This is a genomic window from Lyngbya aestuarii BL J (assembly GCF_000478195.2).
Classification (GTDB): Bacteria; Cyanobacteriota; Cyanobacteriia; order Cyanobacteriales; family Microcoleaceae; genus Capilliphycus; species Capilliphycus aestuarii.
The window spans coordinates 1-57671 of record NZ_AUZM01000027.1 but is presented as its reverse complement, the minus strand read 5'-3'; the positions used below and the strand labels follow the sequence as shown (position 1 = coordinate 57671).

Annotated in this window: 41 protein-coding genes and 1 pseudogene (1 of these 42 running past the window's edge); 26 read left to right on the top strand and 16 right to left on the bottom strand. The window is 42.1% G+C overall.

Annotated elements, in window-relative coordinates:
• Positions 1-2436, bottom strand: the 5' portion of a protein-coding gene (locus M595_RS13265) for a CHAT domain-containing tetratricopeptide repeat protein (RefSeq protein ID WP_040484079.1). The gene continues 180 nt to the left of window position 1, outside the view; 2436 of the gene's 2616 nt are visible here — the first part of the coding sequence; the start codon lies at positions 2434-2436; its stop codon lies beyond the left edge, outside the window.
• A gap of 266 nt (positions 2437-2702) precedes the next feature.
• On the opposite strand from M595_RS13265, the gene M595_RS13260 reads away from it, so the two are divergent.
• Together M595_RS13260 and M595_RS13255 are read left to right on the top strand one after the other, a co-directional pair.
• A complete protein-coding gene (locus M595_RS13260; RefSeq protein WP_238987078.1) occupies positions 2703-3470 on the top strand; it encodes a FecR family protein in 768 nt (255 codons plus the stop codon).
• A 21-nt stretch (positions 3471-3491) separates the two neighbouring features.
• Positions 3492-4073, top strand: a complete 582-nt coding sequence (locus M595_RS13255) for a manganese efflux pump MntP (protein ID WP_023066800.1) — start codon at positions 3492-3494, stop codon at positions 4071-4073.
• 15 nt (positions 4074-4088) lie between these two features.
• On the opposite strand, the gene M595_RS13250 is transcribed toward M595_RS13255, so the two are convergent.
• From M595_RS13250 to M595_RS13230, 5 genes are all read right to left on the bottom strand, one after another.
• On the bottom strand, positions 4089-4949 hold the full coding sequence (locus tag M595_RS13250; RefSeq protein WP_023066761.1) for an AEC family transporter: 861 nt from the start codon (positions 4947-4949) through the stop codon (positions 4089-4091).
• Between the two features lie 31 nt (positions 4950-4980).
• Complete coding sequence (locus M595_RS13245; protein WP_009782565.1) at positions 4981-5244, bottom strand: BrnA antitoxin family protein; 264 nt, start codon at positions 5242-5244, stop codon at positions 4981-4983.
• 2 nt (positions 5245-5246) lie between these two features.
• The gene (locus M595_RS13240; protein ID WP_009782566.1) at positions 5247-5513 is read right to left on the bottom strand and encodes a BrnT family toxin; all 267 of its coding nucleotides are present in this window, start codon (positions 5511-5513) and stop codon (positions 5247-5249) included.
• A gap of 189 nt (positions 5514-5702) precedes the next feature.
• On the bottom strand, positions 5703-7808 hold the full coding sequence (locus tag M595_RS13235) for a M3 family metallopeptidase (RefSeq protein WP_023066766.1): 2106 nt from the start codon (positions 7806-7808) through the stop codon (positions 5703-5705).
• A 41-nt stretch (positions 7809-7849) separates the two neighbouring features.
• Positions 7850-8911, bottom strand: a complete 1062-nt coding sequence (locus tag M595_RS13230; protein ID WP_023066798.1) for an endonuclease/exonuclease/phosphatase family protein — start codon at positions 8909-8911, stop codon at positions 7850-7852.
• A gap of 109 nt (positions 8912-9020) precedes the next feature.
• Here M595_RS13230 and M595_RS13225 point away from each other — a divergent pair, with 109 nt between their 5' ends.
• The 4 genes from M595_RS13225 (at position 9021) to M595_RS13210 (ending at position 14631) form a co-directional block, all read left to right on the top strand.
• Positions 9021-12065 carry a plasmid replication protein, CyRepA1 family gene (locus M595_RS13225; RefSeq protein WP_052001772.1) on the top strand — a complete coding sequence of 1015 codons (3045 nt, stop codon included), beginning with the start codon at positions 9021-9023 and terminating at the stop codon, positions 12063-12065.
• Between the two features lie 724 nt (positions 12066-12789).
• Positions 12790-13014: a hypothetical protein gene (locus M595_RS13220; protein WP_023066797.1), complete on the top strand. Its 225-nt coding sequence runs from the start codon at positions 12790-12792 to the stop codon at positions 13012-13014.
• Positions 13015-13042: 28 nt separating this feature from the next.
• Entirely contained in the window at positions 13043-13465 is a 423-nt protein-coding gene (locus tag M595_RS13215; RefSeq protein WP_023066774.1) for a hypothetical protein, read from the top strand.
• A gap of 5 nt (positions 13466-13470) precedes the next feature.
• Positions 13471-14631, top strand: a complete 1161-nt coding sequence (locus M595_RS13210) for a cupin domain-containing protein (protein ID WP_023066804.1) — start codon at positions 13471-13473, stop codon at positions 14629-14631.
• Positions 14632-14684: 53 nt separating this feature from the next.
• Here M595_RS13210 and M595_RS13205 read toward each other — a convergent pair whose 3' ends face one another.
• The 3 genes from M595_RS13205 to M595_RS13195 form a co-directional block, all read right to left on the bottom strand.
• Positions 14685-15626 carry a hypothetical protein gene (locus tag M595_RS13205; protein WP_023066755.1) on the bottom strand — a complete coding sequence of 314 codons (942 nt, stop codon included), beginning with the start codon at positions 15624-15626 and terminating at the stop codon, positions 14685-14687.
• 230 nt (positions 15627-15856) lie between these two features.
• A complete protein-coding gene (gene ppsA, locus M595_RS13200) occupies positions 15857-18253 on the bottom strand; it encodes a phosphoenolpyruvate synthase (protein WP_375339244.1) in 2397 nt (798 codons plus the stop codon).
• A 185-nt stretch (positions 18254-18438) separates the two neighbouring features.
• Positions 18439-18717, bottom strand: coding sequence for a helix-turn-helix domain-containing protein (locus tag M595_RS13195; protein ID WP_023066789.1), 279 nt, complete (start codon positions 18715-18717; stop codon positions 18439-18441).
• A gap of 231 nt (positions 18718-18948) precedes the next feature.
• Here M595_RS13195 and M595_RS13190 point away from each other — a divergent pair, with 231 nt between their 5' ends.
• From M595_RS13190 to M595_RS13135, 12 genes are all read left to right on the top strand, one after another.
• Positions 18949-20853 carry a S9 family peptidase gene (locus M595_RS13190; protein WP_023066776.1) on the top strand — a complete coding sequence of 635 codons (1905 nt, stop codon included), beginning with the start codon at positions 18949-18951 and terminating at the stop codon, positions 20851-20853.
• A gap of 158 nt (positions 20854-21011) precedes the next feature.
• Positions 21012-22103: a type IV pilus biogenesis protein PilM gene (gene pilM, locus M595_RS13185; protein ID WP_023066803.1), complete on the top strand. Its 1092-nt coding sequence runs from the start codon at positions 21012-21014 to the stop codon at positions 22101-22103.
• A 463-nt stretch (positions 22104-22566) separates the two neighbouring features.
• On the top strand, positions 22567-23382 hold the full coding sequence (locus M595_RS13180) for a PilN domain-containing protein (protein ID WP_023066762.1): 816 nt from the start codon (positions 22567-22569) through the stop codon (positions 23380-23382).
• Positions 23379-24188, top strand: coding sequence for a hypothetical protein (locus M595_RS13175; protein ID WP_023066799.1), 810 nt, complete (start codon positions 23379-23381; stop codon positions 24186-24188). The genes M595_RS13180 and M595_RS13175 overlap by 4 nt, the downstream gene beginning before the upstream one ends.
• 464 nt (positions 24189-24652) lie before the next feature.
• On the top strand, positions 24653-27058 hold the full coding sequence (locus M595_RS13170) for a type IV pilus secretin family protein (RefSeq protein ID WP_023066769.1): 2406 nt from the start codon (positions 24653-24655) through the stop codon (positions 27056-27058).
• Between the two features lie 548 nt (positions 27059-27606).
• Positions 27607-27903, top strand: coding sequence for a non-specific DNA-binding protein Hbs (hbs, locus tag M595_RS13165; protein WP_009785576.1), 297 nt, complete (start codon positions 27607-27609; stop codon positions 27901-27903).
• Positions 27903-28988, top strand: coding sequence for a threonine-phosphate decarboxylase CobD (cobD, locus tag M595_RS13160; RefSeq protein WP_052001771.1), 1086 nt, complete (start codon positions 27903-27905; stop codon positions 28986-28988). Before hbs ends, cobD begins: the two co-directional genes overlap by 1 nt.
• Before the next feature lie 32 nt (positions 28989-29020).
• Positions 29021-30478, top strand: a complete 1458-nt coding sequence (locus M595_RS13155; RefSeq protein WP_023066807.1) for a dihydrolipoyl dehydrogenase family protein — start codon at positions 29021-29023, stop codon at positions 30476-30478.
• Positions 30479-30528: 50 nt separating this feature from the next.
• Complete coding sequence (locus tag M595_RS13150) at positions 30529-31029, top strand: pentapeptide repeat-containing protein (RefSeq protein ID WP_023066793.1); 501 nt, start codon at positions 30529-30531, stop codon at positions 31027-31029.
• Positions 31030-31062: 33 nt separating this feature from the next.
• A complete protein-coding gene (locus M595_RS13145) occupies positions 31063-31746 on the top strand; it encodes an HAD family hydrolase (protein WP_023066801.1) in 684 nt (227 codons plus the stop codon).
• A gap of 173 nt (positions 31747-31919) precedes the next feature.
• Positions 31920-35975 carry a CHAT domain-containing protein gene (locus tag M595_RS13140; RefSeq protein ID WP_023066758.1) on the top strand — a complete coding sequence of 1352 codons (4056 nt, stop codon included), beginning with the start codon at positions 31920-31922 and terminating at the stop codon, positions 35973-35975.
• A gap of 234 nt (positions 35976-36209) precedes the next feature.
• The gene (locus M595_RS13135) at positions 36210-46001 is read left to right on the top strand and encodes a DUF4347 domain-containing protein (RefSeq protein WP_023066806.1); all 9792 of its coding nucleotides are present in this window, start codon (positions 36210-36212) and stop codon (positions 45999-46001) included.
• A 93-nt stretch (positions 46002-46094) separates the two neighbouring features.
• On the opposite strand, the gene aroA is transcribed toward M595_RS13135, so the two are convergent.
• On the bottom strand, positions 46095-47441 hold the full coding sequence (gene aroA, locus M595_RS13130) for a 3-phosphoshikimate 1-carboxyvinyltransferase (RefSeq protein ID WP_023066809.1): 1347 nt from the start codon (positions 47439-47441) through the stop codon (positions 46095-46097).
• A 103-nt stretch (positions 47442-47544) separates the two neighbouring features.
• On the opposite strand from aroA, the gene M595_RS13125 reads away from it, so the two are divergent.
• Positions 47545-48033 (top strand): hypothetical protein, encoded by a 489-nt coding sequence (locus tag M595_RS13125; RefSeq protein ID WP_023066768.1) that lies wholly within the window; start codon positions 47545-47547, stop codon positions 48031-48033.
• Positions 48034-48135: 102 nt separating this feature from the next.
• On the opposite strand, the gene M595_RS13120 is transcribed toward M595_RS13125, so the two are convergent.
• The gene (locus tag M595_RS13120) at positions 48136-48642 is read right to left on the bottom strand and encodes a hypothetical protein (RefSeq protein WP_023066810.1); all 507 of its coding nucleotides are present in this window, start codon (positions 48640-48642) and stop codon (positions 48136-48138) included.
• 125 nt (positions 48643-48767) lie between these two features.
• Between M595_RS13120 and M595_RS13115 the strand changes: the two genes are divergently transcribed.
• Both M595_RS13115 and M595_RS13110 read left to right on the top strand, forming a co-directional pair.
• Positions 48768-49565, top strand: coding sequence for a helix-turn-helix domain-containing protein (locus M595_RS13115; protein WP_023066792.1), 798 nt, complete (start codon positions 48768-48770; stop codon positions 49563-49565).
• A 10-nt stretch (positions 49566-49575) separates the two neighbouring features.
• Complete coding sequence (locus M595_RS13110; protein ID WP_023066782.1) at positions 49576-50403, top strand: hydroxymethylglutaryl-CoA lyase-like TIM-barrel protein; 828 nt, start codon at positions 49576-49578, stop codon at positions 50401-50403.
• Positions 50404-50483: 80 nt separating this feature from the next.
• Here the strand turns inward: M595_RS13110 and M595_RS13105 are convergent, their stop codons facing one another.
• On the bottom strand, positions 50484-50906 hold the full coding sequence (locus M595_RS13105; protein ID WP_023066772.1) for a Spy/CpxP family protein refolding chaperone: 423 nt from the start codon (positions 50904-50906) through the stop codon (positions 50484-50486).
• A 124-nt stretch (positions 50907-51030) separates the two neighbouring features.
• On the opposite strand from M595_RS13105, the pseudogene M595_RS33005 reads away from it, so the two are divergent.
• Positions 51031-51336 (top strand): annotated as a pseudogene (locus M595_RS33005) (response regulator); the annotation flags it as partial.
• A gap of 327 nt (positions 51337-51663) precedes the next feature.
• Positions 51664-52068, top strand: a complete 405-nt coding sequence (locus M595_RS13100; RefSeq protein WP_023066763.1) for a hypothetical protein — start codon at positions 51664-51666, stop codon at positions 52066-52068.
• Positions 52069-52152: 84 nt separating this feature from the next.
• Here the strand turns inward: M595_RS13100 and M595_RS13095 are convergent, their stop codons facing one another.
• Positions 52153-52827: a ComF family protein gene (locus tag M595_RS13095; protein WP_023066764.1), complete on the bottom strand. Its 675-nt coding sequence runs from the start codon at positions 52825-52827 to the stop codon at positions 52153-52155.
• Between the two features lie 165 nt (positions 52828-52992).
• Here M595_RS13095 and M595_RS13090 point away from each other — a divergent pair, with 165 nt between their 5' ends.
• From M595_RS13090 to M595_RS13080, 3 genes are all read left to right on the top strand, one after another.
• Positions 52993-53913, top strand: a complete 921-nt coding sequence (locus M595_RS13090; protein WP_023066771.1) for an NAD(+) kinase — start codon at positions 52993-52995, stop codon at positions 53911-53913.
• 210 nt (positions 53914-54123) lie between these two features.
• Positions 54124-55050: a geranylgeranyl diphosphate synthase CrtE gene (gene crtE, locus M595_RS13085; RefSeq protein WP_023066783.1), complete on the top strand. Its 927-nt coding sequence runs from the start codon at positions 54124-54126 to the stop codon at positions 55048-55050.
• A gap of 14 nt (positions 55051-55064) precedes the next feature.
• Positions 55065-55523 (top strand): divergent PAP2 family protein, encoded by a 459-nt coding sequence (locus M595_RS13080; RefSeq protein WP_023066786.1) that lies wholly within the window; start codon positions 55065-55067, stop codon positions 55521-55523.
• Between the two features lies 1 nt (position 55524).
• Here the strand turns inward: M595_RS13080 and M595_RS13075 are convergent, their stop codons facing one another.
• The 3 genes from M595_RS13075 to M595_RS13065 form a co-directional block, all read right to left on the bottom strand.
• The gene (locus tag M595_RS13075) at positions 55525-56274 is read right to left on the bottom strand and encodes a hypothetical protein (protein ID WP_023066780.1); all 750 of its coding nucleotides are present in this window, start codon (positions 56272-56274) and stop codon (positions 55525-55527) included.
• 49 nt (positions 56275-56323) lie between these two features.
• Complete coding sequence (locus tag M595_RS13070) at positions 56324-56650, bottom strand: MgPME-cyclase complex family protein (RefSeq protein ID WP_023066778.1); 327 nt, start codon at positions 56648-56650, stop codon at positions 56324-56326.
• A 65-nt stretch (positions 56651-56715) separates the two neighbouring features.
• Positions 56716-57432, bottom strand: a complete 717-nt coding sequence (locus M595_RS13065) for a pyridoxine 5'-phosphate synthase (RefSeq protein WP_040484072.1) — start codon at positions 57430-57432, stop codon at positions 56716-56718.
• Positions 57433-57671: the final 239 nt, after the last annotated feature.

Genomic DNA, 57671 nt, shown 5'->3' with positions numbered 1-57671 from the left:
CACTTTCCACAAACTGACCACAACTCGGGGCGCTCCTGCATACATAAATCCCCGCGTTAAACCAACTAATCCTTCGCCTTTAATATTTTCTCCGAGTCCCGTTTCACAAGCACTTAAAACGGCTAATTCCGCCGATAAATTAAGGTTAAAAATATCATATAAACGCAAAAAACCATTTAACGGTTCACCTGCTTCATCCACTAAAGATAACACTAAACCCGAAAGTTCTGGGGTTTCGCTGTTGAGTAAACCGTGTGTTGCAAAATGCAGTATTCGATATTGACTCATTTGTTGTCCGGTGACAAATTCTCGGCGGGCTGAAAAGCCAAATTGTTTGATTGTATTATCGGTTGAAATCAAGTCTAAAATTCGTTCTGCTTCTTTCTCTGTAAAGGGTAAACGATCAAACAAAACTCCTGATTCTCGTGCCGAACGTTCCAACTCTGGGGGTAACGGTTTGATCTTTTCTGGAACTACATTTCTGACTCGATCATCTTGATAGCTAAAAACTGGATCAGCGAGTATAGCTAAGGCTTTAGGCGCAGGACTTCTAGCCTTAAATTCTTCACGTAAAACAGCTAAAGTCGAAGCAGAAGGAATCGTAACAATTTCATGTTTAACAATTAACGGTGTCCAGTCAGTTTCTAGAATTAAGCTTCCAGGGGTTGGTAAGGCGTTAAACGGTACATATTGTAAGACTCCATCGGCGACAATTAATAACCGTTTTTGATTGAGGTTTTCTAATTTTGGTAAGATTGTACTGGCTAATTTTTGTCCAGCATCTTCTGCAAGTGTTCGGCGAATTCGTTGAGTTGGAAGTAAAAAAGAATCTCGAAATGCGGTGACTTTTGTTTCGATTTCTTCCCGTCCGGGGAGTTCATAACTTTCTATATAATTGGGCGTTACCACCCATAAATAACTGCGGTTTTCTCCGAGGGAATATTCTAATAAAACGGTTTCGGAGTCGAGAATTTGTTGTTGAATTTCAGTTAAGGTTAAGGGTTGGGGTTGAGTTAATGCGGCGTAATTGGAACTGGTGGCGCGAATTTCAGTTAATAAAGTGCGATATTTTTGGAGTAAATCATCAATTTCTGTATTAATTGTTTTTCTTTGTTCTTCTGTATGTTCGCCGCTGAGTAAGCGAACTCGCAACTGTTCTAAGACGCTGAGTTGTTGTTGCAGTTGTTTCTTTTCTTCTAATAATTTGGGGTTAATTCCCGAGGTAATTTCTCCCCCAGACTCAGCTAATATTTCTAATAAACTTCTCGCCCTGGCGCGTTCACTGGCTTGTAAAGCTAACCCATCATAACCCTTTTCAGGACTTTGTTTATGAAGCTGCATTAACAAGTCAATATAAAATTCATAATACTCCTGTTTAGAGGCAAAAAAGGAGGTTCTTAAATCTTGGCGTTCAACTTGTGTTCGCAAATCTTCAATAATTTCTAATGCCGTTTCTATGGTTTTAACTGCGGCTTCTAACTGACCTTGTTCTCGTTGGATTTGAGCAATGTAGTAAAGACTAAGGGGTTCTTTAGTTCTGTCTCCTACCGTTTGTCTAATTTGTAAAGATTGAGTACAAATTTCTAAAGCTTGGGCTAAATTTCCCTGTTTAAAATCCACATAACACAGATTATTTAACGTGCTGGCTTCTCGGGTGTGGTCTCCGATTTTTTGCCAGAGGGGTAAGGCTTGATTGTAAGTTTGTTGGGCGATTTTAAGTTGATTAGATTGAGCATAAATATAACCCTGATTATTTAAAGTAGCTGCTTTACCGCGAATATTTCTGATATCAGATTGGCTCGGTAATGCTCTCCAATAATTCAACGCTTGCTCGTAGGTTTCTTTGGCTTTTTCTAAATCTCCTTGTTCAGAATAAACCTGACCAATATTATTTAAAATTAAAGCTGTTGTTTTTAAATCAGCAGAACTTTCGGAACGTTGTAAGAGCGACTGCGCCTGTTGATAATAGTTTAACGCCAGATTGAATTCTCCCAAATCATAATACACCAAACCGATACTATTTAACGTGGCTGCTTCTGCCGATTCTAAGCCAATTTGTTGACGAAGAATGTAAGCTTTTTCATAGGCTTCTAAGGCTTTTTGATATTCGCCCCATCTGAAATAAACCTCAGCAGAAAGCTCTAAAATCGGCGCTTCCCAATACTCCGGTTGAGACAATTCAGGGAGTAACTGTAAAACCTGACGATAATAATTTAAAGCGGCTTGATATTCTCCTAAGTCAGAATGAATTAAACCTAAAAATTGTAAAGTTGTTGCGGCTTGAGTAAAATCATCTTGTTCTCGCCACAGTTTTAAAGCAATTTCTAACTGTTCAATCGCTTGATATAAAGCGGCACTTGTTCCCTGACGATAGTGATTTAAGCCAGCTTTCAGGGCTTGTTGTGCCGGATTATTAGAATTAACTGCAAGTATCATTTCTTCCCTCAACGCCCTATCCAAGAGGTTAGAGGGGTTGACTGACTCACTTGAGGCGACAGGCGCAGTCTTTCCTGATAACAGAACACCCAGTATAAAAGTAACTTGAAGTATTCGGTAAAACCACTTATTCAAGATTTTGTTTTGTTTTTGTTCGCAGGTCATCGTTTATCTTAAAATAGTTTTTATACCAATCTTGAGGAGTTCGCCTCAATCTTTGATGTACACTTTCTAGTCCTCTTTTTTAATTTTAACCGCTAAATCAGATGATGCCATTAAACTTAACTTTCTCTCACCATCGTTACCAGAAAACCATCTTGAGTCTGCTGTATGGTTTGTTTTTTGCTGTCGGGTTTGGACTGTTTAATATTCCCGCTTTTGCTCAAATTGATTTGGCGACTGTTCAAGAAATTTTAGATGGAGAAGAAGTCTTCATCGAAGAACAGCAAGCAAAAGTCGAAGACCGAGCCGATTTGGGACAGCTTATTCGGACTCAAGAATCCCGTGCGAGCATAGAATTTAATAACGGCGCAGCAGGACGGATTGGAACAAACTCTCAGGTTACTGTCGGTCAATGTGTTGATATTCAACAAGGTCAAGTGGTCGTTAGTGGGCCGGCAAATGGTTGTATTGGAGGATTTTCTGTTGGGGTAAAAGGTACACTTTATATTATGGAAACGGACGAAGATGGTACCGGAAATATTAAAGTATTAGAAGGAGAAGTTGAAGTCACTTCTCAAGAAACAGGTGCCGTTCCGATTATTCTCAGGGAAGGTCAAAAAATTGGCGTTTTACCCGGTGTACTCGGACAAATCCAAGATATTACCCCTGAAGAATTGGCTTTAATTTTAACCGGAGAACTCTTTTCGGGCTTTAATATTCCCATTACACCAGAAGGTGCATTACAATCAATCTGTCAGCGAATTGTTCCGTCTGGTTTTAGTTGTGCAGCCAATGGAGTTCCGACTCCTAATGTTCCTTCTCCTCCGGTGCCATCCATTCCTAGACCTTCGATTCCTGGTTCTCCTTTCTAAGTTGAATTAACCCTTTAAAACATGAATTTGCTTGAGTCTGTTTTGAGTTCAATTGTTTTGTCGCTTTCGACCAATCTTGATAATTTAACAGTCGGGATGAGTTACGGACTCCGAAATTGGATTATTCCCACTTCTGCTAACTTTGTGATTGCGATTCTTTCAGGGTTAAGCACCTGGATTTCGATTCATCTTGGGGATCAAATTCGTCACTATCTACCGAATAGTTTAGCGGGTTATTTAGGAAGCTTAATTCTGATTGTTATTGGTATTCTCAGCATTTGGCAAACCCTCATCTCAGACTCAAGTGAAACTGAAGAATTTACCTCTCAAAATTCTATCAATAGACTAAGTTTAAGAACTGCAATTTTATTAGGATTAGGTTTAACAATTACCAATTTAGGAACAGGTGTCGGAGCAGGTATTGCTGAATTTAATGTCGGTTTAACCAGTTTTTTTAGTTTTGGTTCGAGTTTACTGACGATTGGCGGAGGTTACTGGTTTGGGAAACAGTTCAATCAAAAACCTCTGGGAATTGAATTAGGATTAATAGCCGGATTATTACTGATTATCTTGGGAGGATTTAACCTATCTGGTGAGTTTTAACTCTTTAGGCAGTCTTTAAATAAAAGTTTGTAAAGCCAATAAAACCCCCGGTAAAGTGATAAACGCAAGTAACGTTGAAACGACAACAACTCGTGCAGTTTGACTGGCATCTCCTCCAAATTCATGCACCATTAAAAAAGCAGTAATTGCAGTTGGCATTGAACTCTGCAAAACTAAAACCTTTAAATCTAAATCTTCTAACCCTAATAGTTTACCCACTAAAAACGCAATCACAGCACCCCCTAAAAGACGTAAACAACTCGCTCCCACTTCATATAAATTGAAGGCTAACCGATGACTAGCAATTTGGATTCCTAACATTAATAACGCAACTGGAATAGCCGCATTTGCTAATAAGTTTAAGCCTTTATCTAAGTTCAAGGGAAGCGGAACATTAAACACTCGTAAACAGATTCCAAAAGTTACCGCCCAAGTGAGAGGAAGTTTCAGCATAAACTGTATTGAAGAACGAAATCCCCCACTTTGTAAAAAAGCCGGAACCGTCATTAAAACAACAATATTCCAAGCAATTAAATACACAATTGCCCGTTCTAATCCCGCCTCTCCCAAAGCAAATAAAGTCACCGGAAGCCCTAAATTTCCGACATTAGGTAAAGCCGTTGTTGTGACTAAACTCTTTTTTAAATCCGTTGTGAACTGTAAATAATGGCTTAATTGCCATGCTAAAACACATAAAATAATAAATGTAATTAAAAACCCAATCGTAATCGAAATTGCATTTTCACCACTGAGCGTTGTTTTGTAGAGATTATCAATAATTAAAGCCGGAAATATACATACAAACTGAGACGAGAAAGGGTAGATTGATCGAAATTTAGCTTTTTTCCGACAATAAAGCCAATCAAAACAATACAAGCTACAGGCAAGATTGCGGAAAGAATAACAATCATAAATTATGCTCAATGCGCTCAAGTTCTTCACGTACCACTCGGCGTAGGATTTCTTCCAAAGGTTCGCGGCTTTGCTGAATATGTTGACGTAATACTTCGTTAATTAATGTTTGGTAGTTCCCCCCACTTACTAAGTGAACTTGTTCACGACACCATGCTAACACCTCATCATCTAAGCAGATTGTGATGCGCGTTTTTCCGGGTAAAATTGGTTCGATTGCCCCTCGTTTACCTTGATTAAAATCATATTCTGCTTCCATGATTATTCCTCCTCATACTGTTGTCGTTCTTTTCGGGTTGCTTTGCGAGCAGAAATCAATCGAATCTCATCCTCTCGCACCGTGTAAACAACAACCAGAATTCTACCAAAAGCATCCATACCGACTGTGATGAACCGTTCTTCTTCAAATCGCTCGTCTGTAATCGTAATTGCCAGATCATCTGAAAAAATAGATACTGCGTCAGCGAAGTCGATACCATGTTTGCGAAGATTGGCTATTGCTTTATCCCTGTTCCATTGGTAAGCCATCTAAATTATACTATGCACATTTGTACATACTACAAAGCCTCTCACTCAGTCTGCCTTTACACTTAGATTATAGGATAGCATAATATTTTTAAATAATTTAAACTCATCTATTTAATCCTCCACTTTCGATGGATATCTTAACACCTTAGAGACGCTCTAAAAGAACGCCTCTAGAGAATTTCCAGGCAATTATGCGGCGGGAACTAAACCACTATGAACCAACAAAGGTTGAGTAATCGGTTCACGTCCTCGGAAAGACTTAAAGACTTCCATGGGATGTACACTTCCACCCAAAGCCAAAACCGTTTCTCGGAAACGTTTACCTGTTTCAGCCATTGCTTTTTCATTTTCTAATCCCGCTTCTTCAAAGGCAGAAAAAGCATCCGCACTGAGAACTTCAGCCCATTTATAGCTGTAATAACCTGCTGCATAACCTCCCGAGAAAATATGCCCAAATGCACATAAAAACGCATCTTCCGGTAATGGTTTCAACACTGTTGTATTTTGAGCAATTCGGTTTCTGACATCAATAACCGTTTCATTTCCTCCCGGTTGATAACGATGGTGCAATTCCAAATCAACCCAACCAAAATGAAGCTGTCGTAACATCACCGTACCACTCATATAGGTCCGTGCAGCTAGCAACTTTTGATAATAATGTTCAGGTAAAGATTCTCCAGTCTGATAATGTTTAGCCATGCCAAACAAAGTCACCCGATCATAACACCAATTTTCCATAAATTGGCTCGGCAACTCCACCGCATCCCACTCTACATTATTAATACCTGCCGCCCCCGGATAATCAACCTTCGTCAACATATGTTGTAAACCGTGACCAAATTCGTGGAATAACGTTTCCACCTCACTAAAGCTCATTAAACTCGGTTTATCATCCACAGGTGGCGTTTGATTACATTGCAAATAAGCCACAGGTAAACAAACTGTAGATTTACCATTTTCTGTGATTTTTGACCGAGTAATACACTCATCCATCCAAGCCCCACCCCGTTTTTCTGAGGGACGACTATAGGGGTCTAAATAAAAGTAAGCGATGGTATTTCCGGTGTCATCAATGACTTCAAAATAACGAACATCTTCATGCCAAACGGGGGCATGACCATCAGCCGAAACAATCGTCACTCCAAAAATTCGTTTGACCAAACCAAACAACCCTTCTAACACTTGAGGTAAGGGAAAATAAGGGCGCAGTTCTTCATCGGTAAACGCAAACTTTTCTTCTCGTTGACGTTCGGCCCAAAAACTCATATCCCAGTGTTTCAAGTCTTCTGCTTCTGGGGCATTTTTAGACGCAGCAAAAGCTTTCAGGGCTTCAAAATCTTTGAGTGCTGCCTCATAACTAACAACACGTAATTCTTCAGATAACGCCTCGACAGCCTCCACACTGGGCGCCATTTTAGTGGCTAAACTCAACTCAGCATAACTACTAAAACCCAGTAACTTAGACTTTTCTTGACGCAATTCTAAAATCCGTTCAATTAACGGAAAATTATTCAACTCGCCGTTTGACGCCCGACTAATATAAGCCTTAAAAACCTGTTCTCGTAAGTCTCGGCGTTTACTAAACTTTAGGAAAGGGCTGAAACTGGGAAAATCCAACGTAATTCGCCAGGGGCCTTTTTCAGCGGTCGCGGCTTCGATCCCTTCCGCACGGGCGGCTTGAGCGGCTAAACTCAATAAACTCGGCGGTAAACCTTCAATGTCTTCTGGTTCAGTTAAAGTCAAACTAAACGCTTTTGTCGCATCTAAAACATGATTAGAAAACTTAGTCGAAAGTTCCGCTAGTTCTAGTGCGATCGCATTATAACGATCTCGTTTTTCTCCTTCTAAACCCACACCAGACAGTTCAGCATCCCGAATTGCTGCCTCAACAATTCGCTTTTGGGCTGAATCTAAATTTTCCCATTGTGAAGACTCATGCAGTGCTTTAAACGCTTTGTAAAGGGCTTGACTTTGATTCAGTTTATTAATAAACTCTACAACTTTTGGCTGAACTGTTTCATGGGCTTTTCGGAGTTCAGGACTATTTTTTACCCCCATCAAATGGTTAACCACACCCCAACTCCAGGTCAACCGTTCCTCTAACCGTTGCAATGGTTCAACTAAACCTTCCCACGTCGGTTGTACATTGGCTTCGAGGGTCGTGAGTTCGGTATCAAGTCCCTCGATCAGTTCCATCATCTCCTGCACCACTGTCTCCGGCTTGATCATCTCAAATGGAGGGAGTCCTTTTCCTCGCAATAAGGGTTTATCTGTTTTTGTGGTGTTCGCGATCATTCCTTTTTCCTGTAGGGGTCACTCAATTGTTATACCAAGTTCTAGGGGTTTAGTGCAGCAAATGGCCGAAAATAAACTAGAGTCTCCACCGGCAAATGATCCGAACCCGTCGAAGCCAACACCTTTGTCATTTTAGACTCCCCATCTGGAGAATACCAAATATAATCAATCCGAAACAGCGGATAATCAAGAGTTTGAGTCGAATTTTTAATCAGAAAATTGAGCGGCCAACCTTGAGGCCAGGTTAAACCTAAACCCCATCCGGACTCTCGAAAAGCATCCCGTAAAACTTGGCGCAATCGATGATAATCTTGAGTTTGGTCGGTGAGATTAAAGTCACCCGCTACAATTACAGGGTTTGTTTCTTTCTGTAGTCTTTTGACTAAATCGATGATTTCTTCGGAGCGTTCGCGATAATCATAAAAGGGGATTTTAAAAAAGGGTAAAATCTGGTGAAAGCGAATCCAAGGCGAAATGGTTTGAATATTATAAAGCGTTATTTCTTGTTCGTTAATCCTGGCAATTGCCCGCTGCTGAAATTCCGAATGATCGGCCAAGTGAATGGTTTCGGTTGCCCGGAGAGGAAACTTACTTAAAATGGTTGTTCGAGGCGATGAAAATTGGTAAGGATAAGCCTCTATTAACTGAGGAAAAGCTTCTTCTTCATGGATTTCGGTCACTTCTTGCAAGAACACCAGATCGGGAGTTCGATTTAAAAGCAGTTCAACTAATGTTTCCGGTGATGTTTTGTTCCAACTGTTGTTTAAACATAAAACTTTGATTGGATTGGAGTTAATTGTACTGGGATTGGGAGAGGCATAGTTTTGATGTAACCAACCGAGCAGTAATAAACAAGCTAAACTCGATAAAATCGTTAATTTTCGCTGTTTAATAATCCCAAAACTCAACGGGGGTAAGATAAATAAAGGGAACAGAATCCAGGGGATAAAGGTACTCACAAAACCCACCGCCCAAAATTCATCCCAAAACAGGAATCTGAGTAGAAAATAAACCAGCAAAAAACCAGCATAAGTGTAAACAAATCCTTGAGTTAATCGCTGAAATATTTGAGAGAATGATGAATAAATCCGAAAAACAGACATAAAAATTATCTCCGCTCAAATAGATTTAGCGTAGCTTGATCAAGTTTGATAGCCAAAACCCTAGATGTAGTGTATGATGGTGAATCCCTGTTGAATTCCAATTCCCCTAATGGCTGTGAATCATCTGATCGAGTGGAACGCAAGCTGCGTTGACGAACAACTGACCCAACTTAATGTTACACCCTTAGAAGGCTATCGTCCATTTGATTATCTGCTCTATTCTGACACCTTACCCCGACGCAATGATGGTCGAATTAGCGATCGCATTCTCAACCGCTATCAACACCTCTACGATGGCGGTTGGTGGTGTTCGGGAATTGATATTCTCACCGGAAAAGATGACGTCTGGGGCTGTTTTAAACCCGTTCATCCGCGTATTATTGGCGAACATAACAAAATTATTAAATACGAACATCCCCCCCAAACTCCCACCGGAATTTTTGCGTTAAGAGTCTCTAAAACCATCTGGGAACGCATCGCCCAACGTTATGATTTAACTCTTTCTGAAAAAGATATTAAACCCGATCAAAGCGATCTGGGGTTTTGGGAGTGGGCGATCGCTCATCGGGAAATTCCTTTATGTATTACCGAAGGCGCCAAAAAAGCCGGGGCGTTATTAACTGCGGGATATGTCGCCATCGCCCTTCCGGGCATTCACGGGGGTTATCGCGTACCCAGAAATGAGTGGGGAAAACGGAAAGGAATTTCCCGTTTAATTCCCCAGTTAGAAAAATTGGCGACACCCAAGCGGGAAGTTTATATTGTTTTTGATCAAGATAGTAAGCCCAACACGATTAAAGCCGTTAATACTGCAATCAAACAAACGGGTTATTTACTGACTAAAAACGGGTGTTCTGTTCATATTGTCACTTGGAACTCTCACTTCGGAAAAGGAGTTGATGATTTAATCTTAAGCCATTCTCCCGTTGCTTTTGATCATGCCTATGAAACCGCAATTTCCTTAGCAGCTTGGCAAGCATTATCATTTAATCGCCTGACATTTTCGGCTAATATTCAAGTCAATCAACGGTATTTATCCGATCTTGCTATTCCTCAAACCGCCAAACTCATTGGCATCAAATCCCCCAAAGGAACAGGTAAAACCCAATTCATCGAACAAATCGTTCAACAAGCCCAAAAACAAGGTCAATCGGTCTTAGTCATTAGCCATCGGATTCGTTTAGTTGAAGCATTGTGTCAGCGATTTGGGTTAAAATATCTCCAAGAAAAAGATCCAAAATCCTCTCCAGAACAGAATCCGGGTTATGGTCTTTGTATTGACTCTCTCCATCCCGGTTCCCGTGCAAATTTCAACGCCGAAAATTGGTCGGATAGTATTGTTATTATCGATGAAATTGAACAAGTTTTATGGCACGGATTAAATTCCGATACCTGTCGCCACCAACGAGTTGCGATTCTCAAATCTCTCAAATCTCTGATGCAAAATGTGATCGGAGGACAGGGAAAAGTCGTGATTGCGGATGCCGATTTAAGTGATATTTCTATCGATTATCTTCTCGCTTTAGCGGGAGTCCCTCAAACCCCTTTTATTATTCACAACGAATGGAAACCGCAAACAGAAGAAGCTTGGTCAGTTTCTAGTTATAGTGGAAATACACCCAAACAACTGGTTAAAGATTTAGAACAACATATTGCTGAAGGCGGTAAACCCTTTGTTTGTTTATCCGCACAAAAATTAGCCAGTCAGTGGGGAACTTGTACCCTAGAAACCTATTTTAAAACCCAATTTCCCAACCTAAAAATCCTGCGAATTGATTCAGAATCTCTCGCCGATCCTACCCATCCGGCTTATGGTTGTATCAATCAACTCAATTCAACACTCAAAAACTACGATATTGTCTTAGCTTCGCCCTGTATTGAAACCGGAGTCAGTATCGATATTAAAGGACATTTAACCTCAGTTTGGGGAATCGCTCAAGGCATTCAGGGAGAAAATTCGGTACGTCAAGCTTTGGGACGAATTCGTGAAAACTTACCTCGTTATTTGTGGGTAGCGACTCATGGGTTTAATCAAGTCGGAAATGGTTCCGTATCTATGGCAACTTTACTCAATTGTAATCATCGTTTAACTCGTTTAAATATTCGCCTCCTGCAACAATCTGATTTTGCCAGTTTAGATGACTTAGAAATGGGATTTCAAGCCGAATCATTACTCTGTTGGGCGAAAATGGCGGTGCGGTTTAATGCGTCAATGAGTCGGTATCGAGAGTCAATTCTAACGGCCTTAAAATCAGAAGGTCATCAAATTTTAGAAGTTCCGCTTGAAAAGAGTCCTTCCCAAGCCCATTCTACCTCAAATAGCAAACAAAATCAAAACAATAAAAACTCATTGCGTCCGAGTTTATCAGAAATGATTTCAGCAGTTCGTGATCAAAACTATCAAGCCGAATGTCAAGCAATTTCTCAAGCAATAACAATTGGCGATCGCCAATATCAAGCCCTACAAAAAAAGCTACTAAAAACTACTCCAGAACGACGTTCACAGCGTAAATACGAGTTAACCTTAAAATATGGAATTCCGATCACGAGCGATTTAATCGAAAAAGATGATCGAGGATGGTATGATCAACTTAGAATTCAATACTTTCTAACTCTGGGTCGTCCTTATTTAAGTCATCGAGATGCAGCGATCGCTCATCGATTAATTGAACAAGGTCAAGGGAATATATTTGTTCCTGATTTTAACCGTTCCCAACTGGGGGCGATGATTGGAATTCTGGAATTACTCGGAATTCCGGCTTTAATTCAAAATCCCCAACGAGAATTAAAAAATACCGACACAGATTTACAGAAAATCACAGACATTGCATTACGAGATCGGTTAGCGATTAAATCAATTATGGGAATTGGATTAGCTAAAAATTCAAGTCCAATCGTTGTGATTAGGCGATTTCTAGATAAAATAGGATACAGTTTAGAATGTTTGCGGTTAGAACGTCATCAGAAAAAACGAATTCGGGTTTATCGGATCGTTGAACCCGATGATGGACGCTTAGAAGTCTTTCAAAAATGGTTAGCTTGTGAACCTCAATCTCCGGGACAGTTACCCCCCCAAACGGAACAATCCCTAAATGCGATCACAACAATTAACTCAGGAAAAGCAGAATTTCAACAACTCTGTTTCCAGTTTTAAACCCACATTCAAACCATAGGAACAACCTACAGAGTTGTCTAAAAAGCGGTTTTAAGGATAAGTTATCAATTAAGGAATCAGTCAGCAATTCCATGATCTCGAAAACTTGACTAATTAGATTGCTGACAGAATAAAGCTTTAAAATCACCGACAATTTGTAAAGTCTCTGTAAAACTTCAGTAAAACCACTGACAACTCTAAAAGAAAATGCAATGATGATAAATAGCAATACCGAAGACCTCCAAGAGAAGGGAATGGTTCTCGATAAGTTGCTGAATGGATTGATTGTTATAAAACCTATGGGTGTTTACCTTAAGAGTTAAAGTTTCAGAAATATTCTGAATAAAAACTCTAACTTCTCTTTCAAAAGGATCATCTAAGTTTCCTGTGGTCAATTCTCCTGTGTTCAATGTTTTCTGTGTGTGATTTGTTTAAAGCTTGAGTTTTCTGTGGTCAATTGAAACAAAAGTCTCGACTTCGGTTGGGGCTATTTTTTTGTTTACCTAACCCTAAATCCCTCGCTTTTGAGGAGAGGGATTTTAGCCATAACCTCATCTGATATCGGACGAATCAATAATCCCAAGCATAGAGGCGGCTTGGTGCAATATTTTTACCCACCGCAGCCAACATTAAAAGATTTCATCAGATTTGTCATTTTCTTGTCATAATTAGTTGTTACTCTACAAATAGACCAGAAATTTAATTAATCAATCAAAGATATCCCATGCCTACAACCTCCTTAGAAAGACCGTTCACCCCTAGCCGTATTGAAATTTCCATTGAAGACATAACAACAAAAGTAGCGAGTCCTGTCCAATTCAAATCCGATCCAATTCATGCCGTGAATGACAACGAGCAAGATTATGACTATGACGTGGATCAAGGTTGGGGTCTCCGTCGCCGTCGCGGTCAATATCAACCGAGTTTTCGATCAACTCTGCAAGATTAATTAAACATCAGATTAAAAACCATTAACTATGAAACTTCAACTCAAATTTGCAACTGCTTTTAGCCTCCTATTAACGAGCTTAATGATTCCCATCAAGCCAAGTTTTGCTCAAGTTCCGATTGGAGAAATCCAACGAACCCAAGGTATAAGCATTTCTGGAGTGGTTACCACAACTTTTGGGAATAAATTTGTAATTGAGGATAATACCGGACAAATTCTCGTCTCTTTAGGCCCGCCCTGGTATCATCAAATTCGGATGAATCAAGGAGAAAGAGTCACCGTTGTTGGCGAATATGACGATAATGAATTCGACGCTTTTACCATTACCCGTCAAGACGGAACTGTATTAAATATTCGTCCTGTTTCTGGCCCTCCACCCTGGGCGGGTGGCCCCAATCGTCGAGGTAATATGCAAGGGAATTTTCCAGCCATTAATAATAGTTCTAGGTAGTCTTCATGCAAACCTTTGCAACTCTTTTGGCTCCTCATTCTGGGGAGTCTTTTCTACAAAATAATTGGCTCAAACAAGCCATTATTATCTGCGGTAATTCTCCCCACAAATTCAGTCATCTATTTTCCTGGCAAGATTTCAATACTTTACTCAACTTTCATCATCTAACTTATCCTGAAATTCGATTAGCAAAAAGCGGTCAAACGTTACCAGAAAAGGCTTACGATAACCTGATTAAAAGTTGTCAAGACGGGGCAACTGTCATTATAGATAGTCTACAGACTCGACTCCCTGTTCTTGCTGAATTTACAGCTAACTTACGCAACGAACTCGGACATCGCACTCAGATTAACGCTTATTGTTCTTTCCCTGGATCTCAAGGTTTTGCTTGTCATTATGACTCCCACGAAGTCTTTATTCTACAAATTTCGGGTGATAAACATTGGCGAGTTTTTTCCCCAACCTTTGAATTTCCCCTCTCTAAACATCGTTCAAATTTACTCGATCCCCCAACCTCTGATCCCTATATTAATCAAGTCTTAAAACCCGGAGATTTATTATATATTCCGCGTGGACATTGGCATTATGCTGTTGCGGTTGATCAACCTTCTCTCCATTTAACATTAGGAGTAGACTGTCAAACCGGAATCGATTTTGCAGACTGGATGACTGAAGAACTGCAAGAAAATCCCCTTTGGCGCAAAAGTTTACCTCTGTTAAATTCAACTCATCGTCAAGCTTGTCGTCAACATCTGCGTGATTTAATTCAAAAATGGATTGAACAGTTAAAAACTGATGAATTCATTGATCGTTATCTCGATGAACAATTTATCCAGGGACAACCCTCAACCCAATTTGGTTTTCCTGCACAAGTTGGGTTTTCTCTGTTTCCTGAAGGCAAAAAAACTCAATTTTATCGCCCTCCAAAACCTGTAAAAATTACGAATTTATCTGAATATCGCATCGAAATTTGTACAGCCAATAAACGCATTACCCTGAAAGGAATCAGTCAAGAAGTGATTGAACGTTTATTTCAACAAACAAGGTTTTCCGGTATTGATCTTTGTAATTGGCTACCCAAGTTTGACTGGGAAGCCGATATTTGCCCGATGATGACCCAATTAGTTTTATCTGGTGTTGTTCTTGTAGAACCCCCTCAATTGTAAAATGAAATCACCAAAATAATCCCTGAAAAAAACAGAGATTGAGGATAAAATTATTAAGATTGAGGGGGAACTGTTAAAGGTGGATAACACAAGTCAATTTCTTCTACTAACCACCCGCCAAAACTGTTGAGAAATTTGCTAATTTTTACCGGATCATCAATGGGGTTAATCGCCCAAGTTAATGCTTGATACATTTGAGATTGCTTTTCAGGAAAATAACGGGAAAATAGTTGATAACAAGGATATAAATCACGAGTATAACATTGAGCCGTTTCCATGACAATTTCAAACCCAGAACGAACAATACGCTTCATTATCCATTGACATATTTTTTGAACAGTTGCAGATTCCGTTTTACATAACTGTTGTAAATCGATCAGAACTCGTTGTAAATCTTCTTCTAAATTAAACCCATGACTAACCGCATTAATATCCGGTTTATACGAGGGAAACTGTAAGCTAATATCTTCACCGCAAACACAAGCAGCTTGAGTTTTTAGCAGCATTCTGAGATGATTATAATTCTCTAAATTAAAATTTAATAAACCCTCCGCTTCTAACGCTTTTAATTCCACGCCAGTACAAAACGGATATTCAAGTTGTAACTGTTTTTTAACCGGATCAAACCAAGAGTCATCAAGTTGTAATTTTTCTGTGTTCACCACAGCAAAACTATCTAAATCAGACACCCCAGAAATGGCTTTGCCGACGGCGACAGAACCCCGAATATAAATACTATGAATCGCCTCATTCCAATACGTTTGATAGGCTAATATTACCCGATCAACTAATAACCGCCATTCAGCAAGAATTTTATCAATACTGGCTTCACGGATAATAAACCCCGCCTCATCAACAGTTAACATTTGACCAATTTCTAAAATTTCTCCCATTTGACTAACCACTAAATCAATAGAAAAATGACAGTATCTCCCAGAAAAAAGAGGATGGGGAGATACATTAAACCCAAAAATAGAGTCATCGGTTGCCCGCATCTCAATTGGTGCGGAATGCACTGCCGCACAGCACGAGGATTTGAAATCCAAGTCGGTCAGCAGCGGAGTAATCTGCGTGCGTGGGCTTCGCCCAATACCAGTTGCTCTATGCAGGCGTGACCCCAAGACTGCGCTGGACTCACGGCATTGTCGCGCTGCATTGACGCAGGGTACGAGTCCGAAGCAGGCTCCGGCGATCATCGCCGGAGTACCGATGACCGTTGGTCAGCTTAAACCCTGTTATTTTCCACTTCAGCAACCCGTCGTTTAACCTTAACCACACTATCAGGATTTAACGAAATCGAATCAATTCCCGCTTCCACTAAAAACTCCGCAAAATCGGGATGATCACTCGGCGCTTGACCACAAATTCCAACTTTTCGCCCCGCTTCATGGGCGGTTTTAATTAAGCGTTGAATCATCCGTTTAACTGCCAAATCTCGTTCATCAAATAAATCCGCTAATTCTCCAGAATCGCGATCTACTCCTAACACCAACTGCGTCAAATCATTAGTTCCAATCGAAAACCCATCAAAGCGTTTGGCAAACTCATCAGCTAATTCAACATTAGACGGAAGTTCACACATCACATAAACCTGTAAACCATTTTCTCCCCGCTTCAAACCATTACTTTCTAACACCTCCAACACCCGATCTGCTTCTTTTAACGTGCGACAAAAGGGAATCATAATAATCACATTATCCATCCCAATCACTTCTCGCACCCGTTTAATCGCCTTACACTCTAACGCAAACCCTTCCCGATAGCGATCGCTATAATACCGCGAAGCCCCCCGAAATCCTAACATCGGATTGGCTTCTACCTTTTCAAATTGTTGACCCCCAATCAAATCTGCATACTCATTCGTTTTAAAATCACTCATCCGTACAATTACAGGTTGAGGATGTTGAGACGCAGAAATTTTAGCAATTCCTCGGGACAACAAATCCACAAAATAATCCGTTTTATCTTCATATCCGTGCGTCATTTCAGAGATTTCGTGACGAATCGAATAATTCGTAATTTTGTCAAAATGAATCAACGCCATTGGATGAACTTTAATGATATTATTAATTAAAAATTCCATCCGGGCTAACCCAATACCATCAGCGGGAAGTTGCCACCACCGAAACGCCGCAGTTGGACTACCAATATTCATCATAATCTTTGTTTTGGTTTGTGGAATATCCAACAAACTCACTTCTTTTGACTCAAATTCTAATAAACCTTCATACACATAACCTTCTTCCCCTTCTGCACAAGAAATCGTGACTTCTTGGTCGGCTGGCAATAATTGGGTCGCCTTTCCTGTTCCTACAATTGCCGGAATTCCTAACTCTCGACTAATAATTGCTGCGTGACAAGTTCTTCCCCCGTGATCGGTAACAATTCCCGCCGCTTTTTTCATAATAGGAACCCAATCGGGATCAGTCATTTCTGTGACCAAAATCGTTCCTTCTACAAACTTTTCAATATCCGTCACATTCCGAATTAAACAGACTTTTCCACTGGCAATCGCATCCCCAACACTCAACCCCACTAACAAGCGATCGCTTTGTTGTTTCAATGAATAAGTTTTTAAAGTCCCCGCCTGTTTTTGAGATTGAACTGTTTCTGGGCGGGCTTGTACGACATAAAGTTCACCTGTATCCCCATCTTTTGCCCACTCAATATCCATCGGACAACGATAATGTTCTTCAATCAATTCCGCCCATTTTGCAAGTTGTAAAATATCCTCATCATCCAACACAAAAGATTGTAATTCAAACAGAGAAGTAGGAACCGTGCGCGTTGTTTTTGTTGTTCCAAACGCATAGATCATTTTTTCCTGTTTATTCCCCAAACTTTTCTCAATAATGGGTTTTAAATCCGGTCGCTTTAATAAAGGTTTAAACACTCGATATTGATCCGGTGTGACTGAACCTTGAACCACCAATTCTCCTAATCCCCAAGCGGCTGTAATTAAAATATCATTAGGAAAACCCGTTTCGGGATCAATAGAAAACATCACTCCAGAACAAGCTTTATCCGATCGCACCATTTTTTGAATAACAATAGACAGGGCAACATCCATATGATTGTACCCTTTTGTTTCCCGATAACTAATCGCCCGATCTGTAAATAAAGAAGCATAACATTTGCGGCAAGCTTCCAAAACTTCCTCAGTTCCAGTAATATTGAGATAGCTTTCTTGTTGTCCAGCAAAACTAGCATCAGGTAAATCTTCAGCCGTCGCACTACTGCGAACCGCAACATCAACTTCTTCGAGGTTATAGCGATCACAAAGTTGACGATAACCTTCTCGAATTGCTTCGGCAATTTCATCTGGAAACCGAGAACGAACTAATAAACGACGAATGGTTTTTCCCGCTTTTTCTAGCGGAATTTCTCCCTTTTGAAACTGTTCAATTTGATACAGAATTTTGGATTGAAGATTGTTAGCTTCTAGAAACTGCCAGTATGTTTGAGCCGTAATCGCAAACCCATCCGGAACACGAATCCCTTTAGATTTCAGGGATTTTACCATTTCTCCTAAAGAAGCATTTTTCCCCCCAACAATGGGAACATCATTCACTCCAATGCTTTCAAACCAACGAATATAGGAACTTTCCTGAGTCATGGTCATTTTTTCCTGGGTGTTGTCTTGTGTGTTCTGTTCAATTATGACAAACCTTTTTCAAAAGTAGTGTGCAAAAATTTTAGTTAATTCTTGACTAAAAATCTGAATTCAACAGCTAGGTTTGGAAATTAAACCCAAATATTTATCAATTCTTTCTCAATAGCTGAACCCATCAATTCATCCTCATATTCTTAGTTTTTACAATTTTCTCCCTTAATTTTATTCGGATCACATCCAAAATATAAAAACAATAAATCAGCCCCTTCTTGATCCATCTCAATCAACTTTTGTTTAATCGCTTGCAAGGCTAAATGAGAAGGTTGAGTACGTCCTCGTTCCCAACGATTCACCGTTTGAAAGGAAACACCCAGTTGCACCGCTAATTTTTCTTGGGAAAGTCCTAAACGTTTGCGTAACGTTAAAATCAAAATCGGAATACTTTTTTTCATATGAATTAAGCTCATTTCCATAACAACTTCAACCTCAAAATCAAAAACCTTAACAAAGGGTATAACACCCTTCTATTGATATTATTAATCTTTAGTTCGAGGACGACTTCCTCTGAAGGGATGAACAGATCGGGTGATTTCCGTAACCCCCATTCCGCCTATCCCTTCTCTAAAATGAGGCTAAACCGATGAATCTTCGCCTTTAAACTGTAGTTTACGTCACAATAGAGAAAGTCAAAGCCAAAAAAATCGATGACCACAGCAACACCACAACACACAGAAACCCAACTTCCGCCTTTAATTTCCCGTGATATACTCTTTGGGAATCCTGAACGGACTAGCCCTTCCCTCTCACCCGACGGCAAGTTTCTCGCCTACATCGCCCCAGACGACAAAAACGTGCTTCAGGTGTGGCTGCGAACCGTCGGACAAGAAGATGATCGCCAACTCACCGCCGATAAAAAACGAGGAATTCGGGCTTTTTTCTGGACTTATAACCCGGATCAACTAATCTACGCCCAAGACTCCGACGGCGACGAAAACTGGCACTTATACCTGGTCAACATTCAATCCAATATTGTCCGGGACTTAACGCCCTTTCAAGGGGTACGGGCGCAGGTTGTCGATCTCGATCATAACTTTCCCGAAGAACTCCTCGTCGGGATGAACCTCAACAACCCCCAAGTCTTTGACGTTTATCACATCAACCTGAAAACCGGCGCTGTCGAATTTTATACCGAAAACCCCGGAAACATCGTCAGTTGGACAGCAGACAGTCAGTTACAAATTCGCGCGGCTACAGCCACAACACCCGATGGCGGTTATGATTTACTCTATCGAGAAACCCCCGATCAAGCTTGGGATACCCTACGGCATTGGGGGCCAGATGAAGAAGGCGGAGCGGTATACTTTTCTAACGACGGTAAAACCCTCTATATTGTCGGGAATCATGATGCTAACGCCGAACGTTTAATTGCATTCGATCTGGCGACTCGCACCGAAACCGTGATCGCCGAAGATCCTCAATATGATGTCGGAGGTATTCTCGCCCATCCCACCACCCGCAAGCTAGAAGCCGTTTCCTTTTATAAAGATAAACAAGAGTGGCGCATTCTAGACTCTGATCTCGAAGCCGACTTCGCCGCCATCCAAGCCATTCGTCCCGGTGAATTTGGCATTCGTCGCATCTTAACTGACGAAAAATGGTTAGTGAGTTTTGTCGATGATGATGGCCCGGTTTCCTACTACGTTTATGATCGCCCTTCCAAAACCAACACCTTTCTATTTACCAACAAACCCAAACTAGAAGGGTTACAACTCGCCCCGATGGAACCCATCTCTTTCACCACCCGAGACGGGTTAACCATTCACGGCTACCTGACTAAACCCGTCGGTGTTTCCACTCCAGTACCGACAGTAATGTTAGTGCATGGTGGCCCCTGGGCGCGAGATGTTTGGGGTTATGACTCCGAGGCGCAGTGGTTAGCCAACCGAGGTTATGCCGTCTTACAACTCAATTTCCGGGGGTCTACAGGCTACGGGAAAGCGTTTGTGAATGCGGCTAACCGGGAATGGGCGGGGAAAATGCACGATGACTTAATTGATGGCGTCAATTGGTTGATCGAAAATAACATCGGCCAACCCGATAAAATAGCGATTATGGGCGGATCTTATGGTGGTTATGCCACACTGGTGGGGTTAACGTTTACCCCCGATGTGTTTGCTTGTGGGGTCGATATTGTCGGGCCGAGTAATTTAATTACACTCATGCAGAGTATTCCGCCCTATTGGGAGCCGATTCGTGCTAATTTTTATCATCGAGTGGGTAATCTGGAGACAGAAGCGGAGTTTTTGAAATCCCGATCGCCTTTATTTTTTGTCGATCAAATTCAGAAACCGCTATTGATTGGACAGGGCGCCAACGATCCTCGGGTGAAACAAGCTGAAAGTGAACAAATTGTCGAAGCGATGAAACAAGCCAAAAAGCCTGTAGAATACGCTTTGTATACCGACGAAGGGCATGGGTTCGCTCGGAGCGAAAATCGGTTACACTTCTATGCGATCGCCGAAGAATTTCTCGCTAAATATTTAGGGGGTCGGTTTGAACCGATTAATGAAATTTCAGGTCATTCGGGTGTCGTTCAGTCTTATTCCTAACTGCAAAGTGAGGAAATTAAGAGTTAAGAATTAAAAAAATATCATCAGTCTGAACTCCCGAACTTCTCTTTAGGCGCGCTCCGGCGCGTCTCTAAACTGTAAATTTTGATGATACGGCTGCCGACTAAACTCACAATTAAGCGTCACGATTTAAAACTATGGTCAGCTTTTTTAAGGGTCTTTTTTCCGGACAAAAACCTGGAGTTGGAATTGAGTTAGCATCCGAACGAATTCATATTGTAGAACTGCGAAAAAAAGGATCGGAGTTAAAATTAATTAATATTGCCACAACACCCGTTCCCGAAGATGTTGTTCAAGACGGGCAAATTATTGATACCCCGACAATGGCGGAATTAATTCAATCGACTTTAGCCGATAAAAATATTAAAACAAAACGAGTAGCCACAGCCATTCCTGGCCGAGAGGCCGTCACTCGTTTAATTTCAGTTCCGGCAGAACTCAACGAAGACGAACTCAAAGATTATATGAACGCTGAAGCGGGACTGTATTTACCCTTTTCCCGCGAAGAAGCAGACGTTGACTATCAAAAATTAGGAATGTTTGTTGATGAAGACGGGATCGAAAAAATGCAAGTTTTGTTAGTGGCAACTCGCCAAGAAGTCACCGATACCTATTTAGAAACCTTTGAACAAGCTGAACTGAAAGTCGATGTAATTGAAGTGAGCAGTTTTGCCCTAATTCGGACACTCAAACACCAACTCGAACAGTTTTCCTCATCAGAAGCCGCAATTATCGCAGATCTCGAATTTGATAGTACAGAACTTGCCATTGTTGTTGATGGAGTTCCCCAATTTAATCGCACCATTCCCATCGGATTATTTCAAGTACAAACCGCCCTCAACAACGCCATGAATTTGCCCCCCTCCAGAGATGTGAGCGAACTGCAAGCCATGACACTCCCGGTGACTGATACAATGGGAGCATTGAACGATCCCAACCCCGGAACGAATGCGATTATCAAAATTCTTTCCGAACTCGCCGATGAACTCCGCCGTTCCATTGATTTTTATATTAATCAAAGCGACGGTTTAGAGATTGCCCAACTGCTACTGGCAGGCCCTGGAGCATCAATCGGACAACTCGATGAGTTCTTCATGCAGCGCCTAGCCATGCCCGCCACTCAAGTTGATCCCCTAGAAATGCTTTCATTGCAAAGCGATCAAGAGATTCCACCCGATCAACGTGCTAGCTTAGGAGTAGCTTTAGGGTTGGGAATGCGAGTCTGCTAATCTCGGGTTGAGAATCATCAATCTGGGATTTCGCTATGATGGACATAGTTTAAATCCCCTCGGAGCGGCAGTGCCTGCTTCGGACTCGATTCCCGAGTTAAAAATTGCCGAGGTTGATGGGGTGATCGGGTGACGGGGGTGGTGGGGAGAGGTCTTTTTTCCGTTCGCGGAGCGTGCCGCAGGCGTTGAAAAATAACTTTTTATTAATAAAAATCCTCCCGACCTCCCGACCTCCGCTCCTCCCCACCTTCCCACAAATTAAGTTTTAGGGCAACGCGCACGGCCCGGCCTCGGAGCGGTGGGAAATTCAGACTTGAATGTGCAAGTTACGGATCAAAAAACTTAATCTTCAAATTTTCCCCCTTGCTACGATCAGCACAGGAAATCCTCGACACCCGTCTAAAATATACACATATAATGATGCCCTCAAGCCATAAACAAATCCTCAAAGAGGTTTGACGCAATGTACAGCCTTGATATTAATTTTCTTAACGACCGTCCCGACTACAAACCCGTAGATCGAAAAGCCCCGTCTTCACCAGGCCGGAGCGGTGCAACTGTTGATAGAACACCGATCATAATTGGGGCTGCGGTTGCTTTAGCTGCCAACGCATTGGTTGGGGGAGCTTGGCTCATCTTCAGTCAACGCAATACTCAGTTAGAGACAGAGTTAGCGGCTTTAGAAGCCCAACTGGGCGAAAAAACAAATCTCGTCGCCGAACTTGATAAAATTTACGCTCAAGCCAAGCAAACCAACGAAGAAGCCGATGCGTTAGCCACCGTCTTCAACGAAATTAAGCCCTGGTCTGCCTTGAGTCAAGAACTTGCTGAACTGATGCAAGTAGCCGGGGTGAAGATTAACACCATTAAGCAAACTGAACCCGAGTTAACAGCGACTCCCGCTGCGGCGCCCCCTGAAGGACAAGCCGCCCCGACCGCTAAAGATACTGCCACGCTGGAAATTACCGGAATTGCCAATTCCTTCACCCAACTCAGTGACTTTATGTTGTTGCTGAAGCAATCGCCCTTCTTTGATGACGAGCAAACTAAATTGCTCTCGGCTAGCTTGAAAGACAATCCGACCAAACTGGTTGTCGATGAATCTCAAGGCGGAAGCAACAATTTACCCGACTTACAACCTGTAGTCGAGTACAAAATTGAAACGAATTTGAGCCAGGCGAATGCTTCGGAGTTGCTTCCGCAGTTAAAGAGTAAAGGAGCGGTTGGATTAGTCAATCGTATTCAAACCCTTCAACAAAAAGGAGTCATTCAACCATGACAGCAGCAAACGAATTTATCGCAGTCGATGACGAACAGGATATTGAAACGCCAGTCGTTTTGGGAGTCCCTCTCACGCCCAAAAATATTGGGATAGCCGTTGCGGTAGCCGGAGTCTTGCTGGCTGGATTTGGGATGTTTAAGTTGGTTCTCCCGACAATTGCCCAGGGAAAAGAACTCGATAATCAAATTGTTGCCAAGCAGCAAGAAATCGAGCAACAAGAAGAACGGCTTAGTAAGAAAGGAGAAGCAGAACAACAGCTAATCGAAGCCCAACAAAGACGGGCATCAGTAACCGCTTTATTTGCCGACGAAGATACACTGGAGACGTTAATCTTTGATATCGAAGAACAACTGAATCGGGTTAATGCTGGTATTACAGAGGATGAAGAAAAAGCCAGAATTACCAAGTTTGAACCCGTTCAATCCTCCGGTGCAAATCAGTCCAACTCGGCGATTGAAGTGGTGAATGACGGTTCTTTGGGGCCAGCCGTGAATGGAAAGCTGAGACGGCGTGCATATGAAGTGGAGTTTGAAGGCAGTTTTGCTCAGACCCGGCAGTTTTTGATTATTCTAGAACGAATGCAACCGATGTTAGTCGTTAGAGACTTAAAAACGGAGTTGGTAGAATCAGCGCCCGTTGTGGAAGGAGAATATAAGCAAGGTAAATTTATACCCGCCAGTGAGCAACCTCAACGCCGCTTAAAAACGTCTTTTACCCTAAGTGCGTTGATGCCGTTGAGTCAGGAACAACTTGATGCTGCCCTAGATGCTGCTAACCCACCGGATGCCCAACCCGCTCAGTAATTTTAACGCCTTCAAAACCCAAAAAGATTTTAGCCCTTAGCCGCGTTCAGATCGAGCGCGGTTATTCTATTTGTTTTATTTTTGACATACTCCCCATTATTGATGACGGGGATTCTTAATTATTGTTAATTCTGGGTTCTGCGACACCGCTTAGTAACAATCAAAACAAAGATTTCGCTTGACACGGTACGACAAATGTTCTAGTCTGTCAAGCGATAAGCTTTACTTAAATCCTTTATCCAAGAAAAAATAAGGTTAGACCCTTTAACTTGTGCTTCGCGATCGCATACAATCCACTTACACGCTAATTATCAAATTCAAATCCCTGTAAAAAGTATCCTGTTAACTCAAGTTTGAGTCTCGCGGCTGAAAAAGCTAGATCGGCTCTCAACGATTAACAATTGACAATAACCACAAAAGCCTTTAATTCTAAGCAATAACCACAGTCCAGTTGAGGAGGGAACGTGAAACAAGTTCTAGGATGGGGAACAGGACTATCGGTAGCTGCCGTTGTTCTGATGGCACAAGCCCCTGCCATTGCATTTACCGTCATTCGAGATGTTCAAATTGTTGATAGCAACGGAGAGACAAATCTCGTTTTGGTAACAGAAGGCGGCGGACGTCCAGAAGTCTTTGTCGTCAGACGAGGTAATGATTTTGTGGCTGATGTGATTAACACGCAGCTCAACATGGGTCAGGAGATGTTCCAAAAAAACAATCCCGCCCCCGGAATCGCCTCAATTGTGGTGACTCAACTCGATCCGACTAGCGTTCGAGTGATTGTGACAGGAGCCAGCAGTCCACCCGATGCCCGCGTTGTTCAAGGGGCTTCTGGAGGCATTGTGATCAGTATGCTCTCAGGCGGAACAAGCGCTGCAAACGTTCCCCCGAATTCTTCTAGTCCTCCAACTTCTACCCCTTCTCCGGATGTATTAGTCCCTGAACCCCAGGTCGAGATTGATCGAGGTTCTCTAGCGCAACAACCGACTCCGCCGAGAACAACTCCCGCTCCCTCTCAACAACAGCCAATTATCCCAGATCCAGCAACTAGAAACCGCGATCCCCAACTTTCTCCGGGCTTACCCCGGACTGTCGATCCGACCCCTCCCTTCCTCCCTCGGGCTGTGGCACCGCCAGTTGGAGATATTGCTGTTTCTAACGTCAATCCTGCCGTTCAAGCCGTTAACTTAAATACCACAGAAGTGATTCCGCGTTTGGTATTGCGGGATGCTTTAGTGCGAGATGTTCTCTCTCTGTTAGCTCGGACAGCCGGACTCAACGTTGCCTTTGCATCGGATTTCGGAAACACAACCGGACAAGGAGGCGCTCAGGGCGGTACAGAAGCACTCACCATTTCCCTTGATATCGAAAATGAGTCCGTTCAAGATGTCTTTAACTACGTTCTGCGCTTGAGTGGACTGGAAGCCAACCGTCAAGGAAACACTATCTTTGTGGGGCGCCAACTCCCCAACACCGCTCGCGATGTGGTGGTTCGTTCCTTCCGACTCAATCAAATTCCAGCCGGACAAGCGGCGGCTTTCCTCGTCAGTATGGGAGCAGAACGAGCAATTACCCGTGAACAACAGGTGACTCGTGCTAACTCTGTCAACATCCCCGGAAGTACCCAAGCCTTAACCACAACAGATACTCAGGTGACAACGGTTGTGGAAACCCTACGGGTGGAAACTCAGGACTCTATACCCCTTCTACGGGGATTGCAGGTGATTGTCGATGACCGTCTCAATAGTTTGACCTTGATTGGGCAGCCAAACTTGGTGGAAGTTGCCTCTGCTCAACTGATCCAACTCGATCTCCGTAAACGTCAAGTCGCGATCAACGTTAAAGTCCTCGATATCAACCTCGATGGAGAAGATACGTTTGATAGCAGTTTCTCCTTTGGGATTGATCAAACCTTCTTTGTTAATGATGGGGGGGCAGCCGCTCTCAACTTCGGCTCCTACAACCCTCCAAATCTTAACCAATCTACCTCCGGAATTAACGCTCGACCAATTGTCCCCAACAACCCCGTTGGAAACCAAGAACCCTTCTTTGATCGAGATGGAACCACAACCACCCCGTTAACAGCACCCGGACGAGGTGGAGTTACACTCCGACCTGTTTCTCCGGTAACAGATCGTTCAGAACGAGTGGGGATTTCTGACTTTGATCCGTTTGATCGCAATGATGACGGTACATTTGATGCGGGTGAAGTTGAATTTAGTACCTTCCCCCTGTTCCAATATCCCCGTCGTTTCCTGCAAACCCTACAATTTCAGATTCAAAACCGCAACGCTAAGATTCTCACCGATCCCACCTTGTTGGTGCAGGAAGGGGAGATTGCACGGGTTGAGCTGGTGGAGAACATTGTGAAACGATTTGAAACCGATACCATTGAAACCGATGGCGGTCAGCGAACTGAAACCCAGCCAGAATTTGAAGATGTTGGTCTGGAAGTCAGTATTAATGTTGAGCGCGTTGATGATAATGGATTTGTGACAATCAATGTCAACCCAGTGGTGACTGCCATTACAAACCGTATTCCGTTAGGTGGAGTAGCCAATGGGGACTTCGCGACAGAAACTTCCAGACGGGAGTATCAGTCTGGACGAATTCGCCTGCGGGATGGTCAAACTTTAATTGTCTCGGGGATTATTCAAGAACAGGATCGCGTTATTGCTAGTAAGATACCCTTCTTAGGAGATTTGCCGATTCTTGGCGCTTTATTTAGAAGTTCGACTCGGGAAACCGGACGCGCCGAAGTGGTGGTGTTGGTGACTCCGATGATCATGGATGAATCTGATCGCGCCCCGTTTGGCTATGAATATAACGTTAGCCCCGATGCGCGAGAAATGCTGCAACGAAGCCGTTAAACAAGGGATTGTTACAGGGGAGAGGGAACAGGTCGAAGTCAAAAGGCGCTCTTGCAAGAGGCAATTCTGTAGGCGAAGCCAGTGCGAACGCGCTTACTTCTGACGACTGACATCACGACTCCCCACCTCCCCACCTCCCCAACTCCCCACCTCCTGACTCCCCATCTCCCCACCTCCCCATCTCCGGTCCCCAAGTGCCGTATTGGGGATGTTTTTTTTGGCCAAAACAGAATCAAAATGAGAAAATTACATGAAATCTATATAAATTTAAAGATTTGATCGATCCATATTCGACTTAAAAACATTAGAATAAGTCAGTGCAAGTGAGATACTGTCAGGGTTACAGCGATCTGAAGTCAAATTTTGATCAAAAGACGATCCGTAATCAGAATCACTTGACAACTCCGCGCGCAGATTGGCAGTCTTTGTCAAGAGTCCGGCGGGACAGAAGCAACTTTTCTTTTGTCCTGCATTTTAATTGATCGATTGTGTCATCTGTTTTCCGCCCCGATCCCTTGTGATGCGGGGTTTCCAGACAAGGAGGTTTTATGAATAAAGGTGAATTAGTTGATGCTGTGGCTGAACGGGCCAGTGTCACCAAGAAACAAGCAGATGCTGTTCTGACGGCTGCCCTCGATACCGTTATGGAAGCGGTATCCCGTAACGATAAAGTAACCCTCGTGGGTTTTGGTTCGTTTGAGTCTCGTGAGCGTAAAGCTCGTGAAGGCCGCAATCCGAAAACGGGAGAAAAAATGGATATTCCCGCAACTCGAGTACCCGCCTTCTCAGCAGGTAAACTGTTTAAAGAAAAGGTAGCTTCCAAAGCAACGACCAAAGAGGAATAATTGTGTCGGCTCAATCGCTTGCCAGACCTGGACATGGTGGAAATTTAACCTGGGCAGCCTCAATTGCAGGCTGTTCTCCTTCAGAGATTCTGGATTTTTCCGCCAGTATCAATCCTTGGGGGCCGCCCCAGTCGGCGTTAGAAGCAATTCAAACCCATCTCGGTGATCTCAGAGCCTATCCTGATCCTCAATATCGGGTCTTACGAAATGCTCTGAGTCAGATTCATTCCCCTCTAGAAGCAGACTGGATTTTGCCAGGGAATGGAGCGGCAGAGTTACTCACTTTGGCCGGATGGGATCTCGCTCAACAGGAGACAACCTATCTGCTTACCCCGGCCTTTGGAGACTACAGGCGATCGCTGAGTGCTTTTCGAGCTCGAGTGATTGAATGGCCCCTATCGGAACAGCAGGGACAGTGGTCATTCCCGGCTCTAGGACTGGACAAGCGAGGAGGCCTACTACTCAATAATCCTCACAACCCCACAGGTCGGCTGTTTGAGCAGGAGATGATTGAACCTTACCTCGAACAGTTTGATCTGGTGGTGGTTGATGAAGCCTTTATGGACTTTCTCCGGCCTCAACAGCAACAAAGCTTAGTGGCGAGAGTGCCAAAATATAAAAATCTGGTGGTATTGCGATCGCTGACCAAATTTTATAGCATTCCTGGATTGCGTTTGGGTTACGCGATTGCTCACCCTGATCGGCTGCATCGTTGGCAACAGTGGCGTGATCCTTGGCCGGTTAATGTTCTCGCGGCGGCTGTCGGTACGGCAGTGCTTCAAGATCATGCTTTTCAACAGCACACTTGGGACTGGCTAAGTCATGCTCGTTCTCAACTGGTGAATGGTTTAACGCCCTTACCGGGACTACGCCCCTATCCGGGTGCTGCCAATTTTCTGCTGGTCTATTCTCGGCAACCAGTTCCTGAACTGCAAATGGCTCTGTTGAAACGGGATCGGATTTTAATTCGAGACTGTCTCAGTTTTGGGGAACTGGGTCAACACTATTTTCGAGTGGCTATCCGCACTGAGGCTGAAAATCAACGCCTACTCGATGCCATGACTAACATCTTACCATCGCTCTAATTTGACCGATTCTCCATTTTCCCTTTTCCTCTATGATTGACTACGACGTGGTAATAATTGGTGGCAGTCCAACGGGACGCTATGCTGCGGCTAAAGCTGCTCAACAACAAGCCCGTGTTGCCTTAGTTGAACCTCAAAAACCCACGATTTCTAGCCCCTGTTGGCGTTCTGTACAGAGTACCGCCTTATTCTCTGTCGGCCAGGTGGTGCGACAAATTGAGCGATCGCCACAGTTTGGAATTCAGACCCTCTCTGACTACCCCAACCTCGATCAAATCCTGTCACTCAACTGGCAACAGACTCAACAATGGGTAGAGGCTGTGGTTTCTAACCTCGAAGAACAACATTCTCCCGCACTGTTAGCGGCTTTGGGGGTTGATGTCGTTTTCGGACAAGGGGAGTTTGTCAGTCAACCTCATCTGGCTTTTGTGGTTAACCAACGGACTTTGCGATCGCGGACTTATTTACTGGCGACGGGTTCTCAAGCCAAAATTCCCGAGATCGAAGGACTACTTTTCACTGGATTTTTGACCCCGGAAACGATTCATAAACTTCATCAAGTTCCTGAACATTTAGCTGTGATTGGGGGTGATCCAAGCGGCACTGCACTTGCTCAAATGTTTGGAAGGTTAGGTTCAAAAGTCACGATGATTGTTAAAAATAATCATATTTTAGCGAAAGAAGATGCTGAAGCGGCCGCTTTAGTTCAAGCTAAATTAGAATCTGTTGGCATTCGGATTTTAACTCAAACTGAAGTTATCCAAACTCAACAAATTCAAGGTAAAAAATGGATTCAAGCCGGAAATAAAGCCTTAGAAGTGGATGAAATTATCGTCGCTGCCGGACAACAGCCTCAACTCGATTCGTTCAATCTAGACGCAGTGGGAGTGGCATTTAACCGTCAATATCTACGCCTCAATGACAAACTACAAACCACCCATTCTCGCATCTATGCTTGTGGGAATTTATCCGGGGGATATTCTGATCCTCATTTAGCGAATTATGAAGCCACCATTGCGATTAAAAATGCTTTATACTTTCCGGTATTCAAAGTCAATTATCAAGGGATTCCTTGGGCAACTTTTTCGGAACCTCAATTAGCAAGCGTCGGATTAACTGAAACTCAAGCCCAACGTCGTTACGGAGATCAGATTCGGGTTTATCGAGAGTATTTTAAACATTTACCCAAAGCGATTATTGAAGATGAAATGGTTGGCTTTTTTAAGCTAATTGGACATCAAAATGGTCAGATTTTAGGGGCTTCTATTGTTGGGGTACAAGCCAGTGAGATGATTAATATTATCGCTTTAGCCATTCGTCAAGGGTTAAAAATCAACGCGATCGCTGAACTTCCCCAAATTTGGCCGACTTTCTCCCAAATGAGTCAACAAACAGCAATGGCTTGGTTGCAACAACAGCGTCGGTGCAATACCCTATTAATAGATTGGATCGAAAATCTCTTTCACTGGCGGCGATCTTGGTTATCGTAAGTTGCTCGGTTCACTTCTAGATCGTTAATTGATTAAATACAAGGTTAAAAATGAAGTTAAATTTGAGAGTTTTATCGGGAGTATTGATCAGTTTCCTATTTCTTGTCACTGGATGTCAAACAGCCTCACAAGATTCAGCGAAATTAGTCACTGAAACAAAAGAATGTTTTGACTGTGACTTAACCGGAGAAAACTTGGAAGGTGCCGACTTATCTGGTGCAAAATTAAACGGATCTGATCTGAGTGGAGTGAATTTAAAAGGCGCAAATTTAAGCGGTGCATTATTGGATCGTGTTAATCTGAGTCAAGCTGATTTGAGTGGTGCGAATTTGAGTGGTGCTGCCTTAACTCAAGCGAATTTAACCGATGCTAATTTGAGCGAGGCAAATCTCACGGGTGCCTTTTTAAGATCGGCAATACTCAGCAATGCAAAACTGACTAATGCGAGTTTGAATAAAGCAGACTTAAATGCGGCAAAACTCGAAGGCGCAGAGATTAAAGGTGCTGATTTTAAAGAAGCAATTATGCCTGATGGTTCAGTACAGAAATAATCATTAAATTCAATAATCAATTAACCTAAAACTATGCTGAAAGCAATTCTTTTTGATTTAGATGGAACCTTAGCAAATACTGACCCTTTACACTTTAAGATTTGGCAAGAAATCTTACAAACCTACAACAAAGAAATTGATCATCCCTTTTATAAAACCTATATTAGTGGGCGACAAAATCCTGAAATCATTAAAGATTTAATTCCGCAACTTTCTATCAAAGCAGGAGAAGAACTCGCAGACCACAAAGAAGCTCGGTTTCGGGAAATTGCCCTCGAATTACAACCCTTAGCGGGTTTATTGGAGATGCTAACATGGATTGAAACAGTCGGTTTAAACAAAGCCGTTGTTACCAATGCGCCCCGTGAAAATGCTCGATTTATGTTAGAAGTCTTGCAGCTAACTGAGCGATTTGAGTTTGTTGTTTTAGGGGAAGATATGACTGCGGGAAAACCCGATCCTGCTCCCTACAAATATAGTTTAGAACAGTTAAAAATTAAACCTTCAGAAGCCATTGTATTTGAAGATTCACCCTCGGGAATTCGTTCTGCTGTTGCCGCCGGAATTTATACGATTGGAGTCGCCTCTACCCACGAACCAAGTGTGCTTAAAGCCATTGGTGCCTCACAGGTTGTTAATGATTTTAATGACTTACCCATGTGGGCAAAAATCAAATCACTTTTAGGAACAGAAGAAGCGGTAGAAATGACCGATTAAGAAGAATTTAGAACGGGAATTGATCAATTCTGCTGGCGGAGACTGGAAAAAATGATTCCCTCAGAGGAAAAAATCCACCATCTTTGGAAGGGATGGATAGAATGGAGAAGGGATAAGGATTAATTAGGAGCGTCTAGGGCATCTAATATCTACCAACCAGGAGGTGTATAGCTATGAAAGCGACTTCAAATCGCTTCAGTTTACTATTGACAATTTTGAGTTTCGTTGGTGTTAACCTTGCTCCCGTCTACGCTCAAACCCGTACAATTACGCCCGCCCTAGATGGAACCGGAACTGTTATCAACCGCCAGGGAAACCAGTTTGAGATTAATGGGGGTTCTCTCAGCGGAGAGGGTCAAAATCTGTTTCACAGTTTCGAGCAGTTTAATTTATCGGAAGGACAAGTCGCCAACTTTTTATCAAATCCTAATATTCGCAACATTTTAGGACGAGTCGTTGGGGGTGATGCTTCTTTTATAAATGGCTTAATTCAAGTAACAGGGGGAAATTCCAACCTGTTTTTAATGAATCCAGCCGGGATGATTTTTGGTGCAAATGCGAGTTTAAATGTTCCCGCTTCTTTTACGGCGACGACTGCAAATGGAATTGGATTTGGAACGAATCAGTGGTTTAATACAACCTCAAATTCGGATTGGTCAAACTTAGTTGGAACTCCCAATAGTTTTCGCTTTGATACCGAAAATCCAGGGTCTATTGTAAATCAGGGTCAACTAGCTGTTACTTCCCAACAACAGTTAACGCTTCTGGGTGGAACTGTTTTGAATACAGGTACTCTCGTCGCTCCAGAAGGAACGATTTCGGTACAAACGGTTCCCGGTGAAAACTTGGTGCGAATTGCTCAAACCGGACATTTATTAAATCTCGAAGTCACAGCACTTCCGGATAATTCTATGGCCCCACAATCGGCTATAACTCCTTTATCTTTACCCGAACTTCTGACCGGGGGCGGGGTAACAACTGCAACCGGAATGAAAGTCAATCCTAACGGTGAAATTGTCTTAACTTCGGGTCAAATTGTTGAATCTGGAGATGTTGCAATTGCGCCTAATATCAGTCCAAATTCTGACCATTTAGCGGTGACAGGTGAAACGGTTAACCTCAAAGCGGCTAATACTCTGACGATTGCTGAACGCTCGTTAAAAACCACAGGAGACTTGAATTTACTCGCCGGAAATACGGTGCAAATTCGGGATAGTTTGATTCATCCGTTCTCAGCGATTGCAGGTGGAAATCTGACAATTGTTGGTCAGCAAAATATTGATATTCTGGCTTTAGATTCGATTAATTTTCTTGAATCTGCTCCTTTTCAAGCCACAGGAAATTTAACCTTAGCTAGTGATGGGATTATTTCAGGAGATAGTCACTTCAACGCCGGGGGGAATTTTAGCATTCTCAACTCGACAACAGGTGTAGGCGGAACGTTTATTAGTTTGTATGACCCGATTATTTATTCTGATGGAGATGTGATCTTTGGGAGCTATGAAGGGGCGTCTTTGAAAGTTGAAGCCACGGGAGCGATTATTGGGGGCGATATTGATATTACAACTCCTGATATTAACCTTGCTGATTCTGCTGACCCAGAAGCTAATATTCTGAGCAGTAGTCCGGCGTTAATATTACGTTCAGGGGTGCAGAATTTGGGTAATTCTAATACTTCAGTTGAGGGTGGATTTTTCATAGAAAGACCCACATCAGGAAATAATAATCTCACGGTGGGGAATGTAACGACCGCAGGAGGGCCAGTTATTCTCAACTCTACAGGTCGAATTGTTGTTGATCAAATTAATACTCAAGGCGGAGAAGTTAATCTACAAGCTGTTGATAATATTATTGTTGCTCGTAATATTAATTCAGGGGGTGGAAATATTGAGATTATTACAGATAATTTATTGCGGGTGGGTACGTTAGTTGATCCGAGAGATAACACCCCGAGTATTTCTTCAGCAAATAGTCAAATCGATGGTGCAATTACGATAGAACATGGTGGAGGTGAAACGCCGTTTATTATTGGAGATGCAACAACGAATGGTACGTCAAGAAGTATTACGAGTAGTTCAGCCCAAATTACCCCTCAGTTTGAAGTTCCTCGGACAACAGACGGAGTTTTTACGCAGGGAAATATTACGATTCGCACAACCCCTTTCCCCTCAGAAGAACCGCCGATTGAACCCTCTGAACCTCCTGCTTTTGAACCCGAAGAACCGATAACTGAAAATCCTCCAATCGTTGAATCTCCTGAAGAACCTTCTGAACCCAATCCCGGTAATAATCCTCCAATTAATAATCCTAATAATCCGGGAAATGAAAACCCGCAAGTTCCTAATAATCCTAATAATCCGGGAAATGAAAACCCTGAAGTTCCTAATAATCCTAATAATCCGGGAAATGAAAACCCTGAAGTTCCTAATACTCCCAATAATCCGGGGAATGAAAACCCTGAAGTTCCTAATACTCCCAATAATCCGGGGAATGAAAACCCTGAAGTTCCTAATACTCCCAATAATCCGGGGAATGAAAACCCTGAAGTTCCTAATACTCCCAATAATCCGGGGAATGAAAACCCGCAAGTTCCTAATAATCCACCTGTTGTTAATCCACCTGTTGTTAACCCGCCGAATAATCCATCACCGGAAGTTCCAAACAATCCTGAAACTGATACTTTAACCTCTGAACAACAAGAACAAGTTACAACTGTGATTGAAGCAGAATTAGTTGAACGGAAAAATCGTTATAGTTCGCCAGCAGATCAACTCAAAAATGAAAATTTTTTTACTAATAATTCCATCTTAGATGTTACTGGAATTGCCAAAAATAGTAGTACAATGACGGTTCAGCAGAATACGGATGGCAGTATTGCTTTACTGAGATCAAACCCCATCAATAACTCTGTTCAAACGACTCCAATTCAGGCTTCTGAGTTTAATCCCGAAGCAGAAATTCAACTGGCTCGTGCTGATGTAGCGGCGAGTTTTGATGCTGATAGTCTTGAAGAAGTTTTACCCAAGATTGAACAAGCTTTTAGTTTGGACTATCTGAACTATCTCGGTAAAAATATTGCTGAGTTTGAAACCGATATTTCTGTCGGAGAGATTCAGGATAATCTCAGTGAAGTTGATAAAAAGTATGGAACAAAAGCGGCAGTTGTTTATACCTTTGCTCAAGCTGATCAGTTAGTGTTGATGGCAGTAACTGCGAAAGGAGATATCATTAAAAAAACGATTACTACAACTACCCGTGATGAATTATTAGAGATTACTCAGCAATTTCGACTGGAAATTACTGATGCTCGTAAACGCTACGCAGAAAGTTATAAACCTCTGGCTCAACAGCTTTATCAATGGATAATTTCACCTTTAGAAGAAGCTCTAGAAGCTCAAGAAATTGATACAATCCTGTTTGTCATGGATCAGGGTTTACGAGGTTTACCGATGGCAGCTTTGCATGATGGTGAACAGTTTTTAATTGAAAAATATAATTTTAGTTTGATTCCAAGTTTCAGTTTAATGGATATTCGGGATCAGCCTCTCAATGACCCACAAGTTCTCGCAATGGGAGCCTCTACGTTTGTCGAACAGCCTCCACTTCCTGCGGTTCCTGTCGAAGTTCAATCCATTACTAAAGAGATTAGTGGTCGCTATTTTCTAAATGAAGAATTTACCATTGAAAACTTTAGGAAACAGCGCATAACTCAACCCTTTAATATTATTCACCTTGCCACTCATAGTGAGTTTAATTCTGGTGATCAGAGTAATTCTTATATCCAATTTTGGGATACCCAACTCACTTTAAATAATTTCAAGCAACTGGGTTGGAAATGGGAGAGTCCTCCGGCGGAATTGTTTGTTTTAAGTGCTTGTCGGACTGCGGTGGGTGATACAAATGCAGAGTTAGGATTTGCGGGATTAGCAGTGCAAGCCGGGGTTCCTTCTGCTTTAGCCAGTTTATGGTATGTTTCTGATCAGGGAACTTTAGGATTAATGGTTGAATTTTATAATCAACTCCGAAAATCATCTGCAATTTCTCAAGCATTTAGAGCCGCTCAAATTGCCATGTTAAGAGGAATAATTACGATTGAGTCTGGTTATTTAATGAGTGCAGATATTAGCGATCAGATTCAGCTTCCGAGTGAACTGATGAACCAAGGAAATATTATCTTTACTCATCCCTATTATTGGGCGGGTTTTACGATTATTGGGAGTCCTTGGTAAACGACATTTTAAAATCAAGTTTACCTGATATGAATTTGTCTAGAAGACAGGGGTTAACCGTCGATATCCTATCCCTCAAAAATTAGGTAAACAAACATCTCAATTCGATGTATTTAGGGTCAGGATTTGCTAACATAGTTATAGAGCTTGAGCTTTAAAAAAAGTCGGCTTGATGACGCAATCAGGGAAGTGCATTGATCAATAATCAAACCAATTATTCAAAGATGTAAACAGATGAAAGTGACGACTCTTGAGACAAAAAACCATAATCACCTCAAACAATCAAATTTACAATCCTCTAAATCCACACCGAATAGTCAAAATTTTGCCTCTCCGAAAATATTAGTGGTATTGGCTAGCGATTTGTTTGATATTTCAACCCTAATCGCGGGAGTTAATCGAGAGGCAAATGTTTTACAGCTTGACCCAAACCAAGATGCTATTGAACAAATTACAAGCACTCTTAAAAGCAATCCTTTTACAATTAAAAGTCTGCATCTCGTTACCCATGCTTCAGCGAATATCTTATCCTTTGGAAACACGAACCTAAGTTTAGAGAATATTGATTCCTATCGGAGTTTACTCAAACAGTGGAATGTTCCTGAAATTCTCCTCTATGGTTGTAATCTTGCTCAAGAAAACACACACTTTATCCAACGTTTACATCAACTCACCGGAGCCAATATCGCCGCTTCTAGTACCCCTATTGGTTGCTTTAAAAAAGGTGGAAATTGGCATTTAGATGTTAAAATTGGTCAGATAAATTCAGAGATTGCCTTTAATGAGGAGGTTCAAAATCACTATCAAGGTCTGTTGACGATTGAACGAGTTTCTATCAATTCACAAGGAGAACAAGCTGCTCCCGATCCTCAAGATTTTGGTTCTCAAGATGGAAATATTTCTAATAACGGACAATTTATCGCGTTTGAATCGAATGCAAATAATTTAGTTCCTGATGATAATAACGGCGTTTCTGATGTCTTTGTTCGCGATCGCCAAACTGGAATTACATCTCGCGTTTCTATTAACAGTTTCGGACAGGAAGGAAACGATAAATCCGGTGCTTTTTCTGATAGTATATTGCCCGCTATTACTCCGGATGGACGGTTTGTTGCGTTTGAGTCCAAAGCCAACAACCTCGCGCCTGGAGACAACAACGCTGAAGAATGGGATATATTTGTCCGCGATCGCGAAACTGAAACAACTACAAGAGTTTCAATTCGTAACGATGGAATTAGTGGAGATGATGCCTCCCGAAATCCCGTAATCACCCCGGATGGACGATTTATTGCGTTTGAGTCACGGGCGGAAAACCTCGTTCCTAGAGATGACAATTCAGGAACATGGGATATTTTTGTTCATGACCGTGACTTCGATGGGAATGGGAGTTTTGATCAGGGAAGTAGCCGAACCGTCCGAATATCAATTAATGGGATTGGTTTACAGGGAAATGGTGATTCTTTTGATCCTTCTATTTCAAGTGATGGACAGTTTGTGGTGTTTGAATCCGACTCCAATAACCTGGTCGTCGGGGATAATAATGGGGTTCGAGATATTTTTCTTTATGACCGTGATCCCGATGGAAATGGGACTTTTGAGCAAGGAAATAGTAGTATTACTCGTCTACCGATTGGACTGGGTGGAGTTGAGGCAAATAACGCTTCTTTTGATCCTCAATTTTCGGGAAATGATCGCTTTATTGTCTTTGAATCTTTAGCCAATAATTTAGTTGAAGGAGATAGTAATAACGCTTTAGATATCTTTGTTTATGATCTGCAAACTGGAGTCACAAATCAAGTTTCTGTAGATGCCAATGGTGTGGGCGGAAATTTTAATTCCTCTCAACCGAGTATATCAAATGATGGTCGGTTTGTTGGGTTTAGTTCTCGATCTTCTAATTTTGTTCTGGGTGATAATAATGGCGTTGAAGATATTTTTGTCCATGATCGCGATCCCGATCAAGATGGAATTTTTGATCAAGGAAATGGTATTATTACCCGGGTTTCTATTACTGATACGGGACAAGAAGGAAATGCCGATTCGTTTCAAGCTGTGGTTTCGGGTGATGGAAGTTTAGTCGCCTTTGAGTCTTTAGCTAACAATTTAATACCCGGTGATACAAACGGAGTTGCTGATGTTTTTATATCAACAATTGAGCCAGCAATTACCATTTTAGCCGGAACTGATCCCATCGAAGACGGACAAACAAATGGGGTGTTTGAAATTCGTTTAAATCAACCTGCCCCCCCAGAAGGATTAACAGTTAATTTTAGTATTGCGGGTGATGCAATTAATCCGGATGATTATCGTTTTGCTGCGGGAAATAATATTACCAACCTCACAATCAATAGCTTTACAATTGCACCAGGGGCGACAACCGCAACTTTAGACGTTATTCCAGTTTTTGATAATATTAGTGAAACCGATGAAACAATAGAAGTTAGTTTACAACCGGGAACTAACTATGCGTTAACAACCTCCAATACTGCGAGTTTAATTATCGGTGATCGCTCGTTAATTGTCACCAATACTAATGATGCAGGTGTTGGTTCATTGCGACAGGTGATTAACACCGCTAACCGGGTCGAAGGAACTGATATTATTACCTTTAATATTCCGCCAACCGATCCGGGTTTTAACCCCAATACAGGAACGTTTAGTATTCGACCTACTTCTCCGCTTCCAACTGTTAGTGATGTGGCGATTTTAGATGCAACCTCTCAGCCGGGATATACAGATAAACCCTTAATTGAAATTGATGGAAGTAATGTTAATACCAGTAGTGGCTTAACGATTACGGCTGGAAATAGCACTGTTAAAGGGTTTGTTATTAACCAATTTTCCGAGGGGATTCGGTTAATTAATGGCGGAAATAATACGATTCAAGGAAACTATATTGGGACGGATATTACTGGAAATATCGACTTTGGAAATATAGTTGACGGAATTTTTCTGGGTGACGGTAGCCGTGGAAATTTAATTGGAGGAACCACACCGCAAACCCGTAACTTGATTTCTGGAAATGGTCGAAATGGAGTACAAATTGATACAACAAGTGATAATATTATTCAAGGAAATTACATTGGAACTAATATTTCAGGAACCGCTGATTTAGGGAATAGTGGGGCGGGAATTGGGATATTTCAAGAACAAAATAATGTAGTTGGGGGAACCGTTTTTGGGGCGGGGAATCTAATCTCTGGAAACGATACAAACGGGATTGAACTTAATGGCAATGCGGCGACTAATAATCTGATTCAAGGGAATTTTATTGGAACGGCTTCTGATGGAAATACACCATTAGGGAATACGCAAAATGGTATTTTAGTGTTTAATAATGCTAATAATAATACTATTGGCGGAGTTGCTGGATCAGGAAATATTATTGGCTTTAATAATCAAGATGGGGTGAGAATAGATTCGGGAGAAGGCAATGCAATTCTGAGTAATTCTATCTTTGATAATGGTCTGGGTTTGGCGGATATTGGCATTGATTTAAATAATGATGGAATTAGTATTAATGATTTTGGAGATGAGGACACTGGGGCGAATACGTTACAGAATTATCCTGACTTATTAACAGCGACTTTAGAAGCAGAAAGTATTACGATTAATGGTATAGTTGATAGTACGCCCGGTTCTACCTTTACTGTACAATTTTTTGCCAATGAAACACTAGGGGAAAGCGATCGCCAAGGACGAACTTTTTTAGGGGAAACTCAAGCAACTAGCAATATTCCGTTTACGGTTAGCTTTGATACCGAACTTGCCGAGAATCAACGTTCGATTACTGCGACAGCAACAGATGCTAATAATAATACCTCAGAATTTTCTACTCCTATCACGGCGAATACCGCCCCTGTTTTAGACTTAGATGAAGATGATAGTAGTGGAATAACCGGAAACAATTATAGTAACCGTTTTATTGAGGGACGAGAAGCCGTAATAGTGGCGGATACTGATGTTGAAATTGAGGATGCAGATAGCCCCAATTTAGCTTTTGCGACTTTAACTTTAACGAACCCAATTAACGGGGAAGCTGAAAGTTTAGCGGTTAATGGTTTACTTCCGACTGGAATTACTGCAACTGCTTATAATTCAGTAACCGGAGAATTACAACTGCGAGGAGAGGCTTCTGTTGCTGATTATCAAACCGCAATTTCTCAAGTTGTTTATAATAATACCCAACTGAACCCCGATTTAAGTGATCGCCTAATTAATATTACCGTGAATGATGGCAGTTCTAACAGTAATATTGCCGAAACAACCATTAGTTTAATCGGAACAGTTCAAGTTAGTATTGCAGCGAATCTTTCTCCGGTTGAAGGAGAAACTGGAACCTTTACGATTACTCTTGATGAACCTGTTGATCAACCTTTAATTATTGAGTTTGATCCCGATGAAAGTATTGCAACCCAGACAGAAGATTATACCCTAGAAGCCGGAACTGGAATTACCACTGTTACTCCCAATACGTTTATAATAGCACCTGGAGTTACCAGCGCAACCTTAAATGTTGTTACGATTGATGATAATATTTTTGATCCAGAAGAAACCATTGAACTTACTTTAATTGCAGGTTCAAACTATTTAATTACTGAGAATAATTCAGCTTTTATTAGTATTGTTGATAACGATAATGCGGAAGTTTTGTTAACGCCTCCCCTTGAACCTATTACAACAGAAGACGGAGAAACAACAACATTTGAACTCGTTCTTTCTTCCGAACCGATAGCAGACGTTATTATTAATTTAGAAAATACCAACCCACAAGAAGGAAATCTTTCTGTTAATACAGTAACTTTTACGTCTGAAAATTGGGATATACCTCAAGTCGTTACCGTTACCGGAGTGGATGATAATATTTTTGATGGAGAGATTGATTATAGTATTATCACAACGGTTAATAGTGAGGATATTAATTACAACAATTTTCAGTTAGAAGATATTACTATCACGAACCAAGATAATGATGAAGCGGAAATTTTGTTCACTCCACCCTCTGAAACCATTACAACAGAAGACGGAGATAGCGTTAATTTTGAGTTCGTTCTCTCCTCCGAACCGATAGCAGACGTTGTTATTAATTTAGAAAATACCAACCCACAAGAAGGAAATCTTTCTGTTAATACAGTAACTTTTACGTCTGAAAATTGGGATACACCTCAAGTCGTTACCGTTACCGGAGTGGATGATAATATTTTTGATGGAGAGATTGATTATAGTATTATCACAACGGTTAATAGTGAGGATATTAATTACAACAATTTTCAGTTAGAAGATATTACTATCACGAACCAAGATAATGATGAAGCGGAAATTTTGTTCACTCCACCCTCTGAAACCATTACAACAGAAGACGGAGATAGCGTTAATTTTGAGTTCGTTCTCTCCTCCGAACCGATAGCAGACGTTGTTATTAACTTAGAAAATACTAACCCCGACGAAGGAATTCTTTCTACTGAAACTCTAACTTTTACTCCCGAAAATTGGAATAATTCTCAAATTGTTACTGTTACCGGAGTTGATGATGATATTGTTGATGGGGATGTTGAATACAGTATTAATACAACCGTTCTTAGTAATGATTTAACTTATGATGATTTTGATTTAGCTGACATTAACCTCACAAATATTGATAACGATGAAGGGGGAATTGTTGTTACTCCAATTGATGGACTAACTACGACAGAATCAGGAGAGATTGCAACATTTGAAATTGTTTTAACTTCTGAACCGACAGCAGATGTTCGTTTAGACTTAAATAGTAGTAACCCCAACGAAGGAAGTCTTTCTATTTCAGAGGTAATTTTTACCCCGGAAAATTGGGATGTGTCTCAAATTGTGATTGTTACGGGAGTGGATGATGATATCGCAGACGGAGATTTATCCTATTCTATTATTACAGATACAACAGTTAGTAATGATCCGATTTATAACGGAATTAACCCCGCAGATGTGAGTCTGGTTAACGCAGATAATGAAACGCCAGGAATTACGGTTACTCCGGTTAATGGTTTAGTGACTAGCGAAGCAGAAGGAAGCGATTCTTTTGAGATTTTTCTGAATACCGAACCCGTTGATGATGTCACCATTGGAATTGAGAGTAGCAATATTACGGAAGGAATTGTTTCGACGGAAGCGGTAACATTTACCCCGGAAAATTGGAATATTCCCCAGATGATTACAGTGACGGGGGTTGATGATAATATTGATGATGATGATATTGCTTATAGTATCATTACGACACCCGATTTAACAACCACTGACCCCAATTATAACGAGTTTAATCCTCCAGATATTAACGTTACGAATACCGATAACGATACTGCGGAAATTGTCATTACTCCCACAACGGGATTAACCACTAGCGAAGTGGGAGGAATCGCAACTTTTGATGTTTTTCTGACTTCTGAACCGTTAGCAGAAGTAACATTTAATCTCGCGAGTAGCAACACCGCAGAAGGAATTCTTTCGACGGAAACGCTAAGTTTTACCCCCCAAAATTGGGAACTTCCACAAACCGTAACGATTACAGGAGTTGATGATCTAATTGCTGACGGTAACATTAACTATAGCATTATTACGGGTGATGCAGTGAGTTTAGATGCCAAATATAACGGCTTCAATCCTGACAATATTACTGTAATTAACACAGACAATGAAACCCCCGGAATCACCGTTAGCCCAACGACAGGATTAGAAACCAGTGAAGCGGGAGAAACTGCAACATTTCAAGTGGTTTTAAATACCCAACCTATTGATAATGTTACTCTAAATTTAATCAGTGATAATCCCACAGAAGGGGGTGTTTTTCCACCCAGTTTAATCTTTACTCCCGATAACTGGTTGACACCACAAGTTGTTACTGTTACCGGAGTTGATGATTTGAATGTTGATGGGGATATTGAGTACCGAATTATTACTGAAGCAGCGATTAGTAATGATCTTAATTATAACAATCTTAACCCGGAAAATGTTACCCTAACGAATCTTGACAATGATCTTCCTGTTGTTGATTTATCAGTTGATTTAACGACAGGTGAAGAAGCTAATACCACAGCAATAACTGTTACCGCTACTGCTTCAGCAAATGTCGAGGGAGAACAAACAGTCAATCTCGATGTTTCGGGAATTGGAATTACTTCAAATGATTATACTTTATCCAATCCTCAGATTATTATTCCTGATGGAAATAATACCGCCAGTGTGACATTTCGAGTCTTGGATGATGTTGTTTTTGAAGGGGATGAAACGGCGACATTAACTTTATTAAATCCGTCTGATGGAATTATCTTAGGAACGGGTACTGCTAATCTGACGATTATTGATAATGATACACCCGCAACAGTTGAATTTTCTCAAACCGATTATCAAATTAACGAAGATGGAACAAGTGTTGGTTCTGAAATTACCATTAATCGTACTGGAGATACCTCGAAAGCCTCTACAGTAGAGGTAGAATTAACTCCGGAAACAGCAACCGCAGGAGAAGATTTTGATAACTTTGATAATAATTTAATTTCAGTACGGTTTGCGGCGAATCAAAAAACGGCGACGGTTAATATTCCGATTTTTGAGGATAATTTAGTTGAGGAAGATGAAACCTTTTCTTTGGCGTTGGTTAACCCCAGTGTGGAAACTGAAATCGGAACTCAAGATACAACAACTGTCGAAATTTTTGATAACGAAATTCCAAGAATTGATATTTCTGAAACGGAATTATCTGTTACCGAGTCGGGAATTACCGATAGCTACAATTTGGTTTTAACCACAGTTCCCCCTGAACCCGTTACCATTCGCTTTCAAACTGATAGCCAAATTGAACCCATCACCGAAGTTACCTTTGATGAAAGTAACTGGAATGTTCCTCAAACGATAGAAGTTCAAGCAGTTGATGATGAGTTAGTTGAAGACAGAACTCATAACAGTTTAATTACTCATGTTGTTACCAGTGATGATCAAACTTATAATGGGTTTATCCTGGAGGATATCAATATTGAAATTGCAGAAAATGATGTTGTTGATGTTTCTATCGCACCGAGAAATTTAACCGTTTCTGAAGATGGAGAGACAGACACTTACTCTCTAGTTTTAACACGAGAACCGGAATTACCTGTGACAATTGAGTTTGAATTAAATGAACAACAACTCAATTCCATTGATGCAATTAGCTTTGATTCAACGAACTGGAATACTCCCAAAACTGTAACGGTTGAAGCGATAGATGATGTGATTCCAGAAGGAGATGAAACTCTAGCAATTTCTCATAATATTGTCAGCGAAGATGAAAATTATAGAGACTTACAAATTCGTAGTGCGAATGTCGAAATTCTCGATAATGATGTCAATGCGGAAGTGATTATTGTTAATAACAACTTCAACCTTTCTCTTACCGAAGGAGAAACAACCGCCAGTTATGAGATTGTTTTAAGTTCGCCTCCCGTACTTCCGGTTACAATAGAGTTTAACACAGGTAATCGGATTAATTCTATCCCTGCAATTGAATTTGATGAAACAAACTGGAATATTCCTCAAACGGTGAATATTGTTGCTATAAATGATAATATTCTTCAGGGAGACACCACCGAAATTATCCGTCATACGGTGATGAGTGCAGATCGAAATTATGACGGTTTAGAAATTTCTGATATCAATATTGATCTTGTGGATAATGATGTTGCTGAAGTTTTGATTAGCCAAACATCAAACCGTACAGAAGTCAGTGAAGATGGCTTAACAGATACTTACCAAGTTATTCTCAATAGCCAACCGACTGAAGATGTTATTGTCACAATTACTCCTGATAGTCAAGTTGATTTAGGAGAGGGTGCGGAAAATGAAATTGAATTGATTTTTACCTCTGAAAATTGGAATGAACCGCAAACAGTTACCGTCGAAGCGGTTGATGATGAAGATGTCGAAGCTGATATTCATACCAGTACAATTAATCATACCATTTCAAGTAACGACTCTAATTATAATCGCGACACTCCGATTAGAATCGACGGAAGAATCGGGGATAATATTACCGTTGATATTATTGAAAATGATGAACCTTTACCCCCTGGAGAACCGGGAATTTCAGTAATTCAACCTGTGCGTCGAACTGATGTAATTGAAGGTTTTGGGAGTGATGTTTATAAGATTGTTCTCAATAGTGAACCGACGGCGAATGTTGAGATTAATATTAACTCCAACTCTCAGCTTGAAACCGATAAACAAACTCTCAACTTTACCCCCTCAAACTGGAAGGTTCCACAAACAATAACGGTGACTGCGGTTGATGATAACCTGACTGAAGGTTCAAGCATTGGAAGTATTTCTCACACCGTTAATAGTGATGATTCCCGCTATGATAGCTTAGATGTTGATCAGATTTCAGCCAATATTAGCGATAACGATAATCTTGGACAACAAAATACTTTTTCTGAAGCTGCTGTTGTGAGTTTGAGTGAATTAGATGATACAGGTGTGGGTTCAGATTTTGATGATATTTTGTTTGGAAATCAAGGAAATGATCGGGTATCGGGAGAAGCAGGTTTTGATTTAATATATGGACAAGGGGATGTGGATGCGTTAAGTGGAGAAGTCGGTGATGATGTTTTGTTTGGTGGACAAGGCGATGATCAAATCCAAGGGGATGCCGGAAATGATATTATTTATGGTGACAAAGATAGTGATCGTTTATGGGGAGGAGAAGGTCAGGATCAACTGTTGGGAGGCTTTGGAAATGACCGTTTAATTGGAGGTTTAGGTGCGGATACGCTAACTGGTGATTTAGGAAATGATGCGTTTGTGATTGGGTTTGGAGCGGGTGGAAATACCATCGAAACTGCGGATGTAATTGTTGATTTCACAAACACTCAAGATGTAATTGAGTTAATTAGTCCGTTAACTTTTGAACAGCTTAATATTACTTCCAATTCAAATGGATCGGTGATTCAAGTTCAAGCAACGGGAGAATTCTTAGCGGTGTTACCGGGAATTAATTCTACTCTGTTAACCGAACAAGATTTTGTTTAAACTGGGAATTGAGGTTAACCTGAAAATCTTTTACTCTAAACTGTAGGAGGAAAATTAACAATCTATTTCTTTCCCCCTACAATTTCTGCAAAATTACTTGCAAATTTGTTGTAAAGTTGTGGTAAACTGAGGATAGGAAATCGAAGCGGCTTCGGCTCGACCAATGAGAGTTTTTCCGCTAGCTTTTAACGCTGCGATCGCTAAACTCATCGCAATCCGATGATCAGTATAACTATCAACTTCCGCCCCGGTTAACGCTGTACCGCCAACAATTTCCATCCCGTCGGGTAACTCGGAAATTTTTGCCCCCATGCGGTTTAATTCCGCCGCCATCACTTTAATCCGATCACTTTCTTTGACTCGTAATTCTTCCGCATCTCGAATGATGGTTGTTCCTTGTGCAGACGTCGCGGCAACTGCTAAGATCGGAATCTCATCAATTAAGCGAGGAATTAACGAACCTTCTAAAGTACAGGCTTTGAGTTGGCTGTATTTTACCCGTAAATCTGCGACAGGTTCTCCGGCAACTTCCCGTTGATTTTCTAGCTGAATATCAGCCTCCATCATTTCCAAAGCGTCTAAAATTCCGGTACGAGTTGGGTTCACCCCCACATTTTTAATCAGTAATTCTGAACCGGGAATAATCGCCCCCGCCACCAGCCAAAACGCCGCCGAACTAACGTCCCCCGGCACCACAACGGGTTGACCTTGTAAGGTTGCAGGCCCGATGACCGTCGCACTATGGGTTTCTGGATCTACCAACACCCTAGCCCCAAATGCCCGTAACATCCGTTCGCTATGATCGCGAGATAACGCAGGTTCCGTCACCGTTGTTTCCCCTTCTGCCATCAAACCCGCCAACAAAACACAGGATTTGACTTGTGCTGAGGCAATGGGCGAGTTATAATGAATCGGTTTAAGGCGTTGACCTTGAATGGCTAGCGGCGCAAAAGAACCGCCTTCTCGTCCCCAAATCATCGCCCCCATTTCTTGCAACGGTTTGACCACCCGATCCATCGGACGCCGAACTAAGGAATGATCGCCCGTGACCGTAAAAAAGCGATCCGGATGAGAAGCCAGAATTCCCAACATTAATCGCAATGTTGTCCCCGAGTTCCCCGCATCTAAAACCTCTGTCGGTTCAAGCAACTGACCTAAGCCAATTCCCTGAACTTCGACTCGCTGTTGATTTAACTCGGAAATTTTCGCCCCCATCTGGGAGAAACAGCTAGCGGTACTGCGAGGATCAGCCCCTAAAAGCAACCCTTCAATGGTTGTGGTTCCCGTCGCCAATGCGCCCAACATTAACGCCCGATGGGAAATTGACTTATCTCCAGGGATCTCAATCGTACCGTGTAAAGATAAACCGGATGTTGGCGGTTCAACGCTTAGAGTCTGTTGACTTTCTGAAGTTTTGGTTTCAATAATCCCAGTTAGCATAGGATAAGAAAAGGAAGGATTTCCCTAGTCATCCTAACGCTTTCTTTGTACTAAATGGCAATCTGAGACTGGGGGCTTATAGTTAATGGTTAATTTACAGCATATGTTAACACATTCTCGCAAACCTGTAAGTCTGTCTGTGATTTCGGTGGACTTACCCGTAAGATCGCTGATTGAAACCGCCGCAACCCTCTATCAAAGAGATCGTGAACAATTTCACTTGTTGTTACATGAACCGGAAATATTCGACTGGGAACCCAACCCCATTAGCCCGGAAACTCCCCCCTCTACACCGCAAAAACCCCGTCTGTTGTGGTTAGAAGTGTCTCCCTATCGGGCGGTTATGACGATGCAAGGGAATACAAAATACAGCTATCGTCATTTATGGCAAAAAGGAATGTATGGGATTAGTCGTTATTATTTACAAACGGACTCGGAAACGGTTCCCAGTCAATTTCGACTGCGTAACTTTACCCGCAATCTAGAATTAGGGGGTTCTCCTTTTCCCGAATATTTCCGACTCGAATATGAACTTTGGTCAGACAAATTGCAACTGGGTCGGTATGTTCTGAGTTTAGACATTCATCATTAAAAAAGACCGAAGGAAAAATGAGCGACTGATCACGAATTGGGCGGGTTTATAGAAATGCTTTGCGAGAAGGTTATAGCTCGATTTAGAACCCGCCCGTACCGATTATTTTGAGGGATCAGGTTCTTCTGGTTGTAAAGACTCAGGCGGACAATATTTCGTCATATCTGCCATCAAAGTTTCTGCTTTTTCACTCATCGGACTGGTTTGTTGACTGACTTGATTCACCTTTTCAATCGCTTTTACTAATTCAGTGCGACCTTCAACACTAATGGGTGATTTTTCTCCAGCTTCTAGCGCTTGACCCATCTCGTTTAGGGCGATTGCAAACTCACGAAAGACCTCTGTAAAACCCACACGAATTTTCTTGAGTCTACCATTTGTGAGGTAAAGTTCTTCCATCTGATTGGCAACAAGATTGAGTTCTTGTGCTAATCTGAGGGTTGTCGCGCCATTCGAGCTATCCTGAGTTGCGATCGCTCGGTTTCCCTGATCTACAACCTCGATCAGTTTACGACATTGCGTCTTGCGACTTCCCGCACAAGCGGTCAAACTGGTTAGCAGGGTCACGAACGTCAACAACGTCACCACTCGTCTAAACTTAAAATTCATTGAAGATCCTCACACCGCCAGAATAGAGAGTTAATCGCTGAGAACTACTAAATTATTGCTTGAGTTCTGCACCGTTAGTATGTCAAATTATGAGCAAGTCAGCAAGTATCAGCCCCAGGAAAACTATGTCTCAAAACACCCCCCAACAGAAAAAGGATGATAGCGGATATGTTGCCTTTGGGATTGCGATTGCGCTAGGATTGCTGGTAATGAAAGATACGATCCCGCTTTTGGTGCTTTTGATTGGCGGAGTCGGTGCCTGGCGTCTGTGGAAGCATTACGCCAAAAAACATCTTGATCAATTAACGTATCTCAATCAGGTTTTTTATCGCTTAATTCAAGATAATCAGGGTTGGATTACACCCTTAGATTTAGCGATGAATTCTCAAGTTAACACTGAGGATGTGCGAGAATTTTTAGACAAGAAAGCCACGGAATTTTCTGCTCAATTTGAAGTCACAGACCAAGGCGGAATTGTTTATTATTTTTCGACCGCTCAAGCTTTAATTGACCGTTTAGAATCGGAGGAAATAGAGTTTGTCAATCCGATAGAAAATCCCCCAGTTTTACCTTCTCAACCTCCTGAAGCACCTCAACCTAAACTTCCAAATAAAAACGAAATTTCATTATTTCCAGTTCCTCCAGATTCCAATTCAAATCCATCAAAAATACCGAGTAATCTGAATCAATTAGAACTCGCCAAACGCTTAAACGTTCATCCGAGTACCTTAAGCAAATGGAAGACAAAACCGCAGTTTACAGACTGGTGTAGTCAAAAAGATCCTGATAAAATTACTTGGGAATATTCCGAAGAAAATAAACGATTTTATCCCGTTATTCCCTCTAAAAGTATGTATAAAGGAAACCCATTTTTAACTCAAAATCAGGCTAAAAATAACTACAAAAACCGTCAAGTCAATTGATTTCAAGCTAATGATTGCTAATCTTCCGATTATAATTTTTGATACCACTCTGCGAGACGGAGAACTCACCCCAGGCGTTCACTTTAGCACACAAGATAAAGTTCAAATTGCTCAACAGCTTGAGGAAATCGGAGTTGATACCATTGAAATCGGATATCCTGGACGATATACAAAAGATATTGATCAAATTATAGCAGTTTCTCAGGTTATTAAACATTCAACGCTTTGTGCGTTAGCAGGTTCTCAAGAAACAGAAATTAAACACGCAGCAAAATCATTAGAAAAAGCCGAAAAAAGCTGTATTAATATCTATACTCTTGTTAATTTTAACTCACCTTCCAAACCTTTCGAGAAAAACTCAATATTATCAACCCTAAAAAAACAGATTTCCCAAGCCAAAAATTATTGTAACATCGTTCAATGGACTGCGTTTGATGCAACTCGCGGCGATCTTAAATTTTTATGTGAAGCCGTTCAAACAGCGATTGAAAGCGGGGCTAAAATCATTAGTATTCCCGATAGTTTAGGTGTTGCTTTACCGGAAGACTTTTATCACTTACTCCAAAAATTATATCAAAATATTCCCCAACTCCAACACGTCACCGTTTCCGTTCACTGTCACAATGATTTAGGAAAAGCCGTAGAAAATTCTCTCGTGGGGTTAGAGTTAGGTGTGCGTCAAATCGAATGCGCTGTTAACGGTTTGGGTGCTAGAAAAGGCAATGCAAACTTAGCTAAAATTGTTAATAAAATTAAATCCAATCACAACTATTATACCTCAATAAACTCCGATTTGATCCCAAAAATTTCTGGATTAATTTCTAAATTAATCAAATAAGGGCGCAAAACTTGCACCCCAAAATTGGCTAAACCTCGAAAATATTACAAACGACTGAGGATTGATATAGGATTGTATTTTTATTGCTGTGCTTGACGCCCTCGCCCTTGACCTTCACCGTTATGTTCCGGCTTCAATTCTGCTAATTTTGCTTGTTGTTCTGGTGTTAATACTTCACGAACTTGTAACATGGTTTCAAAGCGTTGATCACCCATTTGTTGATGTAACTGTTGAATTTTTTGATGTTGTTGACGCATTTGTTCTGCACTCGCATTACTGGCTTGAAGCGATCGCATTTCTTCGGCAGCCGCACGCATTTGTTCACGCAAACCTTCCGATGAAGCCTTACGCTGTTCGTGAATATTCTCAATTTGTTGCTGTTGTTCCGCAGAAAGATTAAGCTGCTCAAACATCCGACCCATGCGATCGCCGGGTTCGGCTAATGCACTCCCCGATAAAGGTAACAATAAAGCTACAGTGGTCGCACAAAGCAAATGACGCATCTTGATTATACAAACCTCACAATTAGGGTGAATTCACTCTTTTTCAGTGATCTCCTTATCGTAGAAATTAATAACTGCGATCGCCGTAATCAAACTTCCTTAATTTGGCTAAGTCTAAAGTCTTATCTCATCAGGTCATAGTCTCACCGCTCAAAGTATTCAACCTCAACAACTCCCCCAAACAAAGGTACTTGTTTTAACGACATTTGATGATGATGAATATATTGCCAAAGCGATGCAAAACGGCGCAAAAGGGTATTTACTCAAAGATACCCCTTCCGAAGAACTTGCCCAAGCCATTCGTGCTGTTTATAAAGGGTATACTCAATTTTAACCCGGATTATTTGAAAAGGTTGTTGCTGCAAAGACAGGCAATTTTTCTCATTCATCTTCAACGGAACCCCCACCGAAATTTAAACGATTAACCCCCATTGTATTAAAATCTGTTTAATGTTAATAGTTGTAACAAATCTGAGAATTTTTTCATCAAGTTTTCTTAGAATAAAAATCAATATTTTATTTTATTTGTTTTTCTGAAACAATTGATAAATTTATCTTATACATCCGGCTTCAGTTTGTCCCTCAAACCGTTTCTAATCATGGTTTTGTTCACTAAAATCTAATCTTCGCTTCTCCTAATCTCACCATTAGAGAGTGGTTGAAACTAAAACTCAATGCCATAATAGCTATTACCCCTGATCGAGAACTCAAGTTTTGATCAGAGGAATGTATTTGAATATAATTAGGGAAACAATCTATGACACCACAGAAAACTCAAGAATTAGCAACATTGAACTTACCCGAGAGTGCCGTTCAAACTCAAGATTGTCTAGCACACTCTACGCCCAATGTGCAACTAGAGGAGATTAATTCAGTGTCTTCTCTGCCGAATTATCCCGCCCATCAAAGAATTGTACAGATCCAACAAATTGGAGATCAAATTAAAGTTTGTTTGATCAACGATAAAAATTCAGCCGGAAAAGCCTCAATTCGCACGATTTATGAACAGGGGTTTAATTGGCATCATTGGCTCAAAAAAAGCCAAGAAAAAGCAGAAAATCAAGGCTATCCTCTGACTGGATATCACTGCATAGATTATGTCATTCAGCGAGAAAGCTATCTGGGTCAATCTTGGGAAGAAGCCTATCAGAACCTCAGCTAAACTGCCCGGAATTGCCCCCTGAAAGTGATGAGATAAATTTCCCAAAATTACTTAAAAAGGGGCTAAAGCCCCTTACTTATCCGATCAAGATTTTGTCGTAGCGATCGCTAAAATCCCCACAACTCTGATTTGATGTCGTCGAAATGTTGCAATTGCCGTCTTAACCGTTGCGCCCGTGGTGTAAATATCATCTACAATTAAAACAGAATTAACTTTAGATTGGCGGAAATCTGCCCCTAACCGAAACGCATCTTTTAAATTTTCTTGCCTTTGTTGAGCCGAAAGACTAAACTGAGCTTCAGTATCACGTATCCGTTCTAAACCCTGAGACTTTAATGGTAAACCCGTCACCTGACAAAAACTGCGGGCCAAAAGTTCCGCTTGATTAAAACCCCGTTTTTTTTGTTTTTCAGGAAACATCGGAATCGGAACGACAACAAGTCGTTTATTATTAAGATTAGATGAATTGAACTGAGATGTATTCAACCAAGTCTCAGCCAACCAATAGCCCAACGGTTGAGCAAGTTCAGGATGATTGTTGTATTTCATCGCCACAATTGCCTGCTTTAACGCCCCTTTGTATTGTCCCCAAACCAACAGAGGAACCTCCCCAGAACATTGTTTTCCTCGGGGAAATTGACAGCGCAAAATCTGTTTTTGACAATAGGGACAGAGTTGGGTGTCTGTGGGACGATCGCACAACGGACAATTGGGCTTCAAAAAAAGATTGAGAACCGCTTTGAAGAAATTTCGGAGCATCGGTTAAAAAGAAAGAAGATCATTCTCAAGCGTTAGTCCTTCAGGGTTAGCAACTCAACACCCCCTTAATGTTAAAATCACAACGCTTAAGACGTGTCAAACAGGCTACTGTTTAAGGATACGGGATAATAACAGCATAGAGAAGATCATCATCGAGGAAAGACGGTGGAAATAAAACAGGTGATCATCGCCCACAAAGCCAGAGATCCGCAAAGTAAACAATGGGCCGAACAATTTGCAACCCACTTTGAGAAACGAGGCTGTCAGGTATTGATGGGGCCGAGTGGCCCTCAAGATAATCCTTATCCGGTCTTTTTGGCCTCTATCAGCCGTCCAATTGACTTAGCGATCGTTTTGGGGGGAGATGGAACAGCGTTAGCCGCAGCCCGTCATTTAGCCCCAGAGGGAATACCGATTTTAGCGGCAAATGTGGGTGGACATTTGGGATTTTTAACCGAGTCGTTTGAAGACGTTCGCGACACAGAACAAGTCGTAGAGCGGATGTTTGAAGATCGCTACGCCATGCAACAACGGATGATGATTCAGGCGGCTGTTTTTGAAGGTAATCGAACTAATCTTACCCCCGTTGGCGATCGCCATCTTGCCCTGAATGAGATGTGTATTAAACCCGCTTCTCCCTATCGAATGCCCACTTCAATTTTAGAGATGGAAGTTGATGGTGAAGTTGTCGATCAGTATCAAGGGGATGGTTTAATTGTCTCAACACCGACGGGTTCAACCTGTTACAATGCCTCTGCCAATGGGCCGATTATGCACCCTGGAATGGAAGCCATTACAGTCGCCCCCATTTGTCCATTAAGTTTGTCGAGTCGTCCAATTGTTCTGCCATCCGGGTCAGTCGTCAGTGTGTGGCCGTTAGCCGATCCCGAACACGAAACCAAACTCTGGACAGACGGAGTATTAGCGACTTCAGTTCGGCCAGGACAACGGGTAGATGTGCGGATGGCAAACTGTCAAACTCGGTTTATTATTTTGCGCGAAGACTACTCGTTTTACCAAACTCTACGAGAAAAATTGCAATGGGCCGGGGCAAGAATTCGCTATATTAACGATCATCGCAACTAGGGAGGTTAGAAGTGATCAATTATGAATTATGAATTATGAATCTTCCCTGTTTCCTGAAAAAACGGTTCACTGTAAAGATAAAGATTGTTCCCTGAAAAAACTGGTCACTGATCACTGTTCACTATTGACTGAAAAGACTGTTGACTGAAAAGTGTCACAAGACCCGTACAATGGGATTGACGAAAGATTATCAGTACGGAAAACAGCGTTATGGTATTGACTGGAGAAACCCCCTCACCCCCAAGCAAATCAACGTTTGACCTATCAACCTATCTGGCCGAACACAAAGCCGAGGTTGAACTTGCCCTTGATCGCTCGATCACCGTGATCTATCCCGAAAAAATTTATGAGGCGATGCGGTATTCACTCCTAGCAGGAGGTAAGCGTCTCCGTCCAATATTGTGTCTGGCGACTTGTGAGTTGGCAGGAGGAACGAGGGAAATGGCAATGCCAACCGCCTGTGCGTTGGAGATGATCCATACCATGTCGCTGATCCATGACGATCTTCCCGCAATGGATAATGATGATTATCGTCGGGGTAAACTCACCAATCACAAGGTTTATGGCGAAGATATTGCGATTTTAGCTGGGGATGGGTTGTTAAGCTATGCTTTTGAATTTGTCGCCGCTCAAACCCGAAATGTACCCCCACAGCAGGTATTAGACGTGATTGCTCATTTGGGTCGAGCCGTTGGTGCCGCCGGACTGGTGGGCGGTCAGGTGGTTGATATAGACTCAGAAGGCAAAACCGATATTACCGAAGAACAGCTTACCTTTATTCATACCCACAAAACCGGAGCGTTGTTAGAAACTTGTGTCGTTTCGGGGGCAATTTTAGCGGGAACCTCAACAGAGAACCGAGAACGGCTATCGCGCTACGCTCAGAAAATTGGTTTGGCGTTTCAGATTGTTGATGATATTCTCGATATTACTGCGACTCAAGAGGAGTTAGGGAAAACAGCCGGAAAAGATTTGACTGCTCAAAAAGCAACTTATCCGAGTCTTTGGGGATTAGAAGAATCAAAACGTCGAGCCAACCAACTGATCTCAGAGGCGCAAGCTGAACTTGCTCCTTTTGGAGAGGCGGCGACTCCCTTAGTTGCTCTAGCCCAATTCATTACCAGTCGCAGTAACTAGAGGTGTCTTACTCCATGCAAGACTTTGGCCATATTCTCCATAACCAAGTCCTGATGGTTTCCCTGTTTGCCTGTCTATTTGCTCAAACGGCGAAGTTGGCAATTGAATTAATTCGATTTGGGAAAGTCAATTTTCGGGCGTTAGTCACGACAGGGGGAATGCCGAGTTCTCATTCAGCGTTTGTCTCCGCCTTAGCCACCAGTGTCGGACAAAGCATCGGTTGGGAAAGTCCCGAATTTGCGATCGCTGTGGTCTTTGCTTTTATTGTGATGTACGATGCAACAGGAGTTCGTCAAGCCGCGGGTCAACAGGCTCGAATTTTAAATCAGATTGTTGATGAGTTATTTCAAGAGCATCCCCAGTTTAACGAAGATCGCCTCAAGGAGTTACTCGGTCACACCCCTTTTCAGGTGATCGTCGGTTTAACTCTCGGAATTGCGATCTCTGGTCTAGCAGAACTGGCTTATCCCTAGTTTACGGGTTAACATTGGGGCTGATCAGCATTACACGGCGACTATCTACCATCAGCGAGAAAAAACCGCGATTGCTTAGAGTTTGCAATGTAGAGGTTGCAGTTTGTAAATCGTTGGTTTGAGTGACCAGTAAATAGGGACGCTGACCGTAGGATGCTAAACCCACTTCTACTCCGGTGAGTTCTTCGACTTCTGCGGCGAGTTCCGGTTGATTGAGATAGTCTACTAACACCGCATATCCTGAACCAAGTCTTCTTGGGTTAAAAGCAGCTTGTTCAGCGCGAGGACGAGGTTGAGGTTGAGGTTGAGGTTGAGGTTCGACACGAGGACGAGGTTGTTCGATAGAACGAGGTTCTGTGTCTAACTCCGCCGCAGGTGAACGACTCACCACTCGACGAGTCGGAGGACGTTGAGAAACCGTATCGGGTTTGACAACATAGCTTCGCAAACCCGAATTACTTTTAATATAAGCTGCCCAATCTTCGGCAATCAGTTGATCTTCAAACCCAGCAACTCGCGTTACGAGATCATCAACATAGCGACAAACTTCACTTTCAACATCACTCGGTAACGTGCGACGGGCTAAGTCCTGTTCAGCTTCCGTTTCACTGACAATCAATAAAAGATATTCTCCGGCTTCGGGAGGTTCGCAAGCCGACTGAGCCACAGCAACTTTTGTACTTAGGTTGTAGGTTAACAACACCACGAACCCCAAAAGCCGCAAGCAGTCCTTCACACCAATTTGAAGCATTGTTTGGATCTCAACTGATCGGGAGCAAGCCTATTTTAGCAGTCTGTAATCACGCCACCGCCAAAGACGCCAACGGATCGGGAATACTCTGGCTCGGGGCTGAGAATTCCCCCGTGACCACAAACTCTAAGCGCAACTTCAACCACGTAATAAACTGTTCATTGGTGGAAATAACCGCCGCCGCCGGTTGCGGACATTTAGCCTTCACTTCGGCGAGTTCTGGGGCTTCGAGAAAAGCAGGTTGAGTCACTAACCAAAAGTCAACTTCTTTTTCCTGTTCTTGATAGTAGCGATAGCGTTCTTTGAAAACCTCATCTAAGGGTTCTTCTTCGGTGAGAAAATGTTGACTGGCTAAAAGATAGTAGTAAGTTTGCATGATTTGTTGTCAATAATTGAAAAATTCGTTCTCTTGAAAAAACAGCTTAACGGATAACTCAAGACTTAGGTTGCAAGCATCGCTTGTTTCATTTCCCGAACCGCCCGTTCCAAACCCACCAACACCGCTCGACTGATAATGGTATGACCAATGTTGAGTTCTTCCATTCCCTCAATACAAGCAACGGGATAAACATTCCAGTAGGTCAAACCATGACCCGCATTCACCCGCAGTCCTGCATCTAGAGCCAGTTTGCTCCCGGCGCTCAGAACTTCTAGTTCTTTGTCTTGCTGCTCAGTGCAGGCGTCAGCATAACAACCCGTGTGCAGTTCCACAAACACCGCTTTAGTACGAGCAGAAGCTTCAATTTGAGCCGGGTTCGCATCAATAAATAGACTGACCGGAATTCCCGCATCTTGCAACTGACCCACGACCTTTGTCATCCGCTCAATTTGACCGACGATATCGAGTCCGCCTTCGGTGGTCACTTCTTCGCGTCGTTCTGGAACTAAAGTAATATAGTCTGGTTTGATCTCTAATGCGATCGTCACCATTTCATCAGTGGGTGCCATTTCCAGATTGAGATGAGTCCGTACTGTTTCTCTCAACAAACGCACATCTCGTTCTTGAATATGACGGCGATCTTCGCGCAAATGCACGGTTATTCCATCAGCACCCGCCAATTCTGCAATTACCGCCCCCGCTATCGGATCAGGTTCGACCGTGCGACGGGCTTGGCGCAGTGTAGCGATATGGTCAATATTAACTCCCAAAGTCGGCAACTTAACCTTTCCTCGTGTTGAATGTTCCCGTTTTATCAGTTTACAGTAACCCGTGTTTAGAGGGAACAGGCAATAGGCAAGATCTCCCCATCTCCCCACCTCCCCACCTATCCGTTTCCATTCATCATTAACCCAAAAAACCCACCTCCCCACCCATCCGTTACCCATCCCCACCTCCCCCGGAACCCCACCTCCCCACCTCCCCACCTCCCCACCTCCCCCGGAACCCCACCTCCCCA

Coding starts and splice junctions, on each gene's coding strand:
- M595_RS13215 (WP_023066774.1), top strand. CDS start 13,043: ATGAAACTTCAACTCAAATTTGCAACTGCTTTTAGCCTCCTATTAACG.
- M595_RS13070 (WP_023066778.1), bottom strand. CDS start 56,650: ATGCAAACTTACTACTATCTTTTAGCCAGTCAACATTTTCTCACCGAA.
- M595_RS13135 (WP_023066806.1), top strand. CDS start 36,210: ATGAAAGTGACGACTCTTGAGACAAAAAACCATAATCACCTCAAACAA.
- M595_RS13155 (WP_023066807.1), top strand. CDS start 29,021: ATGATTGACTACGACGTGGTAATAATTGGTGGCAGTCCAACGGGACGC.
- M595_RS13080 (WP_023066786.1), top strand. CDS start 55,065: ATGCAAGACTTTGGCCATATTCTCCATAACCAAGTCCTGATGGTTTCC.
- M595_RS13195 (WP_023066789.1), bottom strand. CDS start 18,717: ATGGAAATGAGCTTAATTCATATGAAAAAAAGTATTCCGATTTTGATT.
- M595_RS13140 (WP_023066758.1), top strand. CDS start 31,920: ATGAAAGCGACTTCAAATCGCTTCAGTTTACTATTGACAATTTTGAGT.
- M595_RS13105 (WP_023066772.1), bottom strand. CDS start 50,906: ATGCGTCATTTGCTTTGTGCGACCACTGTAGCTTTATTGTTACCTTTA.
- M595_RS13235 (WP_023066766.1), bottom strand. CDS start 7,808: ATGATCGCGAACACCACAAAAACAGATAAACCCTTATTGCGAGGAAAA.
- M595_RS13205 (WP_023066755.1), bottom strand. CDS start 15,626: ATGCGGGCAACCGATGACTCTATTTTTGGGTTTAATGTATCTCCCCAT.
- M595_RS13120 (WP_023066810.1), bottom strand. CDS start 48,642: ATGAATTTTAAGTTTAGACGAGTGGTGACGTTGTTGACGTTCGTGACC.
- M595_RS13100 (WP_023066763.1), top strand. CDS start 51,664: ATGACACCACAGAAAACTCAAGAATTAGCAACATTGAACTTACCCGAG.
- M595_RS13260 (WP_238987078.1), top strand. CDS start 2,703: ATGATGCCATTAAACTTAACTTTCTCTCACCATCGTTACCAGAAAACC.
- M595_RS13175 (WP_023066799.1), top strand. CDS start 23,379: ATGACAGCAGCAAACGAATTTATCGCAGTCGATGACGAACAGGATATT.
- M595_RS13220 (WP_023066797.1), top strand. CDS start 12,790: ATGCCTACAACCTCCTTAGAAAGACCGTTCACCCCTAGCCGTATTGAA.
- M595_RS13150 (WP_023066793.1), top strand. CDS start 30,529: ATGAAGTTAAATTTGAGAGTTTTATCGGGAGTATTGATCAGTTTCCTA.
- M595_RS13210 (WP_023066804.1), top strand. CDS start 13,471: ATGCAAACCTTTGCAACTCTTTTGGCTCCTCATTCTGGGGAGTCTTTT.
- M595_RS13230 (WP_023066798.1), bottom strand. CDS start 8,911: ATGTCTGTTTTTCGGATTTATTCATCATTCTCTCAAATATTTCAGCGA.
- ppsA (WP_375339244.1), bottom strand. CDS start 18,253: ATGACCATGACTCAGGAAAGTTCCTATATTCGTTGGTTTGAAAGCATT.
- M595_RS13255 (WP_023066800.1), top strand. CDS start 3,492: ATGAATTTGCTTGAGTCTGTTTTGAGTTCAATTGTTTTGTCGCTTTCG.
- aroA (WP_023066809.1), bottom strand. CDS start 47,441: ATGCTAACTGGGATTATTGAAACCAAAACTTCAGAAAGTCAACAGACT.
- pilM (WP_023066803.1), top strand. CDS start 21,012: ATGGTCAGCTTTTTTAAGGGTCTTTTTTCCGGACAAAAACCTGGAGTT.
- M595_RS13225 (WP_052001772.1), top strand. CDS start 9,021: ATGGCTGTGAATCATCTGATCGAGTGGAACGCAAGCTGCGTTGACGAA.
- M595_RS13240 (WP_009782566.1), bottom strand. CDS start 5,513: ATGGCTTACCAATGGAACAGGGATAAAGCAATAGCCAATCTTCGCAAA.
- crtE (WP_023066783.1), top strand. CDS start 54,124: ATGGTATTGACTGGAGAAACCCCCTCACCCCCAAGCAAATCAACGTTT.
- M595_RS13095 (WP_023066764.1), bottom strand. CDS start 52,827: ATGCTCCGAAATTTCTTCAAAGCGGTTCTCAATCTTTTTTTGAAGCCC.
- M595_RS13245 (WP_009782565.1), bottom strand. CDS start 5,244: ATGGAAGCAGAATATGATTTTAATCAAGGTAAACGAGGGGCAATCGAA.
- M595_RS13075 (WP_023066780.1), bottom strand. CDS start 56,274: ATGCTTCAAATTGGTGTGAAGGACTGCTTGCGGCTTTTGGGGTTCGTG.
- M595_RS13115 (WP_023066792.1), top strand. CDS start 48,768: ATGTCTCAAAACACCCCCCAACAGAAAAAGGATGATAGCGGATATGTT.
- M595_RS13145 (WP_023066801.1), top strand. CDS start 31,063: ATGCTGAAAGCAATTCTTTTTGATTTAGATGGAACCTTAGCAAATACT.
- M595_RS13190 (WP_023066776.1), top strand. CDS start 18,949: ATGACCACAGCAACACCACAACACACAGAAACCCAACTTCCGCCTTTA.
- M595_RS13180 (WP_023066762.1), top strand. CDS start 22,567: ATGTACAGCCTTGATATTAATTTTCTTAACGACCGTCCCGACTACAAA.
- M595_RS13125 (WP_023066768.1), top strand. CDS start 47,545: ATGTTAACACATTCTCGCAAACCTGTAAGTCTGTCTGTGATTTCGGTG.
- hbs (WP_009785576.1), top strand. CDS start 27,607: ATGAATAAAGGTGAATTAGTTGATGCTGTGGCTGAACGGGCCAGTGTC.
- M595_RS13110 (WP_023066782.1), top strand. CDS start 49,576: ATGATTGCTAATCTTCCGATTATAATTTTTGATACCACTCTGCGAGAC.